The organism is Gilliamella sp. B2911 (assembly GCF_026536965.1).
Classification (GTDB): Bacteria; Pseudomonadota; Gammaproteobacteria; order Enterobacterales; family Orbaceae; genus Gilliamella; species Gilliamella apicola_E.
In genome coordinates this window covers 173,014-230,684 of sequence record NZ_JAFNNA010000002.1, presented here as the reverse complement: position 1 = coordinate 230,684, position 57,671 = coordinate 173,014, and the positions used below count along the sequence as shown (strand labels likewise).

Genomic DNA, 57,671 nt, shown 5'->3' with positions numbered 1-57,671 from the left:
TTCACCAGATCACAGTAAAACTCTACCTGAACTTGATTTACCTGCAATTGAAACGGTGATAAAAACTTGGATCACCCAGCAACAAGAGCTAGGAAAAAAGTACCCTTGGGTACAAGTTTTTGAAAACAAAGGGGCAGCAATGGGCTGTTCAAACCCTCATCCGCACGGACAAGTTTGGGCTAATAGTTTTATCCCTAATGAAATAGCGCGAGAAGATCTCAATATGCGCAACTATTTTCAAAAAAATGGACGAAATTTATTAGTAGACTATGTAGAAAAAGAGTTGACCAATAAAGAACGCATTGTGGTAGAAACAGAACATTGGTTAGCAGTCGTTCCTTTTTGGGCTATTTGGCCATTTGAAACCCTACTATTGCCAAAGAAACATATTGCTAGATTAACAATGCTTAACCAATCTGAGCAAAAAGATTTGGCCTTAGCATTAAAAAAACTGACCTGTCATTATGATAATTTATTCAATTGCTCTTTCCCCTACTCTATGGGATGGCATGGTGCACCGTTTGTGGAAGGAAATACTGATTATTGGCAAGTACACGCCCATTTTTATCCTCCGCTATTACGTTCAGCTACCGTAAAAAAATTCATGGTAGGTTATGAAATGTTAGCTGAAGTGCAAAGAGATTTAACGCCAGAGCAAGCAGCCGAAAGACTGCGCAACGTTAGTGATGTGCATTATAAAGATAAGAAGGATAAATAAATGAAAGCATTAATCAATAAAACCGCGCAAGCATTTGAGGATCAATTTGGTTATAAACCCGATACCATTGTACAAGCACCGGGCAGAGTAAACTTGATAGGCGAGCACACAGATTACAATGATGGTTTTGTATTACCTTGTGCCATCAATTATGAAACTGTAATTAGCTGTCACAAACGTTCTGACAACTTAGTTAGGGTAATAGCGGTTGATTATAATAATGAACAGGATCAATTTTTACTTAATCCTTCAATTGAAAAACATCCAAATTACCAATGGGCCAATTATGTCCGAGGTGTAATTCAATATATCGTAAAATATTCAGAAGATATTAGAGGTGTTGATTTAGCTATCAGTGGTAACGTGCCACAAGGTGCAGGATTAAGTTCATCCGCTTCACTTGAAGTTGCAATTGGTAAAATGTTTCAGGTGCTTTACGATCTACCTTTTGATGGCAAAAAAATAGCCTTAATCGGTCAAGAGGCAGAAAATAAATATGTTGGTTGCAACTGTGGCATTATGGATCAATTAATATCCGCGCTTGGCCAAGCACAACATGCTTTATTAATTGATTGCCGATCATTAGAAGCATTACCTATTTCTATCCCCAAAGATCTAGCCGTTGTAATCATTAATTCCAATATTAAACGCGGATTAGTTGATAGCGAATATAATACTCGTCGTAAGCAATGCGAAGCCGCAGCCAAAGCGCTAGGTGTAAATGCCCTTCGTGATGCATCATTGGTTGATTTACTACAGATCAAATCCTCACTCGATCCGCTAGTATTTAAACGTGCTCATCATGTCATTACCGAAAATGAACGTACACTTAAAGCCGCTTATGCGCTTGCTAATGAAGATTATCCATTACTCTCAAAATTAATGGCTGAAAGCCACAATTCGATGCGCGATGATTTTGAAATCACAGTACCTGCAATAGACTACCTGGTTAAAATTATACAAGACGTTATTGGAAATGAAGGTGGTGTACGGATGACGGGTGGTGGTTTTGGTGGTTGTGTTGTTGCCTTAGTTCCTAAGAACAAAGTTGATGAGGTAAAAGATGTGGTTAACCAAAACTATCATAAGAAATTTAATATTAAGGAAGATTTTTATATCTGTCAGCCAAGTGAAGGGGCTCATAAATTATGTCTGTAAAACAAATTATCACCCTTAAAAATAGCCAAGGCATGAAAATTAAATTGTCCAATTGGGGCGCAACTTGGCTTTCTTGTACCATGCAAGTTGAAGGAGAAAACCGAGAACTAATACTTGGTTGCCAATCATTCGAACAATACGAACAACAAGATGCATATTTAGGTGCTACTGTTGGACGATATGCCAATCGCATTGCAAATGCTGAAATAGATATAGCAGGAAAACATTATCAGCTTATTGCCAATCAAGGCGTTAATCAGTTACATGGTGGCAAATCAGGCTTTGATAAAAAAATATGGAAAATTGAATCACAATCGGAACAACAAGTTACATTTGGATTAATTTCTCCAGATGGTGACCAAGGCTTTCCTGGCGAACTTAAAGTTACCGCTAGTTATACATTAACTAACGATAATCAAGTCATCGTCGAATATAATGCGAGCACAACTAAATGTACGCCAGTTAACTTAACTAACCATGCCTATTTTAATTTAGATGGTGAAACTAATGATATACTTGCACACAGTTTAAAAGTAAATGCTAACTATTACTTACCTGTCGATGCCAATGGTATTCCATGCAATGATTTGCTTGATGTTACTCAAGATGATATGGATTTAAGACAGTTACGAGTTCTATCCGATAATTTGCTAACTAGCCCAGCACGAAAAATCACAGGCGGTTATGACCACGCTTACTTATTAGATAAATCAAAACCAGTTGCAGCTCAACTTGTATCATCAGACAAAAAAGTGACAATGGACGTAACAACGTCTTATCCTGCCCTACAAGTCTATACTGGTAACTTTTTAGCCAACACACCAAATCGTCACAATGGTAAATATGCTAATTTTGCAGGAGTAGCATTAGAAGCTCAGTTTTTACCCGATAGCCCTCATCATTTGACATGGCCACAACCAAGCTGCTTCTTAGAACCGGGACAAACTTACCATCACCAAATTACCTATCAGTTTTTTATAAGCTGATAAATTTCTCTTTTTATTATTGATGAAAAATAAATAATTTCATCAATAATAAAAATTCTACAAGTTTAACCATACCTCAAATAGATTTATGATAATAAAAAAAGTTGAGGAACGGGGTTTTTGAACATAAAAAACGAAGATTTTGTACGGTTAAACTAACAATCCAAGTCAAAATTAGGTATCATATTCTCCTATTCGCTAATGGATAAGATAAATGAAAAGTAAAAATCTCACGGCTATTTTTCCGGGAACATTCGATCCAATTACTAATGGTCACATTGATCTGATTACCCGTGCATCCCAACTTTTTCCTCGTTTGATTGTCGCAATAGCGGAAAGCCCTAATAAAAAAACGCTATTTACTTTAGAAGAAAGAGTTAACTTAGCCTCAACACCAGTGGAACATTTACTGAATGTTGAAGTGATTGGCTTTGATAATCTTATGGCTGACTTTGCCCAGAAACACGGAGCAACAGTTATTGTTAGAGGTGTGAGAACAACTCATGATTTTGAATATGAAAGACAACTCGCAGAAATGAATCGAGCATTAAAACCAGATTTAGACACCATCTTTTTAATGCCTTCAATTGCAATGGGATTTATTTCATCTACCATCGTTAAAGACGTTGCTTACCATGGTGGTGATATATCCAATTTAGTACCCTTGCATGTTAAAAAAGAGTTATTGAAACGGTTAACATAATATCGATTTATTAATATGGTCAATTTTTATACTCCTCCGAAAAAAAAACTAGCCTCTCAAAAACTGACAGTTACAGTTACAAAATTAGATGCCTTTGGACAAGGGTTAGCAAATCATAAAGGTAAAACAATCTTTATTAAATCAGCCTTGCCGGACGAGACCGTCGATATTCAATTAACCGAAGATAAAAAAAATTACGCTAAAGCCAAAGTAATAAAGTACCATAATTACAGTCAATATCGGGTTAAACCACAATGTAAGTATTTTACCCAATGCGGTGGCTGTGAATTACAACATATTTCGCCAGATCTACAACAACAAGCAAAATATGAAGCACTAATTAAGCTAATACAAAAAGAAACTGGGGCTTTGTTGGAAGATAACACACCTAATATCATTGCTGATCAACCCTATCATTATCGTAGACGTGCTCGGTTATCAATTAATTTCTTCAAAGGTGAATTACTTATTGGTTTCAGGCAATCCGAATCGAACAAAATTATAAATATTGACCACTGCCCAGTATTAGTTGAACAACTAGATGATTTACTCATTCCATTACAATCTTGCTTAAGACAAATCAAACAGAAAAAAGCACTTGGCCATATTGAATTAATTGCAGTTGATAGTGGAATAATTATAGTGTTAAGGCATACTGAGCTATTGACTGAGCAAGATAGTCATTTATTAAAACAGTTTGCTGAAATTCATAACATATCACTCTATTTACATGGTGATAATCTGGTTCATGTTTTTGGCAATAAAGAACATTACTACCTTATCGATCAATTAAAACTAAGCTTTAGCCCACTCGATTTTATTCAGGTAAATAACCAGATTAATCAAAAGATGGTAAATAAAGCACTTGAATGGTTAGATATATCATCAAATGACAAAATACTTGACCTATTTTGCGGCATGGGCAACTTTTCATTACCTATAGCAAAATATTGCCAATCTATTACCGGTGTTGAAGGCGTAGAGGAATTAGTCGAAAAAGCTAAACTTAATGCCAACTTAAATCAAAATAAAATTCAGGCTAAAACCCAATTTTTTACCTGTAATTTAGAAGATAAACAACAATTTTCGATATGGAATCAAACAGTATTTGACAAAGTATTATTAGATCCTGCAAGAGCAGGCGCTTATAATGCTACAGCAGAAATTGTTAAATTATCACCATCAAAAATAGTTTATATTTCATGTAATCCTGCTACATTAGCTAGGGACTGCAAACTCTTTATTGAGGAAGGATACAATATTGCAAAGATTGCTATTTTGGATATGTTTCCACAAACTAAGCATATTGAATCAATGTTGATGTTAACCAGATCAGGGTAATAATTATGGTATCAATTAGAGGCGCCCATCAACAAAATGACGAGCATTATACTCTAACACAGTTTGATGTTGAACAATGGGCTAAACATGAACTTTTATTAACCAATTTTGAATCCTATCAAAAGTTTAAGGATATCTGGGATTTTTGTTTTGAACACAGTGCTGGTGCGCCTGAACAAACCTACTGCTTCCAAAATGCAATTGAGATGGTTGAGATTTTATCAACCTTGAACATGGACATTAACAGTTTATGTACAGCCCTTTTACTGCCATTCCTTGATACTAAAATTATCCGCCGAGAAGATCTGCCTGAAAATTTCGATCGCGACATTATTCACATCCTTTCCAGTGTTATCAAAATGAAGGATATCAGGCAACTACGAGCCATCCGTAATGGACATGCAACTACTGAGCAAATTGACAGTATTCGTCGTATGTTATTGGCTATGGTAAATGATTTCCGTAGTGTGGTAATAAAATTAGCAGAGCGTATTACTTATTTACGTAATCTAATGAATGCCCCAAAAGAAGATCAAGTCCTCGCAGCTAAAGAGTGCTTTAATATCTATGCTCCTCTAGCCAATCGATTAGGAATTGGGCAATTAAAATGGGAACTTGAAGATTTTTGTTTCCGTTATTTACATCCAGATCAATATCGTTTCATTGCTCATAAGTTACATGAAAAACGATTGGATCGTGAATCATACATTAATCAATTTGTTAAGAATTTACAGGATATGATGAATAAAGATCATATTCGTGCTGAAGTTTACGGTCGTCCAAAACATATCTATAGTATATGGCGAAAAATGGAACGCAAACATCTACAATTTGAAGAATTATATGATATTCGAGCTGTGCGTATAATTTGTGACCGAATTGAAGATTGCTACAATGCATTAGGGATTGTGCATAGCCATTATAAACATATTGCTAAAGAATTTGATGACTATGTGGCTAACCCCAAACCCAATGGTTATCAATCGATCCATACGGTTGTTTATGGTCCACAAGATAAAACTATTGAAATTCAAATCCGTACTGAACAAATGCACAATGATGCTGAATTAGGTGTAGCCGCACACTGGAAATATAAAGAAGGCAGCACGGATAAAATGACGGCTTACGATCAACGAATTTCTTGGTTGCGTAAGTTATTAACATGGCAACAAGAAATGTCCGAAAGTGGCGAAATTCAAGAAACCGTCCGTAGCCAAATTTTTGATGACCGGGTTTATGTATTTACGCCTAAAGGTGATGTAGTCGATTTACCAACTGGTTCAACCCCTTTAGATTTTGCATATCATATTCATAGTGATGTTGGACATCGTTGTATCGGCGCCAAAGTGGGTGGTCGTATAGTTCCGTTCACTTATATTTTGAAAACTGGCGATCAAGTTGAAATTATTACTCAGAAACAACCAAATCCAAGTCGTGACTGGTTAAATCCTAATACGGGGTTTGTTAATAGCAGTCGCGCTCGAGCAAAAATACAAGCTTGGTTCAAAAAGCAAGATAGAGATAAAAATATTGCTGCCGGACAACAAATTTTAGAAAACGAGCTAGAGCCATTAAATATTAGCTTAAAAAGTGTCGAAAAAATTCTTATTAGTAAATACAATGCCCACTCTTTTGATGAGGTACTTGCTGGGATAGGTAGTGGTGATGTTAGGATTAATCAACTAGTTAACTTCATTAATGCCCAATTTAATAAACCGACAGCTGAAGAAGAAGATGAAGCTGTTCTAAAACAAATTACCCAAAAATCAACATCTCAAGCTAAAAATACAGGAAAATCGACCGCTATAAAAGGTGGTGAAATTATTATTGAAGGTGTCGACAATTTACTTTACACCATTGCTAATTGCTGTCGACCTATTCCTGGCGATCCGATTGTTGGCTTTGTAACACAAGGACGAGGTATTTCTATTCATCGAGCTGACTGTGAACAATTGCAAGAGTTAAAAAATCATGCTCCAGAGCGCATTACTAGCGCTATATGGAGTGGCAATCACAATTCAAGTTATACAATGGTTGTTAGAATCATAGCTAACGACAGGAGTGGTTTATTGCGAGATATCACCACTATATTGGCTAACGAGAAAGTAAATGTTTTAGGTGTCTCAAGCCGAATTGAAATGAAACAACAAATTGCGACTATTGATATGGATATGCAAATTTTTGATCAAGATTCACTTGAAAGAGTATTAAACAAAATTAAACAACTTCCAGATGTAATTGAGGCAAAACGGTTTCAAGGGTAGCTATTGATTAAGTTGCCACTAATTCTAGGTGGCAACTCATTTATTTTAATTGATTCGTTTTTTCTAGAATCTCAAATTGATAATCATATTGATTTTTTTCATCAGCTTTATGTTGTTCTGAGTGAATTTGTCGCCATGCTATTTGAGAATAATCTGGAAAATAAGTATCACCTTGTAATTGAGCATCAATATGAGTTAAGTAAAGACGGTTAACTAAAGGTAATACCTGACTATATATATTACCCCCACCTATAAAAAATGCCTCTTCAACCGACCGTTCATTGAGCAACGATATTGCTTCATCAACCGATTGAACCCAGCTAACATCAGAGTTTATTGAAGCTTTGTTATCAGCTTGACGACTAATGACAATGTTATGACGATTAGGCAATGGTCTACCAATAGACTCAAACGTTTTTCGCCCCATAATAACTGGCTTATTTAATGTATTTTTTTTAAACCATGCTAAATCTGCTGGCATATGCCACGGCATTTGATTATTTAACCCAATAACTTGATTATCCGCCATGGCAACAATAATACTTAATATCATATTAGTTCCTTTACACATACCCTAAGGATTTTATACGCTCATTCACATTGTCAGGGAATATAGTCTGCTGCCAAAGTCTTTGACTTAAAGATAGTAATGATTCTTTTTGACCTGAAACAATCCAATTAGCTAACTCGGTCGCCACATCTGGATAAACAACTGGTTTCGGAGAAGGCAAGCTAACCCAATATTTAAGCTTCATGCTATTTAGATTTTCCATCACAGTTGCCATATCCAAAGATTGCAAACATTGAGCATTATAAACTTGTTCAAATTGACCTGCTACTGGCTTAGTTAGAATCTTCTTCCCTAAAGATAACGCTTCAGATATTAATGCAAATCCAGTATTTGAAATAATCCCAGAACAACTAAGCAAAGCTTGCGTAAAATTATCTCGGCTTAACGGTTGTAATAATAAATTCTTACGCTCTGTAACTTGTTTTACATCGGGATGGAAACAACAAAATTGATATTGTGGAAATTGAGTAACTAATTCTGCAATTTCATTTAAATCTTCAAAAGGTAAATACACAACAATTTTACCATCTTCAGTTGGTACAGTTTCAAATGAATCAATCATTGGTGGAATTAGTTTATGACCAAAGTGAAACCAATGTAAGCCAATTGGTTTTGTAACAGGTGCATAATATTTCATAATAACATTGGCTATCATGCCGTATTCTTTTGGCTTAAGGTAATGGCAGACAGATTGGTTACTAATCCCTAAACATTCTCGATTTTGATAATGTGCAGCCCATGCACTTACTGGCTCAAAATCACTAATAATGCAATCATATTTTGATAAATCGAGATCACGAACATCTTTAATTAACCTAAAGGCGCGAATTTTTTGGATAGTTTTTCGATAATTAATTTTTCCATTAAGTGTTGCAAAAGATAGACCGCTAAATGTTCGATAATTGCCAAAGGCCTGCATATCAAAATAATCTTTAGGATCACGACCACTGAAAATGTAATCAACATCAGCACCAGCCTTTTTTAAAGCTTTCGCTAAAGTTCTACTACGACTGATGTGGCCATTTCCTGTTCCTTGAACTCCGTAAAGAATTTTCATATCGTTTTTAATCAGAATATTATTTTTATGCAAATATGATACCAGAACCATTTATATTTGGCTTATTTATTTTATGATTATAACAAATAAATGAGTAAGTGATATTTATCATTAAACGTTTGAACAGCTTTAATTCCTTGGTATTAAAATCAAATTTTTATATCAAGAGTTAAAACTGTATAAATTTGCTGCAATTTTTAGTAAAATGGACTCGAGGAGATTAATTGTGTGATGAATAATGTCGCAAATCATTAACAAGAAGCAATTTTATATTTTAATTATATTGGCAATATTTTTGCTTTTTTCTTCTATTGGGCATTTTTCTCTAATTATATCTAAACCTTGTTCAGATCATCATTCACCAAATTTAATATCATCTCAGGTGAACGCAAATCTTAATTATGCAAATACAGATTTGCCGACTTCTAAATCAACAAAATCTTTTATTGGTAAATCGGTTAATCATTGTGCCACTTGCAGTACAATTATAACTAATTATATTGTTAATTTTGATTATCCGATTCATAGTGAACAATATCTACTTACTAAATTTATTCCTGAATATAAAGAATTTATTCCTGAGTTAAAGCCACCAAAATTTATCTAATTTACGCAGTTAAATATTAGTAATAAGTACTGGAAATCAATAACACAATCTCACTTTTTATAGTCTTGACGGTTGTATGCAGGTTATTGTTTAACGTAATAAATAATTATAGGAATACTATGAAACGCCGAAATTTTATAATGAATATTACCGCTGCTGTCGGTGGTTTAATTGCAACTAAAGCCATAGCCAAATTGGATAATTCACCAATGTCTGACATGGTTTGTGATGTTAAATCTGATAATTGTGATAAGGGGGACAACATGCACGATCATATGAATATGAACATGAATAACAACATGCCACAAAAACTGTTATCGACTACAGCGCTACCACACGGTAAAAACTTACCCGAGTTAACTAATTTAAAAAATACCAGCACCCAAGCTGGCGTATTTGAAGCAACGCTACATTTAAAACCGGTTAAAATAGCCTTAACACCGGAAATTACCACCGAATTTTGGGCATATAATGGCATGATTCCTGGTCCGAAAATCGAAGTATTTGAAGGCGATCATGTTAAAATAACCGTTAAAAATGATCTCTCACAGCCAACAACCGTTCATTGGCATGGTTTGCTGATTCCTTCAGATCAAGACGGCAACCCGCAAGATGCTATTCCGGCAGGTGGCAGCAGAGTTTATGAATTTACCATACCGGAAGGCACAGCCGGAACCTATTGGTATCACCCACATGGACATAATACCGTTGCAGAACAAGTCTTTCGTGGTTTAGCCGGTACCTTTATTGTGCGCAGTAAAAATGATCCGCTTGCTTCGCTACCGGAGCAACATTGGTTCTTTTCTGACTTAAAATTAACTGAAAACGGCGAAATCGCCGAAAACTCCATGACTGACTGGATGAATGGTCGGGAAGGACAATTTGTGTTGATCAATGGCGCTTACCAACCCAATATAAAAGTAGAAGGTGCAACACGAGTCAGAATCTGGAATGCGTGTTCAGGCCGATATTTAAATCTATCAATACCGGATTGTGATGTCTTTTTAGTTGCTACCGACGGCGGTTTCATTACCGAGCCGCATCAACTCAATAAACCGTTATTACTTACTCCGGCAGAACGGGCTGAAGTGGTTATCGTTCCGAAAAAAACCGCCAGTCTTTATCTGCAAAACATCGGCTACGATCGTGGCAAAATGGGAAATGTACCGCCGGAACCAAACATCATTCTTTCACAGCTCCAGTTAACTCAAACGGCCAGTACAGTTCTACCAACGCATCTAAAACAAGTACCCATTTTAGGCAAAGCCGTCGCCAAAAAATCACTTGAATATACTGAAGTAATGGATAAAAGTGAGCCTCGAGGTGGTATGCTATTTTTAATTAATGGCAAACGGCATGATATGTCACGAATCGACTTGGAAAGTAAACTTCACGATGTTGAAGAGTGGACAATTGTTAATAACTCACATATGGATCACAATTTCCATATACATGGAGCGCAATTTATTGTGCAATCTCGTGAATTAAATGGCACTAAAACTACACCCGAGTTTGTTGCTTTGAAAGATACCACTAACTTACGCCCGCACGAAACGCTTGTTATTAAAATTCAACAAAATATGCCGGGACTACGTATGTATCACTGTCATATTGTAGAGCATGAAACGCTGGGTATGATGGGGCAATTAATGGTTAAAGAATAATGAAATAAATTACCCACTTTCAAAAAAAGATCGTGGGTATTTTTTAATAAATAAAATAATAAAATTTAATACATTTACTAATAAATAATAATAGTTTTTCATTTTGGCAAAAAATGCTAAGATATTATAGTTATGACCTTGATTAACTACTGGCAACAAATTAGTAAACGCCTCATCATCAAAACAGCCCTATCGCACTTATTATTAGGTGTAATCGCTGCTGGGTTCGGTTTATATGAAGAAAATGCATTACCAGTTCAATCATCTTCCACACAGGTTGGTATTATTGCTATAACAGCAATAGTACAAGATCACCAAGCACCAATAAGAACAAAATCTCAAACTTCATCTTTGTTAAAAGAAGAGCATTACGATAAGCAAATTATCTCACTCAATTATGATGAAGTTACTCCAAATACCGTTATTCGATTATCACCATATAATGGAATAAGAGCTGGTCCTCAAGCTACCGCTTAACGTGTTTTTATATCATTAAATTAATTTATTAAATAAGGTTTATTCCTTATTGATCCCATTATAAAAAAAGAATAAGAGAACAGTTATGTTATTAAAATTATTAACAAAAGTATTCGGTAGCCGTAATGAACGCGTTTTAAGATCTATGCGTAAACGTGTTGAAAATATTAATGCTCTTGAACCATCTATGGAAGTGCTAACCGATGATGAACTTAAAGCAAAAACCAATGAATTTAAGCAGAAGATTGCAAATGGCACTAAGTTAGATGACATATTAGAAGAAGCTTTTGCAGTAGTTCGTGAAGCAAGTAAGCGTGTATTTGGTATGCGTCATTTTGATGTCCAACTCATTGGGGGCATGGTACTTAATGAACGCTGTATTGCCGAGATGCGTACTGGTGAAGGTAAAACATTAACAGCTACATTACCTGCCTATTTAAATGCATTAACCGGTAAAGGTGTACATGTTGTAACTGTTAATGATTATTTAGCTCAGCGTGATGCAGAAAATAACCGCCCTCTATTTGAATTTTTGGGCTTAACAGTTGGTATCAATTTACCTAACATGCCTCCAGAAATAAAACGTGATGCTTATAATGCTGATATCACTTATGGTACGAATAATGAATATGGATTTGATTATCTACGCGATAATATGGTGTTTAACAAAGAATCACGTGTTCAACGACCGTTACACTATGCTTTAGTCGATGAGGTTGACTCAATTTTAATAGATGAAGCAAGAACTCCATTAATTATCTCAGGTCAGGCTGAAGATAGTTCAGATAAATATATCAGTATTGATAAAATCATCCCTCATCTTATTAAACAAGAAAAAGAAGATTCAGAGCAATTTCAAGGAGATGGAGATTTCTCAATTGATGAAAAATCACGCCAAGTAAATCTTACTGAACGAGGTTTAATTAAAGTTGAAGAACTATTAATAAAACAAGGAATTATGAAAGGTGATGAATCACTTTATGCACCAAGTAATATTGTGTTGATGCACCATGTCAATGCAGCTCTTCGAGCTCATCATTTATTCCACCGTGACGTAGATTATATTGTTAGGGATAATGAAATCATTATAGTTGATGAACATACAGGCCGTACAATGGATGGTCGCCGTTGGTCGGATGGTTTACATCAAGCAGTAGAAGCTAAAGAACACGTAAAAATTCAAAATGAAAATCAAACGTTAGCTTCTATTACCTTCCAGAATTATTTCCGTTTATACGAAAAATTAGCTGGTATGACCGGTACAGCTGATACTGAAGCCTTTGAATTTAATCAAATCTATGGCTTAGATACCATTGTTATTCCAACCAACCGTCCAATGGTCAGGAAAGATTTACCTGATCTTGTCTATATGACAGAAAAAGAGAAAATTAATGCAATCGTTGCTGATGTGCAAGATTGTGTCAAACGAGGACAGCCAGTCTTAGTAGGTACTGCTTCAATTGAGAAATCCGAACTTGTCTCTCATGCATTTAAAAAAGCAGGGATTAAACATAATGTACTTAATGCTAAATTCCATGCTCAAGAAGCTGAAATTATTGCTGATGCAGGTAGTAAAGGCGCTGTAACTATTGCAACAAATATGGCAGGTCGTGGTACCGATATTATGCTTGGTGGTAATTGGCAAAGTGAAGTTGCGAAATTGGAAAATCCAACTGATGATGATATCCAGAAAGCTAAACAAGCATGGCAAATTAAACATGAAGAAGTCATTCAACTTGGTGGGCTTTATATTTTAGGTACTGAACGTCATGAATCTCGTCGTATTGATAACCAATTACGTGGACGTGCTGGCCGTCAAGGTGATCCAGGTGTTTCACGTTTTTACTTATCTTTAGAAGATCCACTTATGCGTATTTTTGCATCAGAGCGTGTTGGTAATATGATGCGTAAATTGGGTATGAAAGAAGGTGAAGCAATCGAACATCCATGGATCACTAAAGCTATTGCTAATGCTCAGAAAAAAGTTGAAAGCCGCAATTTTGATATTCGTAAACAATTACTTGAATATGATGATGTTGCAAATGATCAACGTAAAGCTATATATAGCCAACGTAATGATTTATTAGATAACGTAGATATCAAAGAAACTATTGATTCTATACATGGAGATGTATTTACCACTGTTATTGATCAATATATTCCACCACAATCTATTGAAGAAATGTGGGATATTCCTGGACTTGAAGCAGCATTAAAAAGTGACTTTGATTTAGATTTACCAATTGCAAAATGGCTTGATGAAGAACAAAATCTTCATGAAGAAACTTTACGTGAACGTATTATACAACTTGCACAAAATAAATATCTTGAAAAAGAAAATATTGCGGGTTCTGAAGCCTTCAGACAGTTTGAAAAAAGTGTTATGTTGCAAACACTTGATACATTGTGGAAAGAACATTTAGCAGCAATGGACTACTTACGCCAAGGTATTCACTTACGAGGCTATGCACAGAAAGATCCTAAACAAGAATATAAACGAGAATCTTTCAACATGTTTGCAAGCATGTTAGATACATTGAAATATGACGTAATTGGTATATTAAGCCGAGTACAAATTCGTTCACAAGAGGAAGTTGAAGAAGCTGAACGCCAACGCCAAGCTGAAGTCGAAAAATTAATGGCTAAGCAGCAAGCTAATCATGAATCAATGGGTGGCATGGGCAATGATGAACAATCAGCAAACTCACAACAACCTGTTGTACGTACTCAGGCAAAAGTTGGCCGTAACGATCCTTGTCCTTGTGGATCAGGCAAAAAATATAAACATTGTCATGGTGCTGTTAATTAAATCAAAAATTTAGTATGATAAATAATCATTGATGTTTAAATAACCAATTAAGGTAAAAAAACAAATGGGAAAGCAGTTGCTTTCCCAAACTTTAATCACATACAAATTGGATCATGAGAAAACATACTGAAATTGCTGTAGGTATCATTCGTTCGCAAGATTGCCAAATCTTTATCACCCAACGCGGTGAAGACTCTCATCTTGCTGGTTTTTGGGAATTTCCTGGGGGAAAAATCGAAGCCGGCGAAACACCTTATCAAACTTTAGAGCGTGAAATAGCAGAAGAAGTTGATATTCATATTCATCAATCACAATTTTTAAAAACTTTTGAACATAGTTATGATGATCGTGATATCACTATTCATGCTTACCTAGTAGAAGAGTGGGATGGTGTTCCTTTTGCAAAAGAAGGACAACCAAGCCGTTGGATAGATCAGGAAGATCTAAATGCAGATGAATTTCCAGATGCTAACAGACCGATTATCGAAATGCTTAAGAACCTAGACAAACAGATCTAAGTTATTTCGTTATTTAATTTTAATTAGACTCTATAAAAACAATGAAAGAATATAAAGTTGTCATTTATCAAGAAGGGGCTTTGTCTTCATTAGTTTTCGGTACAGCTAATTCAAATGCTGACAAATTTTCCGCTTTTTTAAATAATATTGCCCAAGAAGGCTGGCGCGTAATTACAATGCAAAAAGATATCCGTCGCTTATTTTTATTCTGGCAACGTGAAGCCTATCTAATTGTGATGGAGCGAGATAGAGGACAGGTGAAATAAAAACACGTTTTCTATTTTAGAATTAATAATCACTTCGTAAATAGCTATTTAATGATTTTATAAAATCATTAAAATAATTTAACTCGAAGATTTATTGTGTATTCTTTGTTCAGCCAACGCAAGAAAGATAATCCCAACAATAATAGATAAAGCACCTAATAATCGTGAAATGGTAATTTGTTCGTTAAAAGCAATGACCGACACTATCATTACTGTTACCACTTGTAGGTGAGAAGCAGCAAAAGCTGGACCAACTGGTGCTTTTTGCAATAATACCATCCATGTTATAAATGCACCTGCATACCCAATCATAACTAAATATGCCCAACCATGACTAAAAACTCTTAACAACCAAGCAATATCTGGTTCAAATGGCAACGCTGAAATAGCAGTAAGTTTAAAGCTGGTTTGCCCAAAAGTATCAAAAAAAAGTAGTAAAATAAAACCAATAATATAGAACTTTTTCATTAAGTTAATCCTACTAGTACTACCCCAAGAGTTATAAAAAAAATACCAATTAAACGAAATGGCGTTAAATGTTCTTTAAATAAAACACGCCCAGCAATCATTACTGTAATAATATTAAAAGAGCCTAATAGTATGCTTTTAGACAAAGAAACTTCACTCAAAAAAGCCAACCAAAATACAAAACCGATGAAGTAAGCTCCAAAACCTAACCATAACCACATGTTACCAAATAATTTCTGCCAATAATTTAAACCCTTCTCATCATTAGAAGTAATCGCAGCATATTTGAATGCAATCTGCCCTACCGTGTCACAAGCAATATTAATTAACCATAAAAAAAAGATTAAGGTTGACATGAGTGACAAATTCCATGAATTTCAAGCACACTATGCTTTATTAAGAATTGACTTTGGCTAGCAAGTTGTTTAAGTTGCGACTCGATATTCTCAGAATGTTTTTCGATAATTTGCTGACAATTATCACAAATAAATAAGATTGATATATGCTGAGGATCCTGAAAATGAGGGCAAATGATATAGCAATTGGTTGACTCAACTTTATGAATAAAACCTTGCTCAAGTAGAAACTCAAGAGCTCGATAAATCGTTGGCGGTTTTGCTTGTGGCTCACTAACTTTTAAGAGATCTAAAAGATCATATGCGCTCATAGCTTTATTCGCTTTAAGCATGATATCTAAAACGGTTTTACGCTGAGTTGTCAGCTTAATGCCACGTTTTTTGCATAAAGTTTCAATTTTCTCAATCAGCATATTATGCATTCAGTTAAGTTCCCTTCACTTTATTTGTTACTTTTTCAATGCCGCTTTTTTTCTTCTAATTTCTTTTGGGTCATTGATTAAAGCTCGATATATTTCTATACGATCGCCGTCTTTTACTTGTTCATTCAGTTCACAACGTTTTCCATAAATTCCAACAAGATGTTCATCTAATCGAATTTTACATATTGATAAGATATTGGATTTTGTAATGGCTTGCAAGACATTAGTTTGCTCATCAACTGCGCAATCAATAATCGTAGGTTGATTAGGTAGCGCATAGACAACTTGAATATTTATCATATTAATATATCTGCCTTGCTCTTTGAGAAAATGCATTAACCATGTTGGTCATCACCTCCTTAAATATTGGCGTAAAAACAGCACTCATTAATTTATTATTAAACTCAAAGTTTAAATTTAAGCTGATTTTACTTTTTTGCTCATCAATTTTAGTAAATTCCCATCGCCCCTTTAAATGTTTAAATGGACCATCTATCAATGCCATATCAATTGAATTAGGCTCATTAATCTGATTTATGGTGGTAAAAGATTTTTTAAATCCCAATTTTTCAACCTCAATAAATGCAGTTAAAAGGTTATCTTGTTTGCTAATAATCCCAGTTGCGATACAATCAGGAACAAACTCAGGGTATCTAGCTATATCATTTACCAACGCAAACATTTGTTGGATTGAATAAGGCTCGATCACTTCATGAAAAACATGTGCCATAATATTAAAAAATTAAAAGTTAAAATTAGTGGCATATAGTATCATGTAACTCTATAATAACGCACATTATGACTAAGAAAAAATCACATAAGCCCGGTTCGGCTACTATTGCATTAAATAAACGTGCACGTCATGAGTACTTTATTGAAGAGGAAATTGAAGCAGGTTTATCCCTACAAGGTTGGGAAGTTAAATCACTGCGAGCTGGCAAAGCTAATATCAGTGACAGTTATGTGTTGCTTAAAAATGGCGAAGCATGGCTATTTGGTGCAACTATAACTCCATTGAGTGTTGCTTCTACACACGTAGTGTGTGACCCTATACGCACACGAAAATTACTACTAAATGAACGAGAATTGAACTCGCTTTTTGGACAAATAAATCGTCAAGGTTACACTGTTGTTGCACTTTCATTGTATTGGAAAAATGCATGGGCAAAAGTAAAAATTGGCGTTGCAAAAGGTAAAAAAGAATACGACAAACGTACTGATATTAAAGAACGCCAATGGCAAGTTGACAAAGCACGCATAATGAAAAATGCGAATCGCTAATCATAACGTTTAAATTAACGATGGCGTATAATTTGTGGCTCAATAAAAAATTCTAGATGTTTTAATTCTTTAAAATTTAGCAAATCATCAACCACATCTACACAAGTTAGCGCCATATTTTCGATATCTTGTACAATAGCATCTATCGGATAATACGAATAGCCAAGATAGTTATTGTAATCATAAGAACACAAATACACCTGCTCAGGATCAATTCTAGCTGTAACCAAATAACCTAAGACCTCTTCCAATAAATTACCTGATGGTGTAAAAATAGCTTTTGGCATTCGGCCTAATCTTTCATGAACACCTTTAAGTAATTCAAAACCTTTATTAGGAGAATAATCATCACTCACAATCCATTCTGGTTTTACAGTTAATCCCACACTTTCTAAGCCACGCCTAAAACCCTCAAGTCTTGCACATATCGAAGTTAACTGAATATCACAACCAATAAAATAAAATTCGTCTAAATTCTTTGCATAAGGCTTAATTAAATCACTTACAGACTGTAATGATTCACTTGTAATAAAGGGTAACACGGTATCTTTGAGATAACGGTCAAAAAGTAGTACCGGTGTATTTTGATTAATATCTACATACAATTTATCACTGTCTAATGAGGTTACAACGATCATCGCGTCAACTTTTCGCTCTACTAAGTTTTGAGCTACTTTGATTTCAACCTCTTTATTATAGTGACTACAAGTAATTAATAATTGGATGTTTTTTTGCCGAAAAGATGATTCAAGATGATGCAAAAACATAGAAAAAAATGAATTTGACATATCGGGTACAATAACACCAATCGTATTGGTGCTGTTAGCTTTCACCAAATATTGACGAATATGGGGTTGATCGCTATATTTCTCCGCGATCGATAAGACTCTTTGCCGAGTTTGTGGAGAAATACGATATTTTTTATCTCGTTTGTTAAATATATGACTGACGGTCGTTGCCGACACGCCAGCCAAACGAGCAATATCATTAATTTTTAGTTTATTACTCGCCATAGATCACCTTAATACTAACGTGGAGTACGTTGTTGTTTATTCGGGAACACTGGATTGTGGTTCACCGATGGACTTTGATACCAATAAGCAACACTCGCAATATCATCACAACGTTCATATAGTCTTATATCATCATTACCGATTTGTTGAAACGCTAATTTGATATTTTTGTGAAATGCAATTGGATCTGGAAGATGCCAACGATATAAACCATGTGAAGGCAAACCATCATCACCAAAACCATGTACTGGATTAGAATCTCCAGTTTGGAAAAAGTCACGAGTTGCATCACGGTTTGTTTGATATGGATATCCCATAAACATTGTTTGGAAACATTTCGCTTTTGGACGACCTTGGCTATCACGGTTATGGAATGCCCAAGCTCCACCAAAGTAATCTTCTGAACCAGTTGAATGTTGTGTTGGATAATCGCTATCATCATCAAGATAGAATTTAAACTCCCCTTCTCCCCACCAATAACGCTCTAAAGCTGTAAGGGCTAAGTAAGTACCTACATAATAACCATAACCTTGAACGTTATCTAATATGACATAATCTTGTGCATGATTAGTTACACGTTGACGACGCCATTGAGCATGAAAGTAAAGTGGATTTTCAAATGGTTTTGGCATCAACGCATAATTAATAGCAAAGAAGAAATGTTGCAAATCAGCTTCATGTTCATTGTGAATTTCAACTCTAGCTTTTTTATTAAATGGCATTCTAAAATAACTATTAAAACCACCTGTTGGATTAACCACTATTGGCATAGAATTAATATCACATCTCGCACCAAAACCATTACAGAAAAAGTCACCAATAGGACTTTCCACTGAAGGAACAGTTTCATCATCCCAATAAATTCGAATCACAACATCACGTAATACAAAGCTTCCACGATGTGTTTTATCAGTTAAAGTAAACCACATATGACGAATTTCCCCTGGGCCAGTAATTTCAGCAATAGTCACTTTTTCACCAGCAGGAATAGATATAAAACCTTGTCCTTTCCTACATGGACCTAAAGCACTAGCTTTCATACACGATTTACCCTTTTCACCAGTCAAATTTTCAGGTGAAATAGTTCTTGTTTGTTCGAAGTGAAACTGTGTTACTGAATCAAATATATTCATTTTGCGTCCTTAATAAGTTTTAACAAATATTATTAATTAAAATATAAATTTCGTTTGCTTAATTACTTTCATTTTCAATTTTGTCTGACTTTCTATCACGACTTAAGAAGGCCATAGCAAATATCATGAAGCCTAAAACAACTAAGCCTAAATAATTAAACGTAGTCGCAGCACCTTCAGTGTCATAAAAATTACCGACAAAGGTAGAAAATAATATTACGCCTACTGAACCGGCTACTTGATAACCGATCAAAAACACTGTAGCTGACAAGCGTGCATTGAAATTGTTATCAATATATTTAAATACTGAGACTAAAATAGTTGAGATCTCTAAACAGTGCATAAGTTTGATTACGGAAATAATTGCAATACTTTCCACATGGCCAGTTAAAAATATTCGAGTTGCAGATATGAATGCAGCAAAGATTAATGCATTTTTTGCACCAACTTTGTTAACCACGAATGGCACACAAAACATAACAGCTGCTTCTAAAAAGACTTGAAATGAATTTAAAATACCATATAAACGATAACCATCATTTACATCGGTAAATTGCTGAGTAAAAAAGACAGGGAATAATTGTTGGTCATAAATGTTGTACAAGCTATAAGTACCAAGTACATAAACAACAAATATCCAAAACTTTTTCAGTCCAAAGACTGAAACAATTTCATTAAAACTTAGTTTATCTTTCTTCTGAAATACTGCTGCCGATGATTTACTTAAATCTGGTTTGAAATTCAGATTGAGTATCATAAAACAGATACCGACCACTGAAGCAGCCCAAAAGTTAAGATGAGGATTGATACTAATTAAAATACCAGCGATAAAGGTACCCACTGCGTAAGCAATACAGCCCCAAGTCCGGCATTGTCCAAATTCAAAATCGAAAGCACGGCTGATTTTTTCACAGTAAGAATCGATCAAGCCCATACCGGCAACCCAACCAAAACCTAAGAAGAAACTGCCAAAGATAACACCAACATAAAAATTATGTCTTAAAAGTGGCTCGTAAACATAGATTAATGCAGGTGCAGCACATGTTATGATAACACTTTGAAACCAAATTAGATGTTTTTTTAAGACTAATTTATCTTGATAAACACCATAAATAATCATGATAATTAACGAAATAAAATAGTTAAAAGAATAGATAATACCCGTCTGTTTTGCTGTTAAACCAATCTCTTTACTAAGCCATATTGCATAAAAAGAAAAAACAAAACTACCCGCCGCGTAATACATAATGCTATAAAACGAAGCAAACCAATAAGTTGGTTTTTTATAAAATGCACTTGTCATAATTTATCCTATAAAGAGTTAAGCACTGTTTTGAGTATGAATAGCTAAAAATTTAGCTTTAACGGCTTTATTAGATAAATGTGATCTACATCAAAATTATTTTAATAGGTAATGATGATGTTCAATAAGAAATGGCATTAAAGATTAAAAACAAATAAAAAACAGAAAAATATTATCCCTACCACAATCAAACAAACAATTCCTTATCTGAATGAATTTTTTCACTACTATCAATATGCCGTTTGAATGAAATAGAAGTTACTTATTCACTTATTACCTTAATTAAAAGTTTCAATATTAAATTAAGATAACTAAATGAATATATTATTAAATAATTTATAAAAAGAGGTTTTTTTATGCCTAAAAAAAATAGTCGTATTCGATTCCATATAGCCATACTGATGTTATTTGCTATTGTAATTAATTATTTGGATAGAACAGTAATGTCCGCTGCTGCTCCAATTATTGCTACTGATTTAAATATTTCTCCTGAAGCAATGGGATGGATAATGTCAGCGTTTTTCTTAAGTTATGCTCTTTGTCAAATTCCTGCTGGCTTTATCGCCGATCGTTTTGGTCAAAGGAAAACACTCGCAGGTTCAGTGACTTGGTGGTCGTTAGCAACGGGTGCAACAGCACTAGCAACCTCCCCTATCGGTTTCATCTTTGCTCGTGTATTTATGGGAATTGGTGAAGCTGCTGCATATCCTTGTAACGGAGGCATTACCGCGAAATGGTTTCCCGATAGAGAACGAGGTCGTGTAACAGCTTTATTTGATAGTGGCTCTCGATTTGGTACAGCATTTGCTATGCCACTTGTGGTTTGGATTATAGCTTCATTAGGATGGCATGCAGCATTTTTCATTTGTGGTGCATTAGGTCTTGTTTGGGTTATTTGGTGGTTATGTGTTTATCAAGATCCTGAACAACATCCTAGTATAAGTCCTACAGAATTGAAATATATCCGTGACGGCCAAATAAAAAAAGAAGGAATCGATAAAGTACAACCAATGAAATGGTATCAATTACTAAAATACCGTAATGTGATAGCGATGTGTATAGGCTTTTTCATGCTTAACTATGCTGTTTATTTTTTCATCACTTGGTTTCCAACTTATTTAATGAAAGAACGCGGTTTAAGTTTAACCGAAATGGGATTTTTAGCTATGCTACCACCATTATGCGGCATAATTGGTCAATGGATTGGTGGATGGTTAACTGATTTCATCTACATTAAAACCAATAATATTAATCTAGCTAGAAAAATAAATTTAGTCGGTGGAATGTTAATTGCGACTTCCATTTCGCTTGCTGGGTTAGTTGATTCAATTACTGTAATGATGATGCTACTTTGTATTTCATATATTGGGCTTGCTTTTTCTGGCTCAGCCATTTGGTGTCTTCCTGGCGATATTGCTCCACGAAATATGACGTCTGTCTTAGGCGGCATCCAAAATACTGTCTCAAATTGTGGTGGTATTTTAGGTCCAATCGTAACGGGATATATTATTGGTGCAACAGGTTCATTTATGTATGCCCTAGTCGTTTCTGGTTGTGCTTGTGCTATTGGTGCACTTGTATACTTACTTGTATTAAAAGATATCAAACCTATTACAGCGAATCCATCTATTTAATAACTATAAATTTCGTTAGAAAATTCTATCAAAAACTTTGATAGAATTTTCAACAAGTTAGTTTGTTATAATTAAATTACTGAGAAACGTAAGATGAGTAGAAGTCAAACATTAAGACAAAATACTATTAATCAATTTATTGATTGCATCAACAATAATATATTATCTTTTCCTTTACCTTCTATTTCAATTCTAGCAGAAGCTTTCAATGTTAGTCGAACAACCATTCGCGCAGTATTAAACTATTTATGTCAAATAGGCATTTTACTGTTTGATAATAATCAATACCATTTAGCACGTGAACCAACGCAAAAGGATAAAATTGCCTGTATTTTCGAAAAAAGATCTATACAAGATAAAAAAGTTGAAACTTATTTTTACCACTTAATTAATAGCAAAAAATTATTACCAGGTGATCATTTTAATGAAATTCAACTCGCAAAAGAAATTAACGTTAGTCCCATTGTGGTTCGTGAGTTTCTACTACGTTTTTTACATTATGGACTTATTGATAATGTTAAAAAAGGAGAATGGGAGTTAGCTACATTCGATAAAAACTATGCCGAAAAACTATATGAATTTAGAAGTGTTTTAGAAATTTTTGCACTAAAAGCATTTATGGCCCAATCTGACAATCATATTAATTGGATAAAAGCACGAGAGTTACTACAACGGCACAAAATTCTTCAACAAAATATACAAGATGAATATAAACTTTTTTCAACACTTGACCGTGATTTCCATGAACTCATTTTATCGTGTAAAGAAAATCGTTTTTTTTTACAATCATTTGATTTAATTTCCGTTATATTTCATTTCCATTACCAGTGGGACAGTAGTGATCTTAAAGAAAGAAACAGTATTGCTGTATCAGAACATATTGCAATATTAACTGCAATTCTACAAAAAAACGAACCACTCGCCATTGCAGCGTTGTGTCGTCATTTAAATACAGCTAAAAGGTCAATGCAAGAGTCAATTGGACGCGCATTAGAAATAAAAAACAGATAAAAAACAAAAAAATTATATATTCAACACGAAACTACAAAAAAAAAACATACTACTTTTTATCTTCTTCTATAGTTCTCTTTACTTACTACCAATAATTAAAGAGAACAATCATATGACAAAACAATTAAATAGATCCAACTTTCCTGGTCCAATTTACCCTGAAAAAATACTTCAATTTGGTGAAGGAAATTTTTTAAGAGCATTTATAGATTGGATTATTGATAATCTAAATGAAAAAACAAATTTCAATAGTGGTGTTACTATTGTTAGACCTATTGATACACATCAACCATCTATCAATGAACAAGATGGGCTTTACACGACTATTATTCGGGGGCTGAATGAACAAGGTTGCACAATTGCTACACCGCGAATTATTTATTCGGTTAATCGAGAAATACTAATATATCAAGACTATCAATCCTATTTAGCTTGTGCTGAAAATCCTGAGTTGGAATTTATTTTTTCAAATACTACTGAAGCAGGTATTGCATTTAGTGATAAAGATAAAGCTACAGATCTACCTCCAGCAACTTTTCCTGCAAAATTAACCTGTTTTTTACACCATCGTTTTAAATTTTTTAAAGGCCAAAAAGATAAAGGCTTGATTATCATTCCATGTGAACTTATTGATTATAATGGAGAAAAACTGAAAGAATTGGTTCTGGAATATGCTAAATTATGGCAATTAGATCATGATTTTACAATATGGATCAATGAGTGTAATACCTTTTGCTCAACTTTAGTTGACCGTATTGTGACAGGCTATCCAAAAGATGAAGCAATACAACTTGAACAACAACTTGGTTATCAAGATCGTTTTTTAGATACAGCTGAGTATTTTTATCTGTTTGTTATTCAAGGTCCACAATGGTTAAAACAGAAATTAAAATTAGATCAAGTCGACCTAAATATTTTAGTTGTTGATGATATTAAACCTTATAAAGAAAGAAAAGTAGGTATTTTAAATGGTGCTCATACTGCGATGGTGCCTGTTGCTTACCTTGCTGGATTGAAAACCGTTGGCGAAAGCATGGATGATCCGCAGATTGAAACATTCGTTAAAAATTTAATTAATCAAGAGGTGATTCCAACTTTATCTTTAGATAAAGAACAATTAGTACAATTTGCCGATGAGGTTTTAAAACGCTTTAGAAATCCATTCATTAAACACGAGTTAATGTCAATTTCATTAAATTCATTAACAAAATTTAAAACTCGACTACTGCCACAATTACTAACATATAGTCAACGATTTAACAAACCACCAAAGTATATTTCGTTTTCCTTAGCTGCTCTTATTGCTTTTTATCGTGGCCAATACCAAGGTCAAGCTATTTCATTAACTGATGATGCTCATTTACTAGAGAAGTTTAAAGAGTGGCAACCACTTTATCAACACGACGTAAAAACACTCGTCTCTAACGTATTAAAAATGACTGATCATTGGGGACAAGATCTCAATAATGTTACCGGATTAACTGATTTAGTGACTAAAAATCTGGAAAACATTTTAGCTCAAGATATTAAAAATTATATTCCAAACAACTAAACAGCAGGAGTCAAACATATGACTAAAATGAAATATATTGTTATTCCAGAACCAGGAAAAGTTGAAGTCAAAGAAATGGAAAAACCAACCTTACAAAAAGGTGAAGCAATCTTAAAAGTATTATATGGTGGTATTTGCGGTTCTGACATGGGAACGTATAAAGGAACTTTTCTTTATGCAAGCTATCCACGAATCCCTGGTCATGAATTTTCAGCCGAAGTGGTTGAAATAGACGAAAATGATTACGGTATCAAAAAAGGAATGATTGTTACCGCCAATCCTTATTTTAACTGTGGTAAATGTTATTCTTGTCGACGCGGTTTTGTTAACTGCTGTACTGGCAATCAAACTCTTGGCGCACAACGTGATGGTATTTTCAGAGAATATTATAGTATGCCAATTGAACGTATCTATGATGGTAAAGGATTAGATGCATTAACGCTATCAATGATTGAACCATTTTGTATTAGCTATCATTCAATTCAACGAACGTCAGTAAAAAAAGGCGATAAAGTATTAGTCGTTGGTGCTGGACCTATTGGTTTATTTGCTGTCATGGCTGCAGTTTTAAAAGAGGCTGACGTATATGTAAGTGACGTCATGCAATCAAGATTAGATAAAGCATTATCATTAGGTGCAAAAGGTGTTATCAGAACAGATAAAGAGAATTTTGAAGAAAGAGTAAAAGAAATTACCCAAGGTGATGGTTTTGATGTTTGTATCGAATGCGTTGGATTACCACAAACTTTCCAAAATTGTATTGATGCAGCAGCTTACCGTGGTCGTGTAGGTCTAGTTGGAGTAAGTAAACAAAAATTAGATTTTGCTTTTACACAAATTCAAACTAAAGAGTTAGATATTTTTGGTTCACGTAATGCACTAAAAAAAGACTTTATCGAATTGATTGATTTAGTTAGTTCCGGAAAATGTGATGTTAAAAAAATCATTACCGACATATACGAATTGAATAATGCCGAAAATGCTTTTAAAGAAATGCGAGATGATCCAAGTAATCGACTTAAATCAGTAATAAAGATAGGTTAACTAAATAATTATCTCTCAATTATTCCGCTACTAACAAGTAGCGGAAAGTGTATTTTTAGGAAAGAGTTCATGAAAAAAATAATTAAAATCAATGGTAACGATAATGTTATTATCGCATTAGAAACATTATACCCAGGCGATAAAATAAATAGTGAGCTATTAAAAGATAATCAACAAATTACTGTTTTACAAGAAATTCCTTCAGGTCATAAAATAGCGATTAAACCGATTTTACAAGGTGAAAACATCATTAAATATGGTTTTCCCATTGGTCATGCATCGCAAGCTATTCAAGTTGGTGAACACGTACATACTCATAATGTTAAAACCAATCTTGGTGAGCTTGATGAGTATCAATATGAACCTGTTGCTAGTCATATTTCATCATCACTACCGGATAGAGATGTGAATCTTTATCGCCGAAAAAATGGTGATGTTGGTATTCGTAATGAACTTTGGATTATCCCAACCGTTAGTTGCGTTAATGGTATCGCGGAACAAATTCGTAAACGATTTTTATCAGAAATAGCGAAAGACATTGAGTTAGATCACGCTTTTTTTGATGGTGTCCATCTACTTTCACATCCCTATGGTTGTTCGCAATTAGGAGCAGATCATCAAACAACTAAAACTATATTACAAGATATGGTCAAACATCCTAATGCAGGTGGAGTATTAGTTATTGGTTTAGGATGTGAAAATAATCAACTCTCAGCATTTAAAGAAAGCCTTGGTGAATATGATCATGAGCGAGTCCGTTTTATGATTTCACAAGAAGTGGAAGATGAGATTCAACAAGGTGTGAAGTATTTACTCGAAATATATCAAGTAATGAAATTAGATCGTCGCCAAACTGGTAAGCTTAGTGAACTTAAATTTGGACTTGAGTGTGGGGGATCCGATGGATTATCAGGCATCACAGCAAACCCATTATTAGGCAAGTTTTCTGATTATGTAATTGCCAATGGCGGAACTAGCGTTTTAACCGAAGTTCCCGAAATGTTTGGAGCAGAAACAATCCTAATGTCTCATTGTATTAATTCACAAATTTTTGAAAAAACAGTAAATATGGTTAACAATTTTAAAAGATATTTTATGACATATAATCAACCTATTTACGAAAATCCTTCTCCAGGTAATAAAGCAGGAGGAATTACAACACTTGAAGACAAATCATTGGGCTGCACCCAAAAAGCAGGTAATAGTAATGTTATTGATGTATTAGAATATGGTGAAAGACTCCAAAAATCAGGTTTAAATTTATTATCAGCTCCGGGAAATGACGCAGTAGCTACAGGTGCATTAGCTGCTGCTGGTTGTCAAATGGTATTATTTTCAACCGGAAGAGGCACCCCATATGGTGGCGTTGTACCAACTGTAAAAATTTCAACTAACTCAACACTTGCCCAAAAAAAGAAACACTGGATCGATTTTGATGCGGGGCAATTAGTTAATGGAACACCGATGGAGAAACTTTTAGAGCAATTTATTAATTTAATTGTGCAGCTTGCAAACGGTAAACAAACCTGTAATGAAATAAATGAATTTCGTGACCTATCAATATTTAAAAATGGAGTAACTGAATAATTTTTCTTGAAAAGTCCAAATTTGGAAAAATAAAATAATCATAAAATATAACAACATTTTGATAAAAATAATTTTTTCTTATCAAAGTAATGTATAAAATAAGGTCATATTGAATTAATATTCATCAATAAAAAATAACCGCTACTTAGCGGTTATTTTCAAACACATTATTCAGTTTTAAGTCCAAATAATTGACCATTTTGTTTAACAAAAGATTGTGTTACATGCACGTCACTACTATTTTTAATACAAAGTGGATCACTTAGTACATTATCAATAATCACATTATTAAACAAAATACTATTCGCATTCTCAATAAAGAACCCTTTACCAGCCTCCGGCTTGACATCTTTAAACATATCAACCTCGCCTGCTTGGGCATTTTGTTGCATTGAAACACGAATATTATCAAAAGAGATATTAGAAATAGGAGATTCTGGAATACCATATAAAAAGCCGGCATAAGCACGAACATTTTTAGCAATAATGTTTGAAAAGCTAATATTGTGGCATGCTGGTGTAAACTCATTAACGGGTAGAGCATCTTTATTCCAAACAATTGGATCATTTCCTTTTGGACCACAATAATAATAGTAGTTCATAACAAATGCCGATAAAACTTCATCCATTACAATATTACTAAATGTGATATCAGAAATAGTTCCTCCTCGACCTCGACGAGTTTTGAATCTTACACCTCGATCGGTTTTTTGGAATACACAATTTGTAATAGTTACATTACGGATGCAACCACTCATCTCACTACCAAGTACAACTGCACCATGACCATGAATCATATTACAATTAGTAATTAAAATATTCTCACATGGACTTTTTTCGGCTGTTTCTTCAGTGCCTGCTTTTATTGCAATACAATCATCGCCAACATCAATATAACAATTTGAAATTCTCACATTACGACATGATTCAGGGTTAATACCATCGGTATTCGGTGAATCAGCTGGATTAAGAATTGAAATATTATCGACAACGACATTATTTGATTCCATCGGATGAACAGTCCAGCTAGGTGATTGAGTTAGAAAAACTTTTTCAATCGTAACTCGTTCACAAAAATCAAAACCAATTAAATAAGGTCTTGGATATTTAAGATTGCTTCGATCATGACGGAATGTATGCCACCATTTTTGACCATTACCATCAATTTTACCATTTCCAGTTATAACCACATTTTCAATATGTTGGCCATATATACAAGGCATATACACATCCTGCTTAACCCCTTCCCAACGAGAATTAACAACAGGATAATCTTTAGCATCATCAGAAAATAATAAAGTCGCCCCTTGCTCAATAACAAGCGTTATGTTGCTACAAAGCTTAATTGCCCCAGTAAAATAGGTACCAACAGGAACAATTAACGTTCCACCACCTAGTTGATCAATATGTTGAATTGCTTTTTCAAAAGCTTGAGTATTTATTGATTTTCCGTCACCAATAGCGCCAAAATCTTTTACAGATACAGTCGTCATGAGTTTATCCTTTATATTTTTACAAACCTTTTAATTTACTCTAATGTTTGCAGCTTTAGGTTACAGGATCAGCATACTGATCCTAATAAATATTTTTCTTTAATTAGTTGTGGTCTCTTTTTGCTTAAATCCAATGTTATTATTACCAAAACATTTTTCGTAAGCGATGCCAGATAATTCCTCAACCACTTTTCGTGTTTCAGGCGTAACATCTTCCATTTTGCCACCTTGTCGAATGCGAGCAACTTCATTGATAATAATAGAATGGGTAGAGTGATCGAGCTTCATTCTCCAAGCAAAAAATGCCCCAATTAATGCCATTCCTACAACGCCGTATAAAATAATACCATTAATAGCATCAATTGCGCTTTGTGGCTGTATATGTGATTTCGATTCAAAGCCATAAGCACTTAATATCATACCAAGCACAAAAACAATTGAAGCGCGAACTAGTTTACCTGCCATGGTCATAGCTCCTGCATATACCCCTTCACGACGTCGATTAGTTACAACTTCATCTACATCAGCTAAGAATACATATACACTCCAAGGAATATAGTAAACACCACCAGTACCCAAACCAAACCAAATTGTAATACCCACTACAATCCAAGTGATATGAGGCAGATTAAAGTAATAAATACCGACATAACCAATCATCGATGAAATAACGATGAGTAATGCGATAATAAATGGTTTTTTGAAGCCCTTCTTAGCACAATACATCATAAAAAATGCGGTTGAAACCAACTGACAAATACTACTTAATGAATTCATTGAAGCAACAAATGAACGAGGTTCACCTAAACTAAATACGATGAAATAGGTAAATACCGCTGTAAATAACCATTCAGCACCAAATCCAAATAGATACATTCCTAAATGCGTTCTAAAAGTTTTAACACGGAATGTTGACAAGATATCGATAAAAAGCTTTTTAATTGCTTCAAAAAAGCTATGTACAGATTCATCTTTTACTTCTTCTTTAGGTTTTTCCCAACTATTACAATAAAGCAAAATCAAAGCTAACATCATGATAGAGGCATATGTGATCCCAGTTAATAAAAATGGAGTTGCTGATTCCTTACTATAGAAATAAAAGAATACGCCAGGTATTGCCGCACCTAAGAAATTAGCTACTTTACCAAACATTGCTTTTGAACCAGTTAAATAAGTACGTTCTGAAAAGTTAGATGTCATTTCTACAGGTAACGTATTAAATGGAATCATGATGCTGGTATAAATAATCTCAAATAAAATATATGTTACTAAGTAATACCAAAATCCCATACCATCAATCCATAACATAGGATAAATGACCATTAGCGGAATACCAATCAAAATAAAAAATCGACGTCGCCCAAAGCGTTGCCCTATTTTAGTTTGATAGAAATTATCTGTAATAAAGCCCATCAATGGATTCAGTATGACATCCAAATAAGTAGCGATGGAAAAAATCAACGCAGCTTGCACCACACTTAATCCACAAAAAGTGGTATAAAAATAGAGAAGCCAAGCACCACTAATTGCTAATGCACCACTACCAATTAAATTACCACTGCCATAAGAAAATCTTACTAACCATGTAATTTTATTCTTTTTTTCCTTACTCATAAAAGATACCTATAATATTTAAAAAAAACGATCCCTCGCATCAAGTCCCGAAGGACTTAATGACGTGGATATTTATTCTTGGATTTTTATCTATAGAGTTACGCCACTTTTCAAAATGGCTAAATTTCTAAAGTTGTTAATTTCGTTACGAGTTTTTTTCCCGCTAGCAATAAGAACGATATAGTCAATAAACTCTATCAACAAAGATTGCATAGAAACTCCTTGTATAAGTTTACCGGCATTAAAATCGATCCAATTGGCTTTCTTATCAGCTAATTGTGTATTAGTCGCAATTTTGACTGTTGGCACAATACCGCCATATGGAGTGCCTCTTCCTGTGGTGAAAAGCACCATATGACATCCAGCTGCTGATAAAGCACCAGTAGCTACTGCATCATTACCAGGTGCGCTTAGTAAATTTAATCCATGTCTAGTTAACATTTCACCGTATTTAAGAACATCAATAACTTCACTACCACCCGCTTTTTGCGTACAACCTAAAGATTTTTCCTCTAAAGTTGTAATGCCACCAGCCTTATTCCCAGGAGAAGGGTTTTCATAGATTGGTTGATTATTTGAAATAAAATATTGTTTAAAATCATTGATCATGTGTACAGTCTTGTCGAAAGTCGACTCATCAATACAATGTGACATCAAAATGTTCTCAGCACCAAACATTTCTGGTACTTCAGTAAGAACACTTGTTCCACCATGAGCAATAACATAATCAGAAAACAGACCAAGCATTGGATTAGCTGTAATACCTGAAAAACCATCAGAACCACCACACTCCAATCCAAATTTCAATTCACTTAAATGCCCTACTTCACGTTTATCCTGCTTCATAATGGCATAAAGTTCTCTTAAATGAACCAATGCTGATTCAACTTCATCGGTTTCTTGCTGAGCGATTAAAAATCTAACTCGAGATTCATCATATTCACCTAAACTAGCCTTAAATTCTGAAACCTGATTATTTTCACAACCAAGTCCGATGACCAATACAGCACCAGCATTAGGATGTTTAACTAAATTTTGTAAAATTGTCTTAGTATTTTGATGATCTTGTCCAAGCTGAGAGCAGCCATAAGGATGTTCAAGTACAGTTATACCATCAATTTCTAATTGATTATTTAACTCATCACAAAACTGTTTAACAATTTGTTCTGCTATCCCGTTTATACAAGTTACAGTTGGAATAATCCAAAGTTCATTACGAATACCAACTTCACCATTTTTACGTCGATAAATTTGTACTTCCTTATCGGCAATCTCATGTAACAGATCATTTTTCGATAAAGTAGGTTGATATTTGTAATCATTAATATCACTTAAATTGGTTTTTAAATTATGAGAATGAATATGCTCTCCAGCTTTAATTAAACGAGTAGCATGACCAATTGGTAAGCCATATTTAATAATATTTTCATCTTGCTCAATATCGATAAGGGCAAATTTATGCCCTTGTTTAATAGGATCTTTTAGATCAATTATCTGTCCATCAACGACGATATTTTCTTCATGTGCTTCTAAATCAGATAATGCCACACCGACATTATCTTTATTGTTTATTTTTATATATTTAACCATTGAATCACTCATGTTATTTGCTACCATTAACACATTTTTCAATTGCTTGACGCATTCCCTCTTCGGTTATGACGGTTAAATATTGTGTTAACGTTTGCGCTAATTGAGGAATAGTTAATAGATCATGCTCCCAATGAGCCGTATCTCCTAAAACAACTTTGATTAAATCCTCTAATGAGCTTTTCCCTTCTGCAATGGCTGCCCAACTATTACTGAAGCGTTCTAACCAGATTGCATCATCTTGTAACGGATAACTTTGTCCATTACGCACACCACGATAAAATGCGATCAATGCAGCAAAAGAGAACACCAAATGTTTAGGCAATGTTCCTTTTTCTTTCTGATAATTAATTAATTGAGGAAGAATACGTGTTTTAAACTTAGTCATACTGTTTAAAGCAATTGACATCAACTGATGTTCAATAAATGGATTTTTAAAACGACTAATAACTGATTGAGCAAAATCAACCAATTCTTGATGAGGTAAATCTAAAACAGGGATAATTTCATCAAAAATGGTTTCTTTTATATAAGATAAAATCTGAGCGTCATTCATTGATTCGCCAACAGTATCAATACCTGATAAATAAGCAACAGGAACTAATGCAGTATGAGCACCATTTAAAATAGCTACTTTACGCTCTTTATACGGTTTAATATCATCAACAATTTTGATGTTCATATTGCATTTATCAAGGCATAATTTTTCAGCTAGCCATTGCGGTCCTTGAATAACAAATAGATAAAAATATTCCGCTGAATCAATAAAGTTATCTTTATAACCTAATTCAGTCTCAAGCTCAGCGATTTGTGCTTTTGGGTATCCTGGAACAATTCTATCTACTAAAGTTGAGCAGAATAAATTATCATTTTCAAGCCAATTGATAAATTGGTCTGACAAGTTCCACTGATTCGCATATTTAAGTACTAATTTTTTAAGTGCATCGCCGTTATAATCAATTAATTCACAAGGAATAATAATCAAACCACTTTCTTTACTGCCGGCAAAGTGAACAAATCTTTCATATAAAAATGCAGTCAATTTTGCTGGATAACTCGTTGCAGGTTTATCTGTTAATTTGTCACTTTCAACATAACTAATACCAGCTTCGGTAGTATTTGAAAAAATAAACTGAATATTCGGATCTTTAGCTAACTCAAGATATTCATCATATTGAGTATATACATTGATTTCGTTATTAACTGAACGAATCAATCTAAACTCTTTCACTGTTTCATTTTGTTCATTTAAACCACGAACAAGCGTTGTATACAACCCATCTTGAATACTTAATGATGGTGGGAAGTCCGTATTTAACGGACGAACCACAACAATACCAGCATCAAGATCAGTTTTTTCATTAAGAATATCTAACTGCCAATCTAAAAATGCACGTAAAAAATTACCTTCGCCAAACTGAACAACACGTGTCGTATATTTTGCACCCGGAAAATCATTTCTGTTTAATGTTTTCATTACTCTAACTCTTCTTTAATTAATCTAATCACAACGACTTAATGCTTTTTAGCTTAGTTCAATACCAAAATAGTTTTTAGCATTATCAAAACTAATATTTTTAACCATTTGACCTAATAATTGGATATCACGTGGTGCTTCGCCATCTTCAACCCAGCGTCCAATCATTCGACATAAAATACGTCTAAAATATTCATGGCGAGTGTAAGATAAGAAACTACGACTATCGGTTAACATACCAACAAAACGGCTTAATAATCCAAGTTGAGCAAGCTGTGTCATTTGACGAATCATGCCGTCTTTTTGATCATTAAACCACCATCCTGAACCAAATTGCATTTTTCCTTGAATACCTGCTCCTTGGAAGTTACCAATCATCGTACCAAGAATTTCATTATCAGAAGGGTTTAAACAATACAAAATCGTTTTTGGCAATGCATCTTGTTTTGCTTGAGCATCTAATAGACGAGAAAGTGGTTGAGCAATAGGTGAATCATTAATAGAATCAAACCCAACATCAGGCCCCATTAAATTAAACATTCTTGAATTATTATTACGCAATGCACCTATATGATATTGTTGAACCCATTCACGTTTGTTGTATTCAACACCTAAGAAAATAAGTACAGCAGTTTTAAATTGAGCAACTTCTTTAGCGGTTAAAACTTCGCCAGATAAACGTTTAGTTAAAATGGTATCTAACTCTTTTTCAGTAGCTTCTTCATAAACAACTGTATCTAATGCATGGTCAGAAATCTTACAACCATGAGCAGCAAAATGATCCATACGTTTTGATAAAGCCTGACAAAGCGCTTGGAATGATGAAATTTCAACATCGGCTACTGCAGAAAGTTTTTCCATATATGCCGCAAAGAATTCTGAATCAATATTGAATGCTTTATCTGGACGCCAGCTTGGTAAAACTTTAACATCAAATGAACTATCTTCTGCAATAGTTTTATGATGAGCTAAATCATCAATAGGATCATCTGTTGTACCTGCCATCTTAACATTCATTTTTTTCATGATGCTACGAGCTGTAAACTCTGGAGTCGCTAACATCTCATTACAAGTATTCCAAATTTGCTCTGCTGTAGAAGGTGATAATAGAACGTTATCAATACCGAAAGGACGACGAAGCTCTAAATGAGTCCAATGATATAAAGGATTACCAATAGTATGAGGAACAGTTTCTGCCCAAGCCTTGAATTTGTCTAAATCACTAATATCAGTACCAGTACAGAATTTTTCTGCAACACCATTGGTACGCATTGCACGCCATTTATAATGATCACCTTTTAACCAAATATCATATAAATTCTTGAATTGATAATCTTTAGCAATTTGTTCCGGTGGTAAATGGCAGTGATAATCAAAAATTGGCTGATCAGCAGCAAAATCATGATAAAGCTGACGAGAAAATTCGGTATCTAGTAAAAAGTTTTCAGTTAAAAAACTCATTTTATTCTCCATAAATAGTAGTTAACTATTAAAAGATTACAGGAAAATACATCCTGTAATCTTATTAATTTATTGATTAATTTTGATCTGATGATGGTTCTTTCAAAATAGTCCAAACCGCTAAGGCAGCTAAAAGATCTAAACAAGATAAAATTACAAATAAAGGACTAAAGCCAACAGTATCAGCAAGTGCACCAACAATAAGTGCAAAAATAGTACTAGCTAGCCATGCAGCCATGCCGGTAAATCCATTCGCTGTTGCCACTTCATTACGGCCAAATACATCAGACGATAAAGTAATTAATGCTCCTGATAATGCTTGGTGAGCAAAACCACCAATACAGAATAAAAAGATAGCAACATAAGGACTTGAAAATAGACCTATCAGACCAGGTGCAATCATAAGCACACCACCAACCGTCACTACCATTTTTCTTGAATTAATTAAGCTTACTTTAAAATGTTTTTGGAAAAATGGTGACATATAACCACCAAGAACACATCCAACATCAGCAAAAAGCATTGGCATCCAAGCAAAAATAGCGATTTGTTTCAAATCAAAACCATAAGCTGTGAACATGAATAATGGAATCCACGCATTAAAGGTACCCCATGCAGGCTCTGCTAAAAATCTTGGTAAAGCAATTCCCCAAAAACGGCGGCTGGTTAAAATTTTACTCGCTGGTAATTTTTCATTATTTGAAGTTTGATGACTTGCTTCTTGACCAGATAAAATATATTTTTTCTCTTCTTCAGAAAGACGTTTCTGTTTTGTAGGGTGACGATAAAGGATTAACCAAAAAATTCCCCAAATAAAACTTAATAAACCACACAATATAAATGCCCATTGCCAGCTATGGAACCAAATTGCCCATGCAACTAATGGTGGTGCGATCATGGCCCCCACTGATGAACCTAAATTAAACCAACCAACCGCGATCGACCTTTCTTTTGCCGGAAACCATTCACTAGTCGCTTTAAGTCCCGCAGGGATCATTGCTGCTTCTGTTGCACCAACAGCACCTCGAGCAAAAGCCAGTCCGATCCAACTACCTGAAAATGCGGTACTAACACAAAATACTGACCACAAAATAGCAAAAACCGCATATCCCGCTCTCGTGCCTAACAAGTCCAAAATATATCCGGCAACTGGTTGCATAATGGTATAACAAGCTGAATAAGAAGCTACCACATATGAATATTGCTGCGTTGTTAATCCCATTACTTCATTAAGAACTGGGGCGGCTACCGCTATCGAATTTCGCGTAAGATAACCAAGAATTGTCCCTACAGTGACTAATGCTATCATATACCATCGTAGGTTTTTTATCGTTTTGTACATCTTTAATTGCTCCTAAATATATAGATATTTTGGCGCATAATAACATGCCTGACAACTAAAAAAGTTGACATACATCACAAAAATGAACTATATCCCTAATAATTAAAGGGATATTTTTTAAACTAAAAAGTTTGTAACTAAAAAATTTAATTAAAAAAATTGGAACAACATTATTTAATTTGAAGCAATTAGATGTTATTTTAAAAGTCTAAAAAAACTTAAAGGATTTATGCAAAATTCATCATGACCCAAGAACAGCACGAGTATCAAAGACTTTATCAAGTTATCGCAACTGAACTTAAAAACCGAATTATTGACGGCATTTATCCAGTAGGAAGCAAATTACCATCTGAAAGATTGATATGTGAAGAACTAAAAGTAAGTCGTTCAGTTGTCCGTGAAGCTATTATTATGCTTGAAGTTGAAGGTTATGTTGATGCAAGAAAAGGCTCTGGAATTCATGTTATAGCTAATAGTTTACAGACCAATATTCTAACCTCACAGAAAGGATTAAATTTTTCTACGACAGGACCATTTGAATTATTGCAAGCCCGCCAACTTATTGAAAGTAACATTGCCGAATTTGCAGCAACACAAATTACTAAAGACGATATCGTCAAATTATTAGAAATTCAACATAATGCTAAAAAAGAAGATCATTATCGTGATTCTGATTGGGATCTAAAATTCCATACACAGATTGCCATGATCACACGGAATACCGCTTTAATTACTATCGTTCAAGAAGCTTGGCAGCAAAGAACATTAAACCCATTATGGAAAAAACTTCATGAACATGTACAACAACAAGACATTGAAAGCTGGTGGGATGAACATGACAAAATATTAGATGCGCTAATTAATCGTGATCCCAAAGCGGCTAAGTTAGCCATGTGGCAACATCTAGAGAACACAAAAAAAATGTTATTTGATGCTGCTAGCGAAGATTTTGAAACAAAACGAGATCACTATCTATTTTCAGATAACCCCGTTATTAGTATTAATGAAAATGAGTAGATTCTATTAAAGGCAATACACTTTGCGCCATTACGCAAAGTGTATTAATTCGCAAAAGTTAAATAATTAACTATTGTTTAAACTATTAACGCTGATCATCAACCGTTACTCCAGCTGGTGGAGTAAACTTAAACTTATCAAGTGCTACCTTACCTAGGGTTTGACGAGATAAATCATAAAAACTACGCTGACCATCCTCTTCGATAATCGTAAAATTTGAAATCATCCCAGTAGGCAAAACAGAAATAACAAAATCTTGGTTAGAACCATCAGTTGGTTTCAATGTAAAAGAGTCTTGTTTACGTGTAACAGTATATGCATTCCAAATAGGATTATGACTATCCGTAATCAAAAGCATTAAACGATTATCCACCGATTTTTTTAAGCTCATTACACTAACTTGTTCAACGGCAGGAGTATAGACCCACATGTTACGCCCATCTGAAATGATTGACGTCTCGTCTGGCTCAGTCATTGTCCAATTAAAGTAATAAGGCCTTGTTACCCACAAATCACCTTTACCTTGTTGAACTGGTTGTTTATCGGCTGTTTTCACATCTTGTGAAAATCGAGCATAAAACCCATCAATTTTAGCTAATCGCTCTTGCAACACCTCTTTATCACCAGCCCATGCTGCACAGCTTGTCATTAACCCAATTAAAATTAAAAACTTCTTCATTACCAATCCTTATGCATTTTGTTTAATACAATAAATTAAACAATCATTTTAATTTAGTTCAAAATATTACCGTTTTTCTGTTAGCTGTGAAAGATATTTTCTTTTCTTTTTCACTTATCAGTTAAGCAGTATATAATAACTGTATTTTGTAAATTTGGATGGTGTAGCATGCCTAGTCTCTCTTTTGAATTTGGGTCAGATGAATTTAAACCTTTAGCGGCAAGGATGCGTCCACGTAATTTATCTGAATATATAGGTCAAAGCCAACTACTTGGTGAAGATAAACCTTTGCCTAAAGCAATTGAAGCAGGTCATTTACATTCTATGATCCTTTGGGGACCACCCGGAACCGGCAAAACCACTTTAGCAGAAATTATTGCGCATCATGCTAATGCTAAAGTAGAACGAATTTCAGCAGTAACTTCAGGGATTAAAGATATTCGCGAAGCGATTGAACGCGCCAAAATTAATCAACAATCAGGAGTAAGAACCATTTTATTTGTTGATGAAGTTCATCGTTTTAATAAAAGCCAACAAGATGCTTTTTTACCTTATGTCGAAAATGGTACTGTAACCTTTATTGGCGCTACCACTGAAAACCCCTCTTTTGAGTTAAATTCAGCATTACTATCCCGTGCCAGAGTCTATCTGCTTAAATCATTAACTAATGAAGATATTGAGCAAATTTTACAACAAGCGATGGATGATCCGGAACGTGGTTATGGCAACCAAAAAATTACGCTACTTGAGGAAACCAGAAAACAGATTGCCGAATTTGTTGGTGGTGATGCAAGACGCGCACTCAACACGCTTGAATTGCTGGTTGATATGTCTGATGGAAAACCATTAACGCCTGAATTACTAAAAGAAGTCATCGGCGAACGTAGTGCAAGATTTGATAATCAAGGTGACCGTTATTATGACCTAATCTCGGCGGTTCATAAATCAATTAGAGGATCTGCACCTGATGCAGCACTTTATTGGTATGCAAGAATCATTTCCGCCGGTGGAGATCCGCTATATGTCGCTCGTCGATTATTGGCTATTGCATCAGAAGATATCGGTAATGCCGACCCAAGAGCAATGCAAGTCGCTTTAGCAGCATGGGACTGTTTTACTCGAGTTGGACCAGCAGAAGGCGAACGAGCTATCGCACAAGCAATTGTTTACCTAGCATGTGCACCTAAAAGTAATGCGGTTTATCTTGCATTTAACCAAGCGATGAAAGATGCAACATCCAAACCTGACTATGATGTTCCAGAACACCTACGCAATGCGCCAACCAGTTTAATGAAAAATTTAGGTTATGGTGCACAATATCGTTATGCACATGATGAACCTAATGCCTATGCAGCTGGTGAAAACTACTTTCCTCCAGAAATGGCCGACAGCAAATATTACCACCCAACACAACGGGGTGCTGAGAAAAATTACTCGGAGAAACTGGCTTGGTTGGAAGCACAAAATAAAGCTAGCACAAATCAGCGCTACAAAAAGAATTAGATTGAATATATTAATAGTTAACAAAAGTTCTTGCTTGAGCAAACATGTTGACTGATATTAAATTGATCAAACTAAATCATGCATGTTTAAGCAAACTTTTTGGTAAATTTGTAAATACCTAAAAAATTGATTCACTGATAGGTAAATGAGAGATCCTTAGCAAAGGCTTATCCTAGTTCTTGAGCATATTTAATTAAAATTATATTTGGGAGATAGCCTTAAACAGCTATTATGCTTTATATCCTTATAAAGCTAAATAGCATTATAAAAGCAAATCTCAAGATAAAAATGGATAATATATAGCTAAATATATAGCTCAATAAACGAATTAGATTCATATTTATGATATGAATTTCGAGTTGTAATTATAGATAGGTAGATCTTATCATTCCCCAATATCTCATTTAGTAAGTAACTACCTATCATTGCCTTTTTTGGCAAAAAAAGTTCATATTTCTAAATATCACCCGTAGTCATTGATTTTCGTCAATAAATTAAAGATCACCGCTTATTAAATACACTATATATAGTAATAAAATGATTAATAGGCACTATATATTGTATATTTTGATAAATATCAATTATTATAATCACCATTAAAAACCACAAAAATGGATGGAAAATGAATAAATCAATACTAGTCACAAAACGTGATGGAAAAAAAGAACCTATAAACCTAGACAAAATCCATAAAGTCATTACATGGGCAGCTGAAGGATTAGAAAATGTTTCGGTTTCTCAAGTTGAATTACGTTCGCATATTCAGTTTTATGATGGTATTCGCACTTCCGACATTCATGAAACAATCATTCGTGCAGCAGCGGATCTTATCTCTCAAGATGCACCAGATTACCAATACTTAGCTGCTCGATTAGCGATATTCCATTTACGTAAAAAAGCCTATAACCAATTTACCCCCCCACCGCTTTATGAACATGTAAAAAAACTTGTTGCCAGCGAACGTTATGACAAGCATCTTCTTGAAGATTATAGCCAAGAAGAGTTTGAACAAATGGATAAAATTATCGATCACTGGCGTGACATGAACTTCTCTTATGCAGCGGTTAAACAACTTGAAGGTAAATATTTAGTTCAAAATCGAGTGACTGGGGAAATTTATGAAAGCGCCCAATTCCTATATATCTTAGTGGCAGCATGTCTATTTGCAAATTACCCTAAAAATAGTCGACTAGATTATATCAAACGATTCTATGATGCCGTTTCGACATTTAAAATCTCACTACCCACGCCAATCATGGCGGGTGTTCGTACCCCGACTCGTCAATTTAGTTCTTGTGTGCTAATTGAATGTGATGACAGTTTAGATTCTATCAATGCCACTGCAAGTGCTATCGTAAAATATGTTTCTCAACGAGCTGGTATCGGTATTAACGCGGGTCGAATTCGGGCATTAGGTAGCTCTATTCGTGGTGGCGAAGCATTCCATACTGGTTGTATCCCATTTTATAAGTATTTCCAAACCGCGGTTAAATCTTGTTCGCAAGGTGGTGTTCGTGGTGGCGCGGCTACCGTATTTTATCCAATTTGGCATTTAGAAGTTGAAAGTTTATTAGTATTACGTAACAACCGAGGTGTTGAAGAAAACCGCGTTCGACATCTGGATTATGGTGTACAAATCAATAAATTAATGTATCAGCGCCTCATTAAAAATGAAAACATTACACTATTTAGCCCATCAGATGTACCAGGGCTTTATGATGCGTTTTTCGCCGATCAAGACAAATTTGAAGCACTTTATCATCAATATGAACAAGATGTTAATATTCGAAAACGCGTAGTAAAAGCGGTAGAACTCTTCTCATTATTAATGCAAGAACGCGCATCGACTGGTCGAATTTATATACAAAATGTTGATCACTGTAACACGCATAGTCCGTTTAATGCACAACTTGCGCCGGTACATCAATCTAATTTATGTATGGAAATTGCGTTACCAACCAAACCACTTAATAATGTCAATGACGATAAAGGCGAAATCGCACTTTGCACCCTATCTGCCTTCAATTTAGGTAAAATCGAATCGCTTGACGATTTTGAAGAACTTGCCGACTTAACTGTTCGAGCCCTTGATGCATTACTTGATTATCAAGATTATCCTGTTCCTGCGGCTAAAAACGCATCACTTAATCGCCGTACGCTTGGTATTGGTGTGATTAATTATGCTTATTATTTAGCAAAACATGGCGTTAAATATTCTGACGGCAGTGCTAATAATTTAACGCATCGTACTTTTGAAGCGATGCAATATTATTTATTAAAAGCATCGAATAACTTAGCCAAAGAAAAAGGCGCCTGCCCACTATTTAATGAGACGACTTATTCACAAGGGATCTTACCTATTGATACCTATAAACAAGATCTCGATACAATCACTAAAGAGCCACTACATTATGATTGGGAGTCTTTACGTGAATCAATAAAAACTCATGGTTTACGTAATTCAACTTTATCAGCATTAATGCCTTCTGAAACATCATCCCAAATCTCCAATGCCACTAACGGTATTGAACCTCCACGTGGTTATATCAGCATTAAAGCGTCCAAAGATGGCATCTTAAAACAAGTTGTACCTGAATATAATAAATTAAAAGATTTATATGAATTACTTTGGCAAATTCCAAATAATACAGGTTATCTGCATTTAGTAGGCATTATGCAGAAGTTCATTGACCAATCAATTTCGGCAAATACTAATTACGATCCAACCAAATTTCCGAATGACAAAGTACCAATGAAACAACTTTTAGCTGATTTACTAACTGCTTATAAATACGGTGTAAAAACCCTTTATTATCATAATACACGTGATGGTGCTGAAGATATTCAAGGTGATATTGAACTCACATCAAGTGATGATGGTTGTGAAGGCGGAGCATGTAAAATTTAATTGCCCTGTTTAGCACTATAACAAAAGTATAGGGTAACGATAAGTTATCCTTACTATTCCTACTTTTTCCAAATATTTAGTGAAAAAGTAAACAAAATTAGGAGTTCGACTATGAGTATGAATTACAGCACCTTCTCACACGTCCATAATGATCAACTTAAAGAACCAATGTTTCTTGGTCAACCGGTGAATGTTGCTCGTTATGATCAGCAAAAATATGAAATGTTCGAAAAATTAATAGAAAAACAACTTTCTTTCTTTTGGCGCCCTGAAGAAGTCGACGTTTCACAAGATCGTATCGACTATGCGGCTTTACCTGAACATGAAAAACATATCTTTATTAGCAATTTAAAATATCAAACATTGCTTGATTCAATACAAGGACGAAGCCCCAATGTTGCCTTACTTCCCCTAATATCTATCCCTGAACTAGAAACATGGGTAGAGACTTGGTCGTTCTCAGAAACTATCCATTCTCGTTCTTATACGCATATCATCCGCAACATCGTCAATGATCCTTCTGTAGTGTTTGATGATATTGTTACCAATAAAGAGATCCAAAAAAGAGCTGGTGATATTGCGGGTTACTACGATGACCTAATTAGCTACGCAAGTTATTACAACCTATTTGGTGAAGGTAAACACACTATCAATAATCGAACCGTCACTATCGACTTGCGTGAACTTAAAAGACGACTTTATCTCTGCTTAATGAGCGTTAATGCCCTTGAAGCTATTCGTTTTTATGTGAGTTTTGCTTGCTCATTTGCCTTTGCAGAACGAGAATTAATGGAAGGTAATGCAAAAATAATCAAATTGATAGCTCGTGATGAAGCGCTTCATTTAACTGGTACTCAATTTATGATCAACACCCTAAGAAGTGGTGAAGACGATCCTGAAATGGCCGAGATCGCCAAAGAGTGCGAACAAGATTGTTATGACCTGTTCTTACAAGCAGCCAATCAAGAAAAAGAGTGGGCAGAATACCTATTTGAAGGTGGTTCAATGATTGGATTAAATAAAGATATCCTTTGCCAATATGTTGAATACATCACCAATATTCGTATGCAAGCTGTTGGGCTTAAATTACCATTTGAAGTAAAATCCAACCCAATTCCTTGGATCAACAATTGGCTTGTTTCCGATAACGTACAAGTCGCACCACAAGAAGCAGAAATGAGCTCATATCTTGTTGGTCAGATTGACTCAGAAATCAGCGAAGATGATTTAAGTGATTTCAAATTATAATTGATAGTAGCTTGCATGGATTGAAAAAATAAAACTGTGCAAGCTATGTTTAATTATTCGCAATCAGTGCCAAACTAAACATTTATCATTTTAATAAATTTAAGTAATTTAGTTCTTCCAAATTTATCTACCCTATTCTTAAGATTAAATAAAATATCAGCAAATGGTATAGACTCCTCAATTATTTTTACACAAAGTATCAAATTACCTTATTCATTAAGTATGAAATGAACTAAGTCATGATTTATTAATACTTATTCTAAGTAACAAAGGATTTGTATTAGGTGAATGTATCCTCAATAAATATTATCAAACGGTATACACTCCTCAATTATTTTTACACAAAGTATTAACTTACCTTATTCATAAAGTATGAAATGAACCAAGTCATGATTTATTAATACTTATTCTAAGTAACAAAGGATTTGTATTAAGTGAATGTATCCTCAATAAATATTATAAAACGGTATACACTCCTCAATTATTTTTACACAAAGTATTAACTTACCTTATTCATAAAGTATGAAATGAAAAATTCATGAGGTTATTAATACTTATTCTGAGTAAAAAAGCATTTGAATTAGGTGAATGTATCTTTAATAAATATTATCAAACGGTATACACTCCTCAATTATTTTTACAAAAAAAAACAAAAATCAATTTTAAAAGGTGCAAATGCTCTTTAATTAAAAGTAAAGGTATTCTAACTTGACACTCTTTTAAAATCGGGAGACGATATGACAATTGAATTATCTCAATTTGATATGATGACTATGGCTAATGCGCATTTGTTTTATTCTGTCTCTCCGCTTAATTTTAATGATAACCAAATCACAGTTCCTTATATAAAACAGCAACTCAATGCGTTTCAACAATGGTCGATTACTCAATTCGAAAACAATGCGGATATTGATGATTTAGTACACCTGCGTAGTCAATTTATCGATCAGATACTTGAACGTTTATGGCATTACTATCAAATTCCAGAACAAATTTCATCGCTATTTAAAAAAAATCGGATTGCACTTATTGCTGTTGGTGGTTATGGCCGTTGTGAACTACATCCTTTGTCTGATATCGATATTTTGATACTAAGTGATAACTCACTCACCAAAGAGCTTGAAAAACAGATAGGTGATCTAGTTCGTTTACTTTGGGATCTTCATCTGGATATTGGTCACAGCGTCAGGACATTAAAGACCTGTCTGCAAGAAGCTAAAAATGATATCACAATTATGACAAACTTAATTGAATCAAGATTGATTGCAGGAAGTGAGTCATTACTTAAGGAACTCCAAACACAAATTTTTAGCGATAAAATTTGGCCTTCGCCAGCGTTTTATCGCGCAAAAATCAAGGAACAACAAGAAAGACATCAGCAATATCATAGCACTACCTATAATTTAGAGCCCGATTTAAAAAATAGTCCTGGTGGCTTGCGTGATATGCAAATTATCCAATGGTTAGCTATTCGCCATTTTGGGGGAGAGTTTTTGCAAAAAATTGGACATTTTGATTATCTCACACCCGAGGAAGTCGAAGAATTCAAAGCCTGTCGCAAATTTTTATGGCGGATGCGTTTTGCCCTGCATTGTGTTATTAACCGCTATGACAACCGCCTACTATTCGATCGCCAGTTAAGCATCGCTAAAATGTTAGGTTATAGTGGAGAAGGAAATGCTCCGGTTGAAAACATGATGCATGATTATTATCGGGTAGCACATAATATTACTGAACTCAATCAAATGCTTTTACAGTTATTTGATGAATCAATATTGAAAAGTTACTCACAATATAAAACTTATGATATCGATGAGCATTTCCAAAGTAGAGATAACCTTATTGATGTTAAACATAATAGTGTTTTTACTGATGATCCGGTAACGATTCTTAAGCTGTTCTATACGCTTTTACTTAATCCTCAAATTACCGGACTTTACTCTAATACCATTAGACAACTCCGTTCTGCAAGGCGAAAACTCACGTATTTATTATGTGAAAAGCCAGAGGCGAGAACGTTGTTTATGAAGATCATCAAACATCCTGATGCAATCAAAAAAGCCATTTTACCCATGCATCAATATGGTATTCTGGCGGTTTATATTCCCGGTTGGCAACAGATTTCAGGAATGATGCAGTTTGATTTATTTCATGCTTATACCGTAGATGAACATACTATCCGTTTATTGTTAGAACTGGATCTTTTACGTTCAGAAGATGGCAAACAAAAACATCCAAATAGTTCAATGGCATTGGCTAAATTATCAAAACCTGAATTGCTTATTATTACCGGATTATTTCATGATATTGGCAAAGGACGGCATGGCGATCATTCGGAAATTGGCGCAAAATTAGTGGAATCTTTCTGTCAATTACATGAATTAGATGCGAAAGATACTGATTTGATTGTCTGGTTAGTTCGTTATCATTTATTGATGTCAGTAACAGCCCAAAACCGTGATCTGCAAGATCCGGAAGTTATTCGTGAATTTGTTCAACTGGTTAAAAGCAAACGACGATTACAATATTTGCTTTGTTTAACGGTTGCCGATGTTTGTGCAACCAATGAAACCTTGTGGAATAGCTGGAAACAGAGCTTAATGCGTGAGCTTTATCTAACAGCCAAGCGCTCGCTTGATTCTGGCATTCATCAAATACCAGAACAACGTAGTATTGCACGTCAACATAAACAGCAAGCACTAGCTCAATTGCTTGCACAAAATTACGATGAACAATCCATTAAACATTTTTGGCAAAGCTATCGTGTTGACTACTTTTTGCGATATACCGCTGAACAGATTGCTTGGCATGTACAGCTTCTTTTGAACCATGAATTGAATCAAACACTCGTTTCAATTAATCCAAATCCTTATCATGGTGGTACGGAAATAATTATCTACTCATCAGATAGACCTTTCCTATTTGCAGCGGCATGTAATGCTTTAAGTATGCTAAATTTAAGTATTCATGATGCTTTAATTATTACCAATAAAAATGGATTTGCGCTTGATACTTTTATTGTACTTGAACCTAATGGGCAAGTGGTGCCTGAAAATCGTCACCAAGATATCATTCAAACTTTAAATAAAGTTCTTCATCAATCAGTTTATAAAGGTGTGACGATTAAGCCGACTAAACAAAGATTACGATCATTTTCTGTTCCGACTCAAGTTAACTTTGTCTCTTCAATTAACGATACTTATATGGAATTAATCGCACTTGATAAACCGGGATTACTTGCTTGTGTTGGTGAAGTCTTTGCAAAGTTAGATTTATCGTTGAGTAGTGCTAAAATAGCGACAATTGGTGAGCATATTGAAGATCTGTTTATTCTAACAGATAAACACAATAAAGCCCTTGATGATAACACCTGTCAAAAACTACGCGAATCGATAGTATTGGCTATAGATTCAATAAACTAATTATCGAAAAGTTAACACAATGCAATTTTTTATTATTTTATTTCCTATTTTTTCTATTTTTATTGTAGGATTTATTGCCCAAAAAGTTCTGAAGTTTGATGTCGCCAATCTTTCCAAAATGTCGCTGTATGTGCTTTCACCTTTTTTGGCTTTTAAAACGTTTTACACACATACCTTAACCAGTGACTATTTTATCTATATTGCCTATATCTTTGGACTCTGCTTTTCTTTGGTATTTATTGTCAGCATGTGGTCAATTGCTATGCGCTATTCGGTAAAAGAGCGTTGTGCGTTGATTTTAAGTTCATGCTTTATGAACAATGGTAATTATGGCACCCCAGTATTACTGGTGTTTTTTGGATCGCTTGGATTCGATTTAGGTGTCATTATGATGGTGTTACAACAATTTGTTATGAGCACCGTTGGTATTTATTATGCGGCTAAAGGCAGTGCACATAGTGATATTGTGAGTCAAAAAGATGTAATAAAAAAAGTGATTAGAATGCCAGTTGCCTATGGTGCTTTTGCCGGAATTATTTTCCAGCTTTGTCACATTCCACTTTCAAAATCTATTATGACTTCAATTGGAATGATCGGTGACTCATCTATTGTCATCATTATGATTATTCTCGGAATGCAGCTGGCTAAAATAAAAATTACCCAACTTGATTACCCAAAGCTCTCATTTGCTTTAACTGCAAGAATGGTTATATCACCAATAGTGGCTTTTGCGATGGTTTATTTTATGCCACTGTCACCCATGTATAAACAAATTCTTATCGTTTTAGCCGCAATGCCAAGTGCAGCCAATACGACCTTAATGTCAGTACAATTTGATACTCATCCTGAACTGGTATCTAGTGCAACCTTGGTGAGTACTTTGTTAAGTTTAATTACATTACCTATTGTTCTTTCAATAATTGGTGCGCCAATACCTATCTAAATAAAAATAATAGATGGATAAAATCAATCGATGCCAAGCCATTCTTGTTCAAATTGATTGACAAATTTAACCAATATTTCATGGCGCTGTTCGGCCATTTGTTTAGCGGTGTCAGTATTCATCATATCTTTAAGTAAAAATAATTTTTCATAGAAGTGATTAATTACTGTATTGGTCTGTTTATAATTGTTTTCATCAAGTTTAATTCGAGGTGGGACATTGGGATCATGCATGATATTGTGTTTATTACCACCATAATAAAAAGTGCGCCCAATGCCAATAGCTCCAATTGCATCAAGGCGATCCGCGTCTTGAACAATTTGCCCTTCGAGCGATAATGTGGCTTTTTGTGAAAGATTTTTTCGATAGGACATATTTTCAATAATATCGAAAATAGCGCTAATTTCGGCTGATGTTAATTTCAAACTGCGTAAATACTCTTTTAATTCAATTATGGCACTATCAACATCTTCCGTAACTTTTTCATCAATAACATCATGTAAATAAGCACTCATCAACACAATAAAAGCATTTGCTTGTGGCTGGTGGTTAAGAATTTTTTGGGCTAATTTAACCACTCGCTCAATATGCGCCATATCATGACCAGAAAAATCATGGGAGAGCTTTTGCTTTACATACATTTTAACGTTATTAAGAGTGGTTTGGGGTGATATAGTCATTTTATTATGCTTATTAAAATTTAGTGTAAGATTTTATTAAAACCTGAATATTGTTTATATTACCGCAGTTAAAACTCAACCGCTATTTATCCTTTTAATTAATAATTTTGACAAAGAAATTAATTATAAAAAACAAATAAAATCAATTAAAAAAAATCATTAATCCTAAATTGGTATCATAATTAATGACTGTTTGGCTTCATTTACTAAAAAATGCCTAGTATTTAATGTTTTTTTTATATTTTTTTTAATTTCTTTCGATTGTTTTCACTAATTCCGAGAGGTAGAATGCGCTAATCAAAATTCATAATCAGTGCAACTAACTGGAGTTGATTAAGTGAAAATATCAACACGTAAAGTTTTGCCATGGCAACTTATAGAATGCTTCACTCGATATCGTCAATTCATCGCTCTACTATTTGGACTATCTATTTTTTGTATTGCACTGGTAGTGTGTTGGCATTTATTAAAAACCATCAATATTAACGATTTAAAGTCAGCTCTACACCAACTTCCTTACCATGCAATTTTACTTTCGTGTTTATCAGCAATAGCTAGTTATATTATGCTTATCTGCTATGAATGGTCAGCTGCACGTTATGCAGGCGTTGAGCTAAAATTATCAACAATTGCGGTCGGCGGTATTTGTGCTTCGGCGATTGGTAATGCTGTCGGATTATCAGCATTATCAGGTGGCGCCATTCGTTGTCGGCTCTATTTCAAATATGGATTAACCACTATAGATGTAGCAAGGATGTCAATTTTTGTTACTCTTTCATTAGGCTTTACCTTACCTTTACTAGCATCAATCGCGGCACTAATTCATATTGAAAAGACCACGATAGCACTACATACTTCAGCAATCAGTATCGAGTTAATATGTAGTGCAGTATTTATCATTTATGCCGGTGTATTATTATTTTTACATGCTCATCGATTGTCTGAAAAACCTAATAAAGATACGCGTTTATACCAATTTTTTCATTGGAAAATCCGTTTACCTAACTGGCGTTTAGCTAGTAGTCAATTTTTAATTACCTTACTAGATGCTATTTTAGCTGGTGCGATCCTCTATTTCTTATTACCGAATAAGCCAAATTTCATTGTTTTTATCATGATTTATATTCTCGCTTTAGTAGCAGGGGTGCTTAGTCATGTTCCGGGTGGTGTTGGTATATTTGAAGCAATTATATTAGCCGCTTTTTCATCTCAAATTGGTGCGGCATCATTAACTATTGCTTTAGTTATTTATCGATTAATTTATATTATATTACCACTCATTCCCGCAGGAATTTTGCTGTTAATTAATGAAGGTAAAAACTTTCTTTCTGCTCCACAAGTAAAAGAAACCGATACTGGCATTGCTGCAACAATTATGGCCGCCTCGGTATTCTTTGCTGGCGTAGTGATGATGTTTTCAAGTGTCATCCCTGGATTCAATCATCATTTTGTCAACACCTTCATTCCTAACAAAATCGTCAATTTTGCCCATTTAACTGCCAGCTTAATTGGTGTTTTATGTTTATTACTAGCGATGGGATTACGTCGCCGACTTTATTCTGCTTGGGGATTGTCCGTTATATTGTTGATATTAGGTAGTATCTGCTCATTATTAAGAGGTTTACATTGGATTGAAGCCTTTACTTTATTATCGATAGCAATATCATTGTTCTATTTTAGACACGCCTTTTATCGTAAAAGCCGACTAAGTATTTTGCCCTTTTCGTTAAAATCCTTTGTGATCACTTTTGGCTTACTTATCCTATTTGTTTGGCTAATTTTATTTATTTATCAAGATATTCCTTATAGTCACAATTTATGGTGGCAATTTGAATTAGATAGCCGTGTTCCTCGTGCCTTGCGTGCAGCATTAGGGAGTTTTATATTATTAAGTGGTGTGATGTTATTTTGGTCTTTCAAACCGGCATTACCCATCTTAACCATTCCCACTAAAGAAGAATTGAGCGAAGCTCATCAAATCATCCTCAACTCGAAGCAACCTGAAGGCGGATTAGTGATGAGTGGTGATAAATCATTACTTTTCAATCAATCAAAAACCGCTTTTATCATGTATGCAAGGCGAGGAAGAAGTATGGTTGCGCTTTATGATCCGATTGGTAATGATAGTGCGCGCGCAGATTTAATATGGGAATTTAGGGATCTTTGTGATCAACACCATTTACGCCCAGTTTTTTACCAAGTTAGAGCAAACAATTTACCATTCTATATGGATATAGGGCTTAGAGTGGTCAAACTTGGTGAAGAAGCGTTAGTTAATTTAAATGAATTTGATTTAACATCAAAAGGTTATAAAGATCTTCGATATACTTGGAATCGCGGGCAACGAGATGGACTTAGTTTAAAATTTTATCCACCAGGTACTGCACCGCTTGATGAGCTAAAAATAGTCTCGGATGCATGGTTAAAAAACAAACACTCAAAAGAAAAGAAATTTTCGTTAGGCGCTTTTTCGAAATCTTATTTAGATAATTTCACCATTGCAGTTATTGAATACCAAGGCAAAATTATTGCTTTTGTGAATTTACTCGAAACCAATCAAAACTACAGTGCAACCATTGATTTAATGCGAGTTTTACAAGATATTCCTAAATCCACTATGGAATTTTTGATGGTAGGGTTGATTCTACATTATCAGGAAAAAGGCTATCAGTACTTTAGTTTAGGGATGGTCCCGCTTGCGGGTATGCAAAGGCGACGTGGTGCGCCAATGATCCAACGCTTAGGGGCGTTAGTTTTTCGACGTGGTGGACGTTTTTATAACTTCCAAGGTTTACGTCGCTTTAAAGAAAAATTTGCTACTCATTGGGAACCACGTTATATGGCGGTTCCCAATGGACTTGATCCTTTGGTCGCCTTGATTGACACCACTATGTTAATTTCTGGCGGTAAAACGAATTTAACTCACAATAAGAACAAATAAGATGAAAAATATCATACGTTATATTTTATTCTTTATGATTTTAGTATTCATTGCTGTTTGCATAGTCGTAGGTTGGTATTTTTATAAAAACCAACGAACCGCTTCTGTAAATACCATAGCCATTAATCAAAACTTTTCTATTTTATCGGCTACCCCAAAACAATCAGCTGAGGCTGCTGCTATAATTGTTGCCACTAAAGATAATCATTTTACGGCTGATCAATTATTAAGTTTATCTGAATCAACAGGTGCTAAATTAGTACAGTTTGAATTAGAACCGCAAGGAAGTTGTGAAAAACAGCAAACTCGTTTTGAGCAAGCACAAAAAGTCTTAAATGAAGATAAGTTTGTGGTTGCTGGTATGCAAGAAGGTGCCGCCTTTGCTTATCGGTGGTTAACCCAACAAAATGATGATGCCAAAGCTTTATCGATTGAATTTACATTAGATCATAAAGATTGTGATGCACCTTTACCCGCTCAGGCTAACCATGGAGAATGGCAAGTAATTTGGAATAATCCACCAGATGAACAAGTTGCCATTTTTCCTCGACAACAAAAGCAGATTAAAGTAACCACCAAAATTGGCGAATATCAAGCATCACCAATTGAACTGTTAAGTTTACATTTACCATCTATTTTATTTGGTGAGCATGAACCATTACCAGTAATAGAATTACCCGCTAAAGGTAAACAATCGCATCCCAATAGTGTTACTTTTTATTATTCAGGTGATGGCGGTTGGCGAGATTTAGACAAGGTTTCGGCAGAGTATATGGCTTCTCATGGTTATTCTGTCGTTGGTGTTGATGCACTAAAACTATTTTGGCAACATCGTTCCGTTGAACGTAGTGCTAAAGATCTTACTCATTTAATGCAAGAATATCGGAATAAATGGGGCGTTAATAAATTTATTTTAGCTGGTTATTCATTTGGTGGTGATATCTTACCTGCACTATACAATCGATTATCCAAAGACGATCAAGAAAGTGTACAAGCTTTAATTATGATTGCCTTTTCAAAAGACGCTAATTTCGAAATAGAAGTCAGTGGCTGGCTTGGTCAATCTGGCGATGAAATGAAAACCGCGCCGGAAGTAAATCAGATTCCAGCAAATAAATTATTTTGCATCTATGGTGAAGAAGAAAAAGAAGATACCGGTTGTCTACAACCAGAGATGAAAGGAGAGGCTTATAAATTACCTGGTGGTCACCATTTTGATGAAAACTATACGCATCTCGGTCAAATCATTATGGAAGCGATCGATAAACGTATAACACCTTAAAATAAGCAAAAAAGGGGCAATAGCCCCTTTTAGTGATTCACTTGATTTATAAGATCAATGCTTGCTGATTCTGATTTTTCCTTCTGATAACAATACCCCAATGAGGGTTGATAACGTACCGATAGCCGCGATCCAAGTAAAAGGCTCATTTAAAATAACGACTGCAGCAATAATGGTTAAAATTGGAACTAAATACAGATAGATACTAATTTTTACTGCACCAACTAATTTCACCGCATAATTCCAGGAAGCAAAACAGATAGCCGAAGCCCCAACGCCTAAGAATAGAATATTAAAAAGATTAGCCGTGTGCGAGAAGCGATCCGGTCCCCATTTGAAATCAAACAGATACAACGCTGGTAACATCATCACTAAACCATAAAAAAAGAAGCGTCGTGTTAATAAAATCGTATTGTATCCATAATGACTGCATTTTTTAGTCAAAATTGAATAACATGCCCAAAACAAGCAGGCACCTACCGCAAGCAGATCACCCAACGGATTAAGTGACAGTACAAATTTACCATTTAAACTTATTAATCCAACGCCGAAGATTGCAAATAAACACCCGATATAAAATCGCTTAGCTGGCCGTTCAGTTTTTAAAAAGAAGATCGATAAAAGTGCGGTAAACACGGGCGATAATGTGGTAATCACTCCTACGTTTGAGGCGGTAGTATAAGTTAAGGCAATATTCTCACATAAAAAATAGCAGGTCACACCACAAAACCCGGCACACAAAAACATTAACTCTTGCTTTAAACCTTGCCAAGCAAAGATCCGTGGAGCTAAAATCCAAAGCGTTAAATAACCCAACCCAAACCGGTAAAATAAGATTTCAATAGGTTTAAAATCGATTAACAATACTTTGGTGGCAATAAAAGTGGTTCCCCAAAGAAACACTGTCATCAAAGCAATCAGATGCCCTCTTGTCTTCAATGAAAATAACATTAAAGTTCTTACTCTCCATCTACTATTTATATGTTAATCATTTCCCTATCATTTGGTTGTCAAATTGGACATGCAAAAAATAAAAATATAGGAAAAAGGCTTGGTAATGATAAAAATATCACTATTTTAATTGAAATTTAAGATCGGCTAGATTAACTCGCTGCTAATCTTTTTTCAATATGTTTCCATACATCAATTATTTATGCAGATTATTTGAATATTAGAAAAGCGTGCAATTGAATTAGTAAAAGCAGTAGATAAAAAAAATCCACTCAAAAATTGAGTGGAAGGCAAAAAATGAATTAACGTAATCTGAATATATAGACAGACTAAATCATAAAAAGTTCCAAATAATTTCAAAAAAATTTAAAGTTTTTATATAAATTATTGCATGTGATTGATTTATAAATATTTATTTGTTGAATTTTTTTATATATAAAATCACTTAAAATGAATTATCATAACCTTGATACAAGCTAATTGGTAAATTAGTTATGCTTTGATAGGGTTCACCATTAATCATTGCTAACAGTATCGATACTGCATTTTGGGCAATTTGTAGAATTGGTTGACGGATTGTAGTTAAAAACGGCATATGTTGTAGAGTTAATTCAGCACCATCAAATCCAACTACTTGTAATTGCGAAGGTAAAGATAATCCACAATCTCGCGCAGCATTAATTGTTGCAATCGCTGATGAATCATCAGCTAATACTCCATCAATAGTTTGGGACTGTAACCGTTTTTTAATTAACTGATATTTTTCTTCATAGCTAATTGAGAAATCCATATCAAGTGTAATTGACTTAAGACCTGCAACTTGAATGCTATCTTTGTAAGCTTGATACCGTTTATTAGCATCCATATCAACTTGTTTATCATTTGTAATCGAACCAATATAAAGAATTTTCTTACAACCATTTTTTATTAAATGTTGGCTAGCTAGAAGTCCTCCAGCATAGTTGTCACATGAAATAACAGGTATTTTTTCATTTATTTTTCGATCTATCGAGACGATATTCAGATCGGGTATTAGGTAATCAGCTAAATTTTCATTCATAGAGTTAACTATGACTCCTTCAACCTGATGACGCCTTAGCATCGATAAAAAATTTTTTTCCTCTTCCTGATTATGGTGGCTGTTACAAATTAATATTTTATAACCTTGGCGAGATAATATTCTTTCTAAATAACTGATTAATTCCATTTGGAATGGATTAGTTAAACTTGGAAAAATCAAGCCTATTAAATTACTTTTATTATTTGATAATGAACGTGCTAATTCATTAGGATAGTATCCCAACGTTTCCATTGCTTCTTGCACACGTTGACGAGTTGTTGCACTAATATATCCACGATTATTTAATACCCGTGAAACAGTAGTAGCGGAAACACCCGCTAGTTTAGCAACATCATCTCTGCTTAATTTCATAATCATCCTTTAACTATCATTAATATTATAACGAGATAATTATAATGCTTTTTATAATGACGTAAATCATTCAGTTGATTTGTAATTTTAAGATCAAATTTTTTAGTGACATTCATCACAAAATCACTTCGGAATAAGTGATATCCCTCACAAATTTTGCATTCTAGTTGTGGACGCGGTTGACATATGGACGCGGTTGACATGAAATGAAATAAATTATTTCAAAAGTGAATGACAAAGAAATGTCATTTATTCACATATAAATAAAAGGAGTAAAAAATGCAAAAATTACATTATCAACCAAAAGGCTACTGGGTTGGCGATATTATGCCATTTGGAAAAGACGGGGTTTTTTATCTTTATGATCAACGCGACAATCGCAACCCTTGCCCTTTTGGTGAACCGTTTGGATGGTCACTTGCCACTACGACTGATTTTGTTAATTACCAAAATTTGGGAGATTCTATTAAAAAAGGTGGTGAACAAGATGTCGATCAGTTTATCTATGCTGGATGTGTCTTCGAAGCAGAAGGTAAAGGACATGCTTTTTATACAGGTTACAACCGTAATTGGGAGAAAGAGGGAAAAACATCACAAGTATTATTACATGCTTGGAGCGACGATTTTAAAACATGGCATAAATCCTCGCAACTTATAACACTAACACCACAACCTGGTTATGACATTAGTGATTGGCGAGATCCCTGGGTAATTTGGAATGATGAAAAGCAAGAATATTTATTGATTCTAGGCGCAAGATTAAAAGGACCGAAAACAGAACAATCTGGTCGAGTTGTTGCTTTTACATCAAAAGATTTAAAAAATTGGCAATTCCAAGGTGATTTTTGGGTAGCGGGTAAATATACCATGATTGAAATGCCTGACTTATTCAAAATTGGAAATTGGTGGTATTTGATTTATACCGAATATAGCGATCAAAGTAAAACTCGCTACGTCATGAGCCAATCTTTAGAAGGTCCATGGATCACCCCTGACGACGATGCTTTTGATGGGCGAGCTTACTATGCAGCAAGAACCGCTTTTGACGGTAAACGCCGTATTCTTTTTGGTTGGGTACCAACAAAAGAAGATAATGATGATTTAAAAAATTTCCAATGGGCAGGAACGTTTGTACCTCATGAAGTTTATCAAAAAGCTGATCATACACTTGGTGTAAAAGTAGTGGATAGTTTATGGAATGCTTTTATTCATCCCCAAAAAATTGATGATTTTTCAATTAATTCTCCTTACGCACGTCAAGAACAATTATTAATTGAAAATACAGGCAAAACATTCCGTTTTTCAACGACAGTTAAATTCAGTAAAGGTACTCGAGATTTTTCCATCCGTTTGATGAAAGATAAACATACTGGCGAATCATATGATTTTATTTTTTCGCTTGTTGATAACCGATTAACTTTCGATAAAACCCCTTGTTATCCTTGGTATCGCGTGATGAATAAAGGTTTAGAGCGCCCTATTCATCTTGAAGCGGATCGTGAATATGAGTTACAGATCATCGCTGATGATACGCTATTTACTTTATACATAGATGGTACTGCGCTAAACGTTCGTGGTTATGATCAATTAGGAAATAGCTTGGCAATCGCCGTCAGTGATGGAACTTTAAGCTGTAAAAATAATTCTTTTTCAAATGAAGGATGTTTTCCAGAAAAATGGTAATCGTGCCTATCAGGTCATTTAACTATCAGGTTAGATGATCATCATGATCAAGGCTTTCATCA

The 57,671-nt window shown here is 34.5% G+C and carries 47 protein-coding genes (1 of these 47 running past the window's edge); 27 read left to right on the top strand and 20 right to left on the bottom strand.

All coding sequences use genetic code 11. The features are described 5' to 3' along the window. From galT to relA, 6 genes are all read left to right on the top strand, one after another. Positions 1-718 carry the 3' portion of a galactose-1-phosphate uridylyltransferase gene (galT, locus tag J3U27_RS03060; protein WP_065563642.1) on the top strand. It extends 332 nt beyond the left edge of the window, so the window shows 718 of its 1,050 coding nt (coding positions 333-1,050); its start codon lies beyond the left edge, outside the window; the stop codon is at positions 716-718. Next, a complete protein-coding gene (galK, locus tag J3U27_RS03055) occupies positions 719-1,876 on the top strand; it encodes a galactokinase (RefSeq protein WP_267331822.1) in 1,158 nt (385 codons plus the stop codon). Next, on the top strand, positions 1,867-2,862 hold the full coding sequence (gene galM / locus J3U27_RS03050; RefSeq protein WP_267376805.1) for a galactose-1-epimerase: 996 nt from the start codon (positions 1,867-1,869) through the stop codon (positions 2,860-2,862). Before galK ends, galM begins: the two co-directional genes overlap by 10 nt. 214 nt (positions 2,863-3,076) lie before the next feature. Then, positions 3,077-3,565, top strand: a complete 489-nt coding sequence (gene coaD / locus J3U27_RS03045; protein WP_267337077.1) for a pantetheine-phosphate adenylyltransferase — start codon at positions 3,077-3,079, stop codon at positions 3,563-3,565. A 15-nt stretch (positions 3,566-3,580) separates the two neighbouring features. Beyond that, positions 3,581-4,906: a 23S rRNA (uracil(1939)-C(5))-methyltransferase RlmD gene (rlmD, locus tag J3U27_RS03040; RefSeq protein WP_267376804.1), complete on the top strand. Its 1,326-nt coding sequence runs from the start codon at positions 3,581-3,583 to the stop codon at positions 4,904-4,906. 5 nt (positions 4,907-4,911) lie between these two features. After that, positions 4,912-7,170, top strand: a complete 2,259-nt coding sequence (gene relA, locus J3U27_RS03035) for a GTP diphosphokinase (RefSeq protein ID WP_065563647.1) — start codon at positions 4,912-4,914, stop codon at positions 7,168-7,170. A gap of 40 nt (positions 7,171-7,210) precedes the next feature. Here the strand turns inward: relA and folA are convergent, their stop codons facing one another. Beyond that, positions 7,211-7,723 (bottom strand): type 3 dihydrofolate reductase, encoded by a 513-nt coding sequence (folA, locus tag J3U27_RS03030; RefSeq protein ID WP_416379935.1) that lies wholly within the window; start codon positions 7,721-7,723, stop codon positions 7,211-7,213. A gap of 10 nt (positions 7,724-7,733) precedes the next feature. Further along, positions 7,734-8,798, bottom strand: coding sequence for an MJ1255/VC2487 family glycosyltransferase (locus tag J3U27_RS03025; RefSeq protein WP_065563753.1), 1,065 nt, complete (start codon positions 8,796-8,798; stop codon positions 7,734-7,736). A gap of 238 nt (positions 8,799-9,036) precedes the next feature. Here J3U27_RS03025 and J3U27_RS03020 point away from each other — a divergent pair, with 238 nt between their 5' ends. The 6 genes from J3U27_RS03020 to J3U27_RS02995 all read left to right on the top strand — a co-directional run bounded on the left by J3U27_RS03020 (position 9,037) and on the right by J3U27_RS02995 (position 15,139). Beyond that, a complete protein-coding gene (locus J3U27_RS03020; protein WP_065563649.1) occupies positions 9,037-9,405 on the top strand; it encodes a hypothetical protein in 369 nt (122 codons plus the stop codon). Between the two features lie 119 nt (positions 9,406-9,524). Then, positions 9,525-11,069 carry a multicopper oxidase family protein gene (locus tag J3U27_RS03015; protein ID WP_267376803.1) on the top strand — a complete coding sequence of 515 codons (1,545 nt, stop codon included), beginning with the start codon at positions 9,525-9,527 and terminating at the stop codon, positions 11,067-11,069. 132 nt (positions 11,070-11,201) lie between these two features. Next, positions 11,202-11,546 carry a hypothetical protein gene (locus J3U27_RS03010; protein WP_065563650.1) on the top strand — a complete coding sequence of 115 codons (345 nt, stop codon included), beginning with the start codon at positions 11,202-11,204 and terminating at the stop codon, positions 11,544-11,546. Between the two features lie 85 nt (positions 11,547-11,631). Then, a complete protein-coding gene (gene secA / locus J3U27_RS03005; protein ID WP_267376802.1) occupies positions 11,632-14,355 on the top strand; it encodes a preprotein translocase subunit SecA in 2,724 nt (907 codons plus the stop codon). 113 nt (positions 14,356-14,468) lie between these two features. After that, positions 14,469-14,873: an 8-oxo-dGTP diphosphatase MutT gene (mutT, locus tag J3U27_RS03000; protein WP_065563652.1), complete on the top strand. Its 405-nt coding sequence runs from the start codon at positions 14,469-14,471 to the stop codon at positions 14,871-14,873. Between the two features lie 41 nt (positions 14,874-14,914). Continuing rightward, positions 14,915-15,139 (top strand): DUF4177 domain-containing protein, encoded by a 225-nt coding sequence (locus tag J3U27_RS02995; protein WP_065563653.1) that lies wholly within the window; start codon positions 14,915-14,917, stop codon positions 15,137-15,139. Between the two features lie 78 nt (positions 15,140-15,217). On the opposite strand, the gene J3U27_RS02990 is transcribed toward J3U27_RS02995, so the two are convergent. From J3U27_RS02990 to J3U27_RS02970, 5 genes are read right to left on the bottom strand one after another with little or no spacing between them, the layout of a single operon-like run. Further along, positions 15,218-15,607 (bottom strand): DMT family transporter, encoded by a 390-nt coding sequence (locus J3U27_RS02990; protein WP_065563654.1) that lies wholly within the window; start codon positions 15,605-15,607, stop codon positions 15,218-15,220. Further along, positions 15,607-15,963 (bottom strand): EamA family transporter, encoded by a 357-nt coding sequence (locus tag J3U27_RS02985; RefSeq protein WP_065563655.1) that lies wholly within the window; start codon positions 15,961-15,963, stop codon positions 15,607-15,609. The genes J3U27_RS02990 and J3U27_RS02985 overlap by 1 nt, the downstream gene beginning before the upstream one ends. Next, positions 15,951-16,385 carry a zinc uptake transcriptional repressor Zur gene (gene zur / locus J3U27_RS02980; RefSeq protein ID WP_065734711.1) on the bottom strand — a complete coding sequence of 145 codons (435 nt, stop codon included), beginning with the start codon at positions 16,383-16,385 and terminating at the stop codon, positions 15,951-15,953. Before zur ends, J3U27_RS02985 begins: the two co-directional genes overlap by 13 nt. Before the next feature lie 27 nt (positions 16,386-16,412). Next, positions 16,413-16,685: an RnfH family protein gene (locus J3U27_RS02975; protein ID WP_065563657.1), complete on the bottom strand. Its 273-nt coding sequence runs from the start codon at positions 16,683-16,685 to the stop codon at positions 16,413-16,415. Position 16,686: 1 nt separating this feature from the next. Further along, a complete protein-coding gene (locus tag J3U27_RS02970) occupies positions 16,687-17,115 on the bottom strand; it encodes a type II toxin-antitoxin system RatA family toxin (protein ID WP_065734712.1) in 429 nt (142 codons plus the stop codon). A 68-nt stretch (positions 17,116-17,183) separates the two neighbouring features. On the opposite strand from J3U27_RS02970, the gene smpB reads away from it, so the two are divergent. Next, positions 17,184-17,666 carry an SsrA-binding protein SmpB gene (gene smpB / locus J3U27_RS02965; RefSeq protein ID WP_065563659.1) on the top strand — a complete coding sequence of 161 codons (483 nt, stop codon included), beginning with the start codon at positions 17,184-17,186 and terminating at the stop codon, positions 17,664-17,666. Positions 17,667-17,680: 14 nt separating this feature from the next. On the opposite strand, the gene J3U27_RS02960 is transcribed toward smpB, so the two are convergent. From J3U27_RS02960 to J3U27_RS02950, 3 genes are read right to left on the bottom strand one after another with little or no spacing between them, the layout of a single operon-like run. Continuing rightward, positions 17,681-18,679, bottom strand: coding sequence for a LacI family DNA-binding transcriptional regulator (locus tag J3U27_RS02960; protein ID WP_065734713.1), 999 nt, complete (start codon positions 18,677-18,679; stop codon positions 17,681-17,683). 14 nt (positions 18,680-18,693) lie between these two features. Next, positions 18,694-19,812 carry a glycoside hydrolase family 172 protein gene (locus J3U27_RS02955; protein WP_065563661.1) on the bottom strand — a complete coding sequence of 373 codons (1,119 nt, stop codon included), beginning with the start codon at positions 19,810-19,812 and terminating at the stop codon, positions 18,694-18,696. A 58-nt stretch (positions 19,813-19,870) separates the two neighbouring features. Continuing rightward, on the bottom strand, positions 19,871-21,115 hold the full coding sequence (locus tag J3U27_RS02950; RefSeq protein ID WP_065563662.1) for an oligosaccharide MFS transporter: 1,245 nt from the start codon (positions 21,113-21,115) through the stop codon (positions 19,871-19,873). A 356-nt stretch (positions 21,116-21,471) separates the two neighbouring features. Here J3U27_RS02950 and J3U27_RS02945 point away from each other — a divergent pair, with 356 nt between their 5' ends. The 5 genes from J3U27_RS02945 to J3U27_RS02925 all read left to right on the top strand — a co-directional run bounded on the left by J3U27_RS02945 (position 21,472) and on the right by J3U27_RS02925 (position 27,943). Then, the gene (locus J3U27_RS02945) at positions 21,472-22,749 is read left to right on the top strand and encodes an MFS transporter (RefSeq protein ID WP_267330437.1); all 1,278 of its coding nucleotides are present in this window, start codon (positions 21,472-21,474) and stop codon (positions 22,747-22,749) included. 93 nt (positions 22,750-22,842) lie between these two features. After that, positions 22,843-23,760: a GntR family transcriptional regulator gene (locus J3U27_RS02940; protein WP_267342473.1), complete on the top strand. Its 918-nt coding sequence runs from the start codon at positions 22,843-22,845 to the stop codon at positions 23,758-23,760. A gap of 112 nt (positions 23,761-23,872) precedes the next feature. Beyond that, entirely contained in the window at positions 23,873-25,312 is a 1,440-nt protein-coding gene (locus J3U27_RS02935) for a tagaturonate reductase (RefSeq protein WP_267376801.1), read from the top strand. A 27-nt stretch (positions 25,313-25,339) separates the two neighbouring features. Further along, positions 25,340-26,356, top strand: a complete 1,017-nt coding sequence (locus J3U27_RS02930; RefSeq protein ID WP_065734742.1) for a zinc-binding alcohol dehydrogenase family protein — start codon at positions 25,340-25,342, stop codon at positions 26,354-26,356. A gap of 69 nt (positions 26,357-26,425) precedes the next feature. Beyond that, positions 26,426-27,943: a UxaA family hydrolase gene (locus J3U27_RS02925; RefSeq protein ID WP_267342471.1), complete on the top strand. Its 1,518-nt coding sequence runs from the start codon at positions 26,426-26,428 to the stop codon at positions 27,941-27,943. 167 nt (positions 27,944-28,110) lie between these two features. Here J3U27_RS02925 and J3U27_RS02920 read toward each other — a convergent pair whose 3' ends face one another. The 6 genes from J3U27_RS02920 to J3U27_RS02895 all read right to left on the bottom strand — a co-directional run bounded on the left by J3U27_RS02920 (position 28,111) and on the right by J3U27_RS02895 (position 36,920). Next, positions 28,111-29,436, bottom strand: a complete 1,326-nt coding sequence (locus J3U27_RS02920; RefSeq protein WP_267376800.1) for a glycoside hydrolase family 28 protein — start codon at positions 29,434-29,436, stop codon at positions 28,111-28,113. Positions 29,437-29,535: 99 nt separating this feature from the next. Beyond that, positions 29,536-31,050, bottom strand: coding sequence for an MFS transporter (locus J3U27_RS02915; RefSeq protein WP_267338815.1), 1,515 nt, complete (start codon positions 31,048-31,050; stop codon positions 29,536-29,538). A gap of 90 nt (positions 31,051-31,140) precedes the next feature. Further along, positions 31,141-32,640 (bottom strand): UxaA family hydrolase, encoded by a 1,500-nt coding sequence (locus J3U27_RS02910; protein ID WP_065734743.1) that lies wholly within the window; start codon positions 32,638-32,640, stop codon positions 31,141-31,143. Between the two features lie 13 nt (positions 32,641-32,653). Further along, positions 32,654-34,117 (bottom strand): tagaturonate reductase, encoded by a 1,464-nt coding sequence (locus J3U27_RS02905; protein ID WP_267338814.1) that lies wholly within the window; start codon positions 34,115-34,117, stop codon positions 32,654-32,656. Between the two features lie 48 nt (positions 34,118-34,165). Next, entirely contained in the window at positions 34,166-35,578 is a 1,413-nt protein-coding gene (uxaC, locus tag J3U27_RS02900) for a glucuronate isomerase (protein ID WP_065734722.1), read from the bottom strand. Positions 35,579-35,654: 76 nt separating this feature from the next. Further along, a complete protein-coding gene (locus tag J3U27_RS02895) occupies positions 35,655-36,920 on the bottom strand; it encodes an MFS transporter (RefSeq protein WP_065734723.1) in 1,266 nt (421 codons plus the stop codon). Between the two features lie 243 nt (positions 36,921-37,163). On the opposite strand from J3U27_RS02895, the gene exuR reads away from it, so the two are divergent. Next, a complete protein-coding gene (gene exuR / locus J3U27_RS02890; RefSeq protein ID WP_065734724.1) occupies positions 37,164-37,937 on the top strand; it encodes a transcriptional regulator ExuR in 774 nt (257 codons plus the stop codon). A gap of 85 nt (positions 37,938-38,022) precedes the next feature. Here the strand turns inward: exuR and lolA are convergent, their stop codons facing one another. Beyond that, a complete protein-coding gene (gene lolA / locus J3U27_RS02885; protein WP_065563669.1) occupies positions 38,023-38,616 on the bottom strand; it encodes an outer membrane lipoprotein chaperone LolA in 594 nt (197 codons plus the stop codon). Between the two features lie 168 nt (positions 38,617-38,784). On the opposite strand from lolA, the gene J3U27_RS02880 reads away from it, so the two are divergent. The 5 genes from J3U27_RS02880 (at position 38,785) to J3U27_RS02860 (ending at position 48,640) form a co-directional block, all read left to right on the top strand. Next, entirely contained in the window at positions 38,785-40,119 is a 1,335-nt protein-coding gene (locus J3U27_RS02880) for a replication-associated recombination protein A (RefSeq protein WP_267376798.1), read from the top strand. 622 nt (positions 40,120-40,741) lie between these two features. Next, positions 40,742-43,027: a class 1a ribonucleoside-diphosphate reductase subunit alpha gene (gene nrdA / locus J3U27_RS02875; protein ID WP_267376797.1), complete on the top strand. Its 2,286-nt coding sequence runs from the start codon at positions 40,742-40,744 to the stop codon at positions 43,025-43,027. Between the two features lie 117 nt (positions 43,028-43,144). After that, a complete protein-coding gene (gene nrdB / locus J3U27_RS02870) occupies positions 43,145-44,275 on the top strand; it encodes a class Ia ribonucleoside-diphosphate reductase subunit beta (protein WP_065563756.1) in 1,131 nt (376 codons plus the stop codon). 737 nt (positions 44,276-45,012) lie between these two features. Further along, positions 45,013-47,697, top strand: a complete 2,685-nt coding sequence (gene glnD / locus J3U27_RS02865) for a bifunctional uridylyltransferase/uridylyl-removing protein GlnD (protein WP_267376796.1) — start codon at positions 45,013-45,015, stop codon at positions 47,695-47,697. 19 nt (positions 47,698-47,716) lie between these two features. Next, positions 47,717-48,640 (top strand): AEC family transporter, encoded by a 924-nt coding sequence (locus tag J3U27_RS02860; RefSeq protein ID WP_267352954.1) that lies wholly within the window; start codon positions 47,717-47,719, stop codon positions 48,638-48,640. Between the two features lie 23 nt (positions 48,641-48,663). On the opposite strand, the gene J3U27_RS02855 is transcribed toward J3U27_RS02860, so the two are convergent. Then, positions 48,664-49,320 carry an HD domain-containing protein gene (locus tag J3U27_RS02855; RefSeq protein WP_220225657.1) on the bottom strand — a complete coding sequence of 219 codons (657 nt, stop codon included), beginning with the start codon at positions 49,318-49,320 and terminating at the stop codon, positions 48,664-48,666. A gap of 337 nt (positions 49,321-49,657) precedes the next feature. Here J3U27_RS02855 and mprF point away from each other — a divergent pair, with 337 nt between their 5' ends. Together mprF and J3U27_RS02845 are read left to right on the top strand one after the other, a co-directional pair. After that, entirely contained in the window at positions 49,658-52,261 is a 2,604-nt protein-coding gene (gene mprF, locus J3U27_RS02850; RefSeq protein ID WP_267376795.1) for a bifunctional lysylphosphatidylglycerol flippase/synthetase MprF, read from the top strand. A gap of 1 nt (position 52,262) precedes the next feature. Continuing rightward, positions 52,263-53,543, top strand: a complete 1,281-nt coding sequence (locus J3U27_RS02845) for a virulence factor family protein (RefSeq protein ID WP_267362388.1) — start codon at positions 52,263-52,265, stop codon at positions 53,541-53,543. Between the two features lie 54 nt (positions 53,544-53,597). On the opposite strand, the gene J3U27_RS02840 is transcribed toward J3U27_RS02845, so the two are convergent. Together J3U27_RS02840 and J3U27_RS02835 are read right to left on the bottom strand one after the other, a co-directional pair. After that, complete coding sequence (locus J3U27_RS02840) at positions 53,598-54,494, bottom strand: DMT family transporter (RefSeq protein WP_267376793.1); 897 nt, start codon at positions 54,492-54,494, stop codon at positions 53,598-53,600. A 445-nt stretch (positions 54,495-54,939) separates the two neighbouring features. Next, positions 54,940-55,926, bottom strand: a complete 987-nt coding sequence (locus J3U27_RS02835) for a LacI family DNA-binding transcriptional regulator (RefSeq protein WP_065734732.1) — start codon at positions 55,924-55,926, stop codon at positions 54,940-54,942. Between the two features lie 279 nt (positions 55,927-56,205). Here J3U27_RS02835 and J3U27_RS02830 point away from each other — a divergent pair, with 279 nt between their 5' ends. After that, positions 56,206-57,609, top strand: a complete 1,404-nt coding sequence (locus tag J3U27_RS02830; RefSeq protein ID WP_267331838.1) for a hypothetical protein — start codon at positions 56,206-56,208, stop codon at positions 57,607-57,609. The last annotated feature ends 62 nt before the right edge of the window (positions 57,610-57,671 follow it).

What these genes read in the sequence shown, in the direction of transcription:
- galK (WP_267331822.1), top strand. Translation starts at nt 719, where the DNA reads ATGAAAGCATTAATCAATAAAACCGCGCAAGCATTTGAGGATCAATTT.
- galM (WP_267376805.1), top strand. Translation starts at nt 1,867, where the DNA reads ATGTCTGTAAAACAAATTATCACCCTTAAAAATAGCCAAGGCATGAAA.
- coaD (WP_267337077.1), top strand. Translation starts at nt 3,077, where the DNA reads ATGAAAAGTAAAAATCTCACGGCTATTTTTCCGGGAACATTCGATCCA.
- rlmD (WP_267376804.1), top strand. Translation starts at nt 3,581, where the DNA reads ATGGTCAATTTTTATACTCCTCCGAAAAAAAAACTAGCCTCTCAAAAA.
- relA (WP_065563647.1), top strand. Translation starts at nt 4,912, where the DNA reads ATGGTATCAATTAGAGGCGCCCATCAACAAAATGACGAGCATTATACT.
- folA (WP_416379935.1), bottom strand. Translation starts at nt 7,723, where the DNA reads ATGATATTAAGTATTATTGTTGCCATGGCGGATAATCAAGTTATTGGG.
- J3U27_RS03025 (WP_065563753.1), bottom strand. Translation starts at nt 8,798, where the DNA reads ATGAAAATTCTTTACGGAGTTCAAGGAACAGGAAATGGCCACATCAGT.
- J3U27_RS03020 (WP_065563649.1), top strand. Translation starts at nt 9,037, where the DNA reads ATGTCGCAAATCATTAACAAGAAGCAATTTTATATTTTAATTATATTG.
- J3U27_RS03015 (WP_267376803.1), top strand. Translation starts at nt 9,525, where the DNA reads ATGAAACGCCGAAATTTTATAATGAATATTACCGCTGCTGTCGGTGGT.
- J3U27_RS03010 (WP_065563650.1), top strand. Translation starts at nt 11,202, where the DNA reads ATGACCTTGATTAACTACTGGCAACAAATTAGTAAACGCCTCATCATC.
- secA (WP_267376802.1), top strand. Translation starts at nt 11,632, where the DNA reads ATGTTATTAAAATTATTAACAAAAGTATTCGGTAGCCGTAATGAACGC.
- mutT (WP_065563652.1), top strand. Translation starts at nt 14,469, where the DNA reads ATGAGAAAACATACTGAAATTGCTGTAGGTATCATTCGTTCGCAAGAT.
- J3U27_RS02995 (WP_065563653.1), top strand. Translation starts at nt 14,915, where the DNA reads ATGAAAGAATATAAAGTTGTCATTTATCAAGAAGGGGCTTTGTCTTCA.
- J3U27_RS02990 (WP_065563654.1), bottom strand. Translation starts at nt 15,607, where the DNA reads ATGAAAAAGTTCTATATTATTGGTTTTATTTTACTACTTTTTTTTGAT.
- J3U27_RS02985 (WP_065563655.1), bottom strand. Translation starts at nt 15,963, where the DNA reads ATGTCAACCTTAATCTTTTTTTTATGGTTAATTAATATTGCTTGTGAC.
- zur (WP_065734711.1), bottom strand. Translation starts at nt 16,385, where the DNA reads ATGCATAATATGCTGATTGAGAAAATTGAAACTTTATGCAAAAAACGT.
- J3U27_RS02975 (WP_065563657.1), bottom strand. Translation starts at nt 16,685, where the DNA reads ATGATAAATATTCAAGTTGTCTATGCGCTACCTAATCAACCTACGATT.
- J3U27_RS02970 (WP_065734712.1), bottom strand. Translation starts at nt 17,115, where the DNA reads ATGGCACATGTTTTTCATGAAGTGATCGAGCCTTATTCAATCCAACAA.
- smpB (WP_065563659.1), top strand. Translation starts at nt 17,184, where the DNA reads ATGACTAAGAAAAAATCACATAAGCCCGGTTCGGCTACTATTGCATTA.
- J3U27_RS02960 (WP_065734713.1), bottom strand. Translation starts at nt 18,679, where the DNA reads ATGGCGAGTAATAAACTAAAAATTAATGATATTGCTCGTTTGGCTGGC.
- J3U27_RS02955 (WP_065563661.1), bottom strand. Translation starts at nt 19,812, where the DNA reads ATGAATATATTTGATTCAGTAACACAGTTTCACTTCGAACAAACAAGA.
- J3U27_RS02950 (WP_065563662.1), bottom strand. Translation starts at nt 21,115, where the DNA reads ATGACAAGTGCATTTTATAAAAAACCAACTTATTGGTTTGCTTCGTTT.
- J3U27_RS02945 (WP_267330437.1), top strand. Translation starts at nt 21,472, where the DNA reads ATGCCTAAAAAAAATAGTCGTATTCGATTCCATATAGCCATACTGATG.
- J3U27_RS02940 (WP_267342473.1), top strand. Translation starts at nt 22,843, where the DNA reads ATGAGTAGAAGTCAAACATTAAGACAAAATACTATTAATCAATTTATT.
- J3U27_RS02935 (WP_267376801.1), top strand. Translation starts at nt 23,873, where the DNA reads ATGACAAAACAATTAAATAGATCCAACTTTCCTGGTCCAATTTACCCT.
- J3U27_RS02930 (WP_065734742.1), top strand. Translation starts at nt 25,340, where the DNA reads ATGAAATATATTGTTATTCCAGAACCAGGAAAAGTTGAAGTCAAAGAA.
- J3U27_RS02925 (WP_267342471.1), top strand. Translation starts at nt 26,426, where the DNA reads ATGAAAAAAATAATTAAAATCAATGGTAACGATAATGTTATTATCGCA.
- J3U27_RS02920 (WP_267376800.1), bottom strand. Translation starts at nt 29,436, where the DNA reads ATGACGACTGTATCTGTAAAAGATTTTGGCGCTATTGGTGACGGAAAA.
- J3U27_RS02915 (WP_267338815.1), bottom strand. Translation starts at nt 31,050, where the DNA reads ATGAGTAAGGAAAAAAAGAATAAAATTACATGGTTAGTAAGATTTTCT.
- J3U27_RS02910 (WP_065734743.1), bottom strand. Translation starts at nt 32,640, where the DNA reads ATGGTTAAATATATAAAAATAAACAATAAAGATAATGTCGGTGTGGCA.
- J3U27_RS02905 (WP_267338814.1), bottom strand. Translation starts at nt 34,117, where the DNA reads ATGAAAACATTAAACAGAAATGATTTTCCGGGTGCAAAATATACGACA.
- uxaC (WP_065734722.1), bottom strand. Translation starts at nt 35,578, where the DNA reads ATGAGTTTTTTAACTGAAAACTTTTTACTAGATACCGAATTTTCTCGT.
- J3U27_RS02895 (WP_065734723.1), bottom strand. Translation starts at nt 36,920, where the DNA reads ATGTACAAAACGATAAAAAACCTACGATGGTATATGATAGCATTAGTC.
- exuR (WP_065734724.1), top strand. Translation starts at nt 37,164, where the DNA reads ATGACCCAAGAACAGCACGAGTATCAAAGACTTTATCAAGTTATCGCA.
- lolA (WP_065563669.1), bottom strand. Translation starts at nt 38,616, where the DNA reads ATGAAGAAGTTTTTAATTTTAATTGGGTTAATGACAAGCTGTGCAGCA.
- J3U27_RS02880 (WP_267376798.1), top strand. Translation starts at nt 38,785, where the DNA reads ATGCCTAGTCTCTCTTTTGAATTTGGGTCAGATGAATTTAAACCTTTA.
- nrdA (WP_267376797.1), top strand. Translation starts at nt 40,742, where the DNA reads ATGAATAAATCAATACTAGTCACAAAACGTGATGGAAAAAAAGAACCT.
- nrdB (WP_065563756.1), top strand. Translation starts at nt 43,145, where the DNA reads ATGAATTACAGCACCTTCTCACACGTCCATAATGATCAACTTAAAGAA.
- glnD (WP_267376796.1), top strand. Translation starts at nt 45,013, where the DNA reads ATGACAATTGAATTATCTCAATTTGATATGATGACTATGGCTAATGCG.
- J3U27_RS02860 (WP_267352954.1), top strand. Translation starts at nt 47,717, where the DNA reads ATGCAATTTTTTATTATTTTATTTCCTATTTTTTCTATTTTTATTGTA.
- J3U27_RS02855 (WP_220225657.1), bottom strand. Translation starts at nt 49,320, where the DNA reads ATGACTATATCACCCCAAACCACTCTTAATAACGTTAAAATGTATGTA.
- J3U27_RS02845 (WP_267362388.1), top strand. Translation starts at nt 52,263, where the DNA reads ATGAAAAATATCATACGTTATATTTTATTCTTTATGATTTTAGTATTC.
- J3U27_RS02840 (WP_267376793.1), bottom strand. Translation starts at nt 54,494, where the DNA reads ATGTTATTTTCATTGAAGACAAGAGGGCATCTGATTGCTTTGATGACA.
- J3U27_RS02835 (WP_065734732.1), bottom strand. Translation starts at nt 55,926, where the DNA reads ATGAAATTAAGCAGAGATGATGTTGCTAAACTAGCGGGTGTTTCCGCT.
- J3U27_RS02830 (WP_267331838.1), top strand. Translation starts at nt 56,206, where the DNA reads ATGCAAAAATTACATTATCAACCAAAAGGCTACTGGGTTGGCGATATT.